We start from the raw sequence: 49,660 nt of genomic DNA, 5'->3' as shown, positions 1-49,660 counted from the left end.
GCCATCAGTCATGAGCACCTGATCCGATTTTATTACAGTATGAGCGCCAGATCTTTTGACCCCAAAGCCAAAGAATACAACTTTCTGGAAGCCGCAGAAAAAACCTTCCTGGCGTTTGCCAACACCCTCCATATCGACCTGTCGCCGGATGCACAAAGGCAGCTGGCAGAAGTACAGGCACAACCTCATGACCGGAGCCGTCAGTATGCAAAATCCGGATAACAAAACAGTATCAGCATTGCCTGACAACCGATTGCCTGGTATTTACGGCAAACTGCCCGCTCATGGGGACTTTGTTGACCGTGGTTTGTCGGTGACGTTTATCAAACTATGGGATCAATGGTTGCAACAGGCTTTTGCAGGCAGCAGAGAAGTGCTGGGAGATGACTGGTTAACCACCTATCTTACCAGTCCTATCTGGCGTTTTGTACAGTCCGAAGGGGTGATTGATGGACATGCATGGGCTGGTATTCTGGTTCCAAGCGTTGATTCTGTGGGCCGGTACTTTCCATTGACCATTGCCATGCCCTTGCAGTCGAATGAACGACCTGCAAGCTTTCTGGCTGAAAATACCGATCTGTTCACATTCTGGGAATCCACCGCCATGCAGGCTTTGCAGGAAAGCCTGAATGCTGATGCACTGTCTAAACAATTAAACGACTCTGCTTCTGCATTAACACATTCAACAGAACCAGCGGGCCGACATACCCTGGTTCAGGGACAGGCCGTCTCTTTGAACACTACCGCTCCCTGGGCGAGATTGCTGGATGCCCAGATGAGTCAGCAGGATCACAGCTACACCTTATGGTCCTGCACCGGTTCCTGCTGTATGCCTCCTATGCTGTTGCAGACCCGGGGTCTACCAGATCCAAGAAAGTATACGGCCATGCTCAATGGTCAATGGCAAACGTTAGGGTGGAGCACATCTCAAGGATGAAAGCGAACCCTGACAGCCTTTATAGAAAGAATATATTATTGATTCACACCATTATCGTTTATCAAGACGCAAGGGAATGATTGAATGGCATCTCCACAAATCATAGATATAGATAGCCTGCTGGAACCGATCTCGGAGGATCAGCCCCAGGGAGAAGATATCCGTGAAGATCGTTCTCCTACATCGGATTACTACACCATTAAAGATGCCCGTAACTCAGCACGGGCAACTGAACGTGGTGGGCTGTTTGATGCTGATGCCCGTTCAGAAGCCCTCTCTGAATGGTACCCGGTCCTTGAAAAAGGGAAGGAAATACTCAGCACTAAAAGTAAAGATATTGAAGTAGCCTGCTGGATGATTGAAGCGGCTGTTCGATTGCACGGATTTAACGGCCTGAGAGACAGTCTTACTGTATTGCGACGACTGGTCGATGATTTCTGGGACGGCCTTTATCCTGAGCCTGATGAAGACGGCATCGAAACCAAAGTGGCCGCTATTACCGGTTTAAATGGTGATGGTAACGAAGGCACCCTGCTCGCTCCCATTCGTAACTGTGCCATCAGTGAAGACAGCACTATAGATGCGTTCAGCTTTTTCAAATACCAGCAGGTTTATGACGCCAGCAAGATTGCTGAAGAAGAGAAAAAAGCGGAACGATATGAAGAGATCGGACTGACCCTTGAAGAAGTGGAACGGACGGTTTCAACAACAGGAGATCAGTTCTATCTTGATCTGGTTGATGATATTGAAACCTGTAACGAAGAATTCAAGCTTGTCACTGAAAAGCTGAGTGAGCTCTGTGGCTATGATGCTCCCCCCAGCAGCCAGATTTCGACTTTATTAGATGAAGTCCTGAGAACGGTTCGATTTCTCTGTCAGGAAATTCTTGCACGAGCACAAGCTCAGGCTGAAAACGAGCAAGCCTCTGAAGGCACTGATGCAGAATCTGATAGCAATGTTTCAGCTGAGCATGTATCAGGTCATTCGGTGACTGTTCAACATGCTTTCGTGGCCGGGGGTGAGATTACCAACCGGGAACAGGCTCTGGATCAACTCAAAAAGATCGCAGATTACTTCCGACTTTACGAACCTCAATCTCCCCTGCCCGATGGCATTGATCGCCTGGTGCGCTGGGGACGCATGACCGTTGCCGAACTGATGATGGAGCTCATGCCAGAAGAAAACTCCAGAGGCATTTTCAGTCAGCTGACCGGTGTTGCAATGGATGGTACTTCAACCAACACTTATGTGGCTCCGCCTACTCCAGCAGCACCTGCCGTTGCTAACAGCAGTTCTCAGGAAACAGTTGACGAATCCGTTCAAAACGATGAAGGTTGGGGAGGGTCAAAGGAAACTCAAAGCAACGATGTGGGTTGGTAAAGCCACAGCAGTCAGGTCGTATCCATTTCTTTTTTAATCAAGGGTTTGAAAAGAAACGGGTAACAATAATGAAAAGGCCGTGAGCCTGAAATGGAAGTCGTGTTCATCATCAACGATGCAACACACAAATAACAATCACGTAAGTTAAGGAATACTTTCATTCTCTGTTGAATCAATAGAAAGAGAATGAAAAGAATTTCATAAAAACAGCCATGAGCGGCTTAAATAATTTTTCATCACTGGCGGTGATAAAAATTATTCACAATAAAAAGGGAGATGATCATGTCTGACAGTATCCACGACAAACTGAAGCGGGTTCGTAAACCCCGCGTCCACATCACATATGACGTCGAGACCAACGGCGCTGAAGTGGTTAAAGAACTGCCTTTTGTGGCCGGTGTTATGGGGGATTACTCAGGAGATAACACCGAAGGCAAGAAAGCCATGAAGGAGCGGAAGTTTGTCCAGATCGACCGTGACAACTTCAACCAGGTGATGGGAAAAGTAAACCCGAAACTGAACCTGAAAGTCCCCAATACCCTGGCGGATGATAATAGTGAAATGGCGGTTGATCTTGATTTCAACGCTATGGATGACTTTGATCCGGAAAAGCTTGTGCAACAAGTGCAGCCACTAAAAGAACTGATGGCCGCACGCAGCAAGCTCAGAGACCTGATGAGTAAAGCTGATCGCTCTGAAGATCTTGAAGAAATCCTGGAAAACATTCTCAAAAACACAGACGAAATCACCAAAATCTCAGAGGAACTGGGAATGGGTGACAAGGACGAGGGGGACGCCTGATGAGCACAGAAACTGAAGGTGCAGTATTAGAAGCAGCAGAAGCACAGGAAGATTCTCTCAGTCTCTTGGAGCAGGCCATTGGTGCCACCAAGCAGACTGAACGGGATGATGCCAAAGACCTGTTGGAAAACCTGACCAAACAGGTACTTGATGGAACGGTAAGTTGGGATCGTAACCTGACTAAAACCATCAACTCTGCCGTTGATGCTATTGATGCAGCCATTTCGAAACAGCTGTCAGCTATTATGCATCACGAAAAATTCCAGAAGCTGGAAGGCTCCTGGCGTGGATTGAACCACCTGGTTATGAACAGTGAAACCAGTGCCAATCTGAAGTTGCGTATGCTAAACGTCAGCAAGCGTGAACTGTTCAAGGATCTGGACAAGGCAGTGGAATTTGATCAGAGCCAGACCTTCAAGAAAATCTACGAAGAAGAGTTTGGTATCGCCGGTGGTGAACCTTATGCCTGCATTATTGGTGACTATGAGTTCACCAGCCATCCGGAAGATATTGATCTGCTGACCAATATGTCCAATGTGGCTGCAGCCGGATTCTGCCCATTTGTCTCAGCAGCCGGTTCAGAAATGTTCGGTTTTGACGACTATACCGAACTGTCCAAGCCCAGAGATCTGGCCAAGATTTTTGAATCTCAGGAATACATCAAATGGCGCAGTTTCCGCGACAGCGAAGACTCCCGCTTTGTTAACCTGGTCATGCCCAGAGTACTGTCCCGTCTGCCTTACGGTGCCAATTCCAAAACAGTAGAAGCGTTCAACTTTGAAGAGCTTCCTCTGGATGAAAGCGGCATGGCTGCAGATGTTGAGCACGACCAGTACACCTGGATGAATGCGGCTTACGTCATGGGAACAACCCTGACCAAATCTTTCGCTGAAAATGGCTGGTGTACTGCCATTCGTGGTGCTGAAGGGGGTGGTAAGGTTGAAGGTCTGCCCAGTCACGTATTCAAGAGCGATGACGGCGACATGGACCAGAAATGCCCTACTGAAATCGGTATTACTGACCGTCGCGAAGCCGAACTCAGCAATCAGGGTTTCCTGCCCCTGTGTCACTACAAAAATACCGACTACTCAGTATTTTTTGGTGCTCAGACAACCCAGAAGCCCAAGGTTTTTGACAACCCTGATGCCACAGCAAACGCATCCATCTCTGCTCGCCTTCCCTACATCATGGCGACCGGCCGTATCGCTCATTATCTGAAGGTAATGGGTCGTGACAAGATTGGTTCCTTCATGGAAGCCAAGGATGTTGAACGTTGGTTGAATCAGTGGATTGCTCAGTACACCAATGGCAACCCTGATGCTTCTGCCGAGATGAAAGCCCGTTACCCGCTGGCAGAAGCTCGTGTTGAAGTAAAAGAGAACCCAGGTGCACCGGGTTCCTACAGTGCTGTCGCTTATATGCGTCCCTGGCTGCAAATGGAAGAACTGACTACCTCTTTGAGAATGGTCGCGAATATTCCTTCTGCCGGCTAAGACTCTGTTTTACGACAGTCTGTCAACCCTGCCATTTCCGCACAGCGGGAATGGCTTTAAACTTCCAAAGATTACCGACAACCTAACATTTAATTTCCGCCGCTTGAATCAGGAAGCAATTGTGTCTGAAGATCTGGCTACTTTGGCGATACCACCAAAAAAGCAACAGCAGACTGAGCCGCCGTCAGTATCAGAGCCTATCAAAGCCAGACAGACGAAAGCGGATTCACTGAAACGATTTCTTAAAGAGCCGGATGCAAACCGTGCTCTGTTTATCTGGTTAACCGAACTCAGTTCTCCGTCCACTTCATTAAGGCAGGGTCAACTGCAGGATTTTATCAGCTGCCAGATAGCCGCTATTGATGAAAAAATTAACGACGCCCTGAACGCTATTCTCCATCATCCGCGTTTTCAGCAGCTAGAGAGCAGCTGGCGAGGCCTCTGGACTTTAGTGGATCAATCCAGTCAATCCCGAATGACTCGGGTTCGACTGCTCGATATCAGCTGGCGTGAAGTCAGCAAGGATATTGAGCGAGCACCGGATATCACCCAGACCACTCTGTTTCGCCTGATTTACAATGAAGAATTTGGAATGGCTGGCGGGGAGCCCTATGGCGTTCTTCTGGGTGATTACCAGGTCGCTCACCGTGCCTATCCGGGGCATTCCTACGACGATATCACCACATTACAGGGACTCTCCCAGGTAGCCGCCGCAGCATTTGCGCCCTTCATTTGTGGTGCCGCGCCTCAGCTGTTTGGCCTTGATAGTTTCGATGAGCTTGGCCTTCCTCTGAATCTTGCCAATCTTTTCCAACAACAAGAATACCTGCGCTGGCAATCATTACGCCAAAGTGAAGACAGCCGATTTCTGGCTGTGACATTACCCGAAGTGCTGTGTCGGGAGCCTTGGGATAAAAACATCTCCGCAACCAGGCAAGATACGCTTAACTTCAAGGAAAATGCCCGGGAAGAAGGCCTTTCAGGCTACCTCTGGGCCAATGCCTGTTACGCTTTTGGTTGCAACTTGCTCCGTGAGTTTGGCGATGTTGGCTGGTTCGCTCATATCAAGGGTGTGCCCAGAGACTATCTGGGTGGAGGGCTGGTAACGTGTTACCAATCTCAGGATTATCAGACCGATAGCCCCGGTACCGTTCATAAAATTCTGACACCGGTTCTCATCACCGATACCGTTGAACGTGAACTTTCGGACCTGGGCCTGATTGCCCTGAGTCATTGCCATGATACCCCTTATGCCGCTTTTCACAGCTGCCCTTCCTTGCACTTGTCAAAAAAGTACAAGAGTAAGTCCACTACCGCCAATGATCGAATCAGTGGGATGCTTCAGCAGGTTTTATCCGCTTCTCGCTTTGCCCATTACATCAAGATCATGATTCGTGAGAAAGTAGGACAGTTTATTACGGCGAAAGAATGTGAGCGTTATCTTCAGGAGTGGCTCAACAAGTATTGTACCGGCCGCGAGGATTTGAAATGGGAGATGCTCGCTCGTTATCCTTTGCGTGAAGCACGGGTAGAAGTCAGAGAACAACCGGGCAGTGCCGGTGCCTACCACAGCACTATTTATTTGCGGCCTCATTACAGTGCCGATCATCTGGTTTCAGAACTACGGCTGACCACAGAGCTCAGCAGTGGTCACAGTTAAAACGGATATTTAACGATGTATACCCATAATAACGATAAAAAACTGATGGCACCGGTTCTGGATCGACTACTGGAACCTTCAGATGACCGATCAAGGCAGAATTTTCTTGAACTTCGGCAGTTGCGTGAAAGCGTACGGAGAGATCTCGAATACCTGCTCAACACTCGTTTTTGCGTTATTTCTCCACCCACAGAACTGAAAGAAGTAAAAAAAGGTCTACCCAATTATGGCTTACCTGACCTTTCAACCATCAATCTGAATTCATCGGAAGCACTCAACCAATTCTGTCGTCAGGTGGAAAAAACCATTCTCCACTACGAGCCTCGTATTCGCTCGGTAAAAGTGGAAAGTAAAAGCGCCATTGACTCAGAAGATCCAACAGTAAGATTTCGAATGGAAGCAGTACTACACGCCACCGCTGCTCAAGAGCTGCTGATTTTTGATTCGGCACTGGATCCGGTAAACCAGACAATAGATATCCTGGAGATGCAGTAAGCGTCAGGAAGGAAGCCCGATATGAGTGATAAATTACTCCCGCTGTACGAAAAAGAATTGGCGTTTGTCCAACAGTCTGCTGGTGAGTTTGCCCAGCGTCACCCTGCCATCGCCGGAGCTCTTCAGTTAGATACCAACACCGTTGATGACCCCCTGGTGGCTAAATTGCTGTCCGGTGTTGCATACATGAATGCCCGCATACAGCAGAAGCTCGATGATGAGTTCCCTGAGTTGACAGAAGCCATGCTGGAAACTTTGTATCCTCATTACCTGCGCCCTATTCCTTCAATGACCATTGTTCAGTTTGAACCTGAACCCCTTCTGGATGCACCGGCCAGTGTACCCTCAGGTAGCTGGCTCGATACCGATCAACACTCAGGTAACAGTTGCCGGTTTACTACCTGCTACGATGCCCGGGTTCCGGCTATATCCGTTAAATCCGCCAACCTGATGCCAAGACCTTTTATTGCTCCTGGTTCCAATAAGGTCACAGATGCCAATGCAGTCATCAAACTGGAATTTCAGGCACTGGCAGAAGAAGCCGCGATAGAAGAAGTGATTGACGACACCCAACGCTTTTTTCTCAGAGGACAACCCCAGCACGTTTATCCACTTTATGATTTACTGCTGACCCGCACCGTTAAACTGGTTATGGCACGCAGTGATGATGACCCTAACCCTGTGTACCTGGACAGCCATGAAATCAAGGCAGTTGGGTTTGAAGAAGACGAAGGCCTGATCCCCTACCCCGATAATGCTTTTCTGGGCTATCGTCTTCTCACCGAGTTTTTTGTCTTCCCTGAAAAATTCCTTTTCCTGGATATTTCTGGATTCAAACAGGCATTAGAAGGCAATATTTCCCAGAAATTTAATCTCTACATCTACCTCGAAGACAGCAATGAAGAGCTTGAACACCAGCTCACAGCCAGTATGTTCGCCCTGGGATGCACTCCCGCTATCAATCTCTTTCCCATGCGGGCCGAACCTGTTTCACTGAACCATACCGAATATGAATACCCCATTACGCCCGACATCCGCCGTAAGGGTGAGCTTGAAACCTGGTCCATTGAAACCGTTGCCTGTACTGATAATGAAGGGAATAAAAGAGAGTTCACGCCTTTTTACAGTTACCGGCACCATCAGGTGGAAGCCGGACAGACTGCTTTCTGGAGTCCAAGGCGTAGAGAGGTGGTAGAAGGAGAACACTTTAATGAACAGGCCAGCGAATGCTCCATTCGACTGGTTGATCTTGAGATGAATCCTTTTCAGGCTAAAAATAGCGTCCTGCACCTTGACCTGATGTGCACCAATCGAAATCAACCCAGAAAACTGCCAACCGGTGGAGGTCAGCCTCTGTTCTCTATTGTTGATGGCGACGCTCCAGCTGCCAGAATCAGCTCTGTCACGTCACCGACTACTGTCGTTAGACCTCCACTGAAAGATGGCGCGTTCTGGCGTCTGATTTCACACCTCAACCTCAATCACTTGTCGCTGAGTCGAGGTACTGATTCCTGTGAAGCGTTCAAGGAAATCCTTCGCCTTTATAATTTCAAGGATTCAGCCAGTACCCGGAATCTGATAGAAGCGCTCAGAACCATGAATACCCGGGCTATTACCGCCCCTATATCTATTGATAACACCGTAGTACTTTGTCGCGGCACCGAAGTAGAGCTGCAGCTGGATTCTATGATGCTGACGGGAACCAGTCCTCTGCTCTTCAGCTCGGTCATTGAACGATTCCTGGGCGTGTATTGCACCATTAATTCTTTTGTTCGACTGATTGTTACCCTCAGTGGCAAGGACGGTGAGTTCAAGCGTTGGCCACCCAGAGCGGGTGAAAAGGCCCTGCTATGAAGCGTTACGAGGAAGGATTATGAGTAGTGAGAAAAGCCTTTATGATCGCTTGAAAGGTAACCCACAGCAGTTCGATTTTTTTCAGGCTGTTCGTATGCTGGAGCTCGTCAGCCAGACCGACCGAGCCCGGGAAGAAAACTATGCCAACCAGCCTGTTGCCGAGCTGGCTCCACCTCACAAGGAGCTGGTGAGATTCACCGCATCTCATAGTTTCGGGTTTGCTGCTTCTGACATTACCCGCCTGAAACTCAAAGAGCAGGATGATGTACAGGATCCGTCTTCAAGACACCAGTGGTCCATGGAAGTCACCTTCATGGGATTGATAGGCTCACAGGGTGTCTTGCCCCAGCATGTAGGGGAAACGGTACTTAAAGAACTGAAAATGAGAAACCGTGGCCTGAGGGATTTTCTGGATATTTTCCACCACAGGACACTTTCACTTTTTTATCGAGCCTGGCGCAAATATCAGCTGCCAGCAAACTTCGAACGCACCAAACTTGAATCTCTTGAAAAAGAAAGCCTGACACCAGAAAACGACGCATACAGTTTGGCTTTAAAGTCTTTAGCAGGCCTGGGTACAGATAAAGTTCAGAATCGCTCAACGGTACCGGATGATATTATTGCAGGCCTGGGCGGCCTTTTAGGTAGAACCACCCCTACAGCCAGTGCATTAAAAAGCTGCCTATTGCATCACTTTGGCCTGAAAGCCAGCATTGAACAGTTTATAGGCGACTGGTATCAAATACCGGAAGACCTGTGCACCCAGTTACCCGGCAAGATCAACCGTTATCAGGGCGTCAACAATGTTCTTGGGCAGAATATGGTGCTCGGATCCCAGAGCTGGCAGATACAAAGTCGATTTCGGGTCGTACTTGAACCCATGAGTTACAAGCAATACATGACGATCATGCCCGGAACCCGAAAGCTGGAGTCCATGAAAACGTTGATCCGGATGATGGCAGGAATAGAACTGGACTTTGATATCTTCATCCAGGTCATGGAAAAGGAACTCCCTCCTTTGCAATTAGGTCAACGAGCAAATTACTACCCGATGCTGGGCTTAAACAGTCGATTGCAGGCTGATGAAGCTCGTGAGCAGTTAATTACGGTAACCGTTGCTGGTTGAAGACTTTGTAAAAAGGCTGTTTTTTTAAGTCAACATTCATAGAATATCATTCTCTCAAGGAAGCTCATTTACAGTTGAAGTTAAAGGAATAAAATGACTGTTCTAAAAACAACACATAACACAATCATTGCTGGTAAGTATTGTGGTAAGCCTGTTTATTGTTCGCCTAATGCCAATAACATCTATCAGGAACTCCTGAATCTTGCCAGGAGTGGAAACCATTGGGCTAGAGTAACCGTCGAGGGAGTACAGTCACTTGCGTCAGGCAGACTTCATCAGAACAATATCTTTGTTCAGCCTAACCATCTTGCCCGTGGTGGTACAGAAGAATTTGTTATGATTCTTCCTGGCTGTAAGGTCTCTGTTGAGAAGCTGCCTAATGATGAGTTTAAAATCTTGCATTTTGATGCTGATTTGAATTTTTCTGAGCTTCAGGCTGCACAAAAGCGAGCTGGACTATATAGATCGGAGTTGATCGAGGGACAATGGGATACCAAGTTTCAAGAAAAAGGTAAAATTCTCGAAGAAAAAAATAGAATAGTTGCAATATCTGACAGAAGACGTGAAAAAGTAGAGGATATAGCTCATGAAGTCGCTGACTATGTCTCTGACGCCCCCATGTCAGGAGGAAGCCTAAGAGTTAATGCAGATGGTTTTGATCTACACATCACTCCTGGCAAGAAGAAGATTGGAGGCTTGATGAATTACCGGGAAGCAATCAAACCTACTCACATCTCAAGTTTGAATGAATCAGCCTACTTACTTGCCAAAACCATGTACGATGCCAAAAACATCCAAGGAGTGAGCTGGATCTCAGAATTTGGTGGGTCAGCAGTATTAACACAAGCGATGAAGATTTTAGCTGATCGTAATGTAACTCTTGAGAAGCATACAGTTTTCCTCTACCGACCCAGTACATCACCCAATGTAGCCGTTCAGATAGCACATCAGCTTAACCTCAATCTTGATAGAAAGTTTATTCATACTCACCCACTTGATGCAATTGGCAATCGAGATCAGCTTGAACTCATTGCGAATAGAGTGAGAGCAAAAAATGATACTTACAAGTTAAAAAATGCACCATGGGATGCGTTAGCTTACGGTACAAAACTTCAAGGGGCATCTACAGCAGCACTGACAATCGCTGGTGTGTCTACTTTAGGAATTTCTAACCCTCAAGCCCTTGCATTCGTTACTGCTGTTGGCACCGTCGCAGGTCTGGGAAAACTCGGAATGAACCTGGCAGAAGGCTGGACTCCCAGACTGCATAAAAAAGCCAATAAGCTGTTAGGAAAAAATTATGATGTTCGACCTGATTAAGTACTCTTCAATACAGTTGAGAGACATCAAAGAACCTGCAACCCCCAAAGGTCCAGATTTCAGTCTCTGCGGATTAGTCAAACATGATTTAGCCGGTAACATCCTTTCATTCAGGTCACCTAAGCATTGCCCAAAAAACTCATATTCCAAGGCAATCTATGAAAGGCGATTTAAATCGATGGAATTCTATACACGCTTATCTAATGAGCGTGTTATGCCTGATCAGAAATGGCGACATAGAACTATTTTTGCTAGAACCTGGGCCTATTGCGGACCCTGGTTTACAGGAAAACTTTATCAGCAAACTATTTCCATCAACATAATCGAGCCCGAAACAGTTAATAATAATATCTCATTTTTTCATCCAAGAGCTTTCGAAAGTACAATATTACGGTTACTCACATCTTCATACTCTCATAATGATGAGTCGAACCAACATATAGCGCCAGTCGACTGGAAACCCTTAACATGGTTACCAACCCCAGGAGCGGAATTTTCAATCACTGAGCCACGAGGTAGGCCTGACAGTGCTAAACAAGTTGTTATACTTCCATTTTCTGATCATCACCTCTTAAAGATTTCTTTTAGCTATGGTAGAAATTTCTGGAATGAAACTGATTTACCGGACGATGAACTAGTAAGCACACTACCTCTTATAAAATTAAGAAATAGCATTATTGATAGCATCCATCTTGAATTATCACCTGAATCACAAGCTCAGCTAGACAAAGCCACTGCCGAATGTTCTGGCGTGAAGCTTACAGAAACATTCCCTCCCATAGACTGGTCAGCAACTAAACCTAATACCGAATTATGATGCCACTAACTTGCTTTAAATTGTCGGCTAGTAACTGCCCGTAACATCTGGCAAGCTAATAATCACTTGGCTTAACCACGCCTAAAAAGGCTGAAGAAAAGAACAAGAAAAAGGACGAAATAACAATATGATATCTCATAACCTTAAGGCTCTGGTGGAGAAGATGTCTCCCGCCCTTCGCGAAGCGTTGGAAGGTGCTGCTGGTCTTTGTCTGGCTCATAACCAGTACAATGTTGAACTGGAACACTGGTTACTGAAACTACTCGATCGCAGCGATACCGATTTTTACAGCTTGCTCGAGCTTCATGAAGTTAACCCGTCTACGCTAGCTAAACAATTGGCGAGCTCTATTGCCAAATTCAAGGGGGGAAGCAGTCGTCCAGCAGCACTTTCGCCTTCTATTGTCGAAGGGGCTAAAAATGCCTGGATGGTAGCATCGGTTGATTGTGGCCATGGCCAGATTACTTCAGGGCACCTTTTAGCGGCACTGCTACTGGATGACCAGTCAAGAAGACAATTATTGGAAAGCCTGCCCGTACTTCGGGATGTAGCACCAGAATCGATCAGGGAAACTGCAAGAGCACGGGTGGGTACTACGGCAGAATCTGCATCCACGCTTTCTGCATCTTCAGATTCAGGTGCAAGCACTCTTGATGCCAACGCAAAGCCTACGAAAACACCTTCACTGGACAAATACACCATCAATCTGACAGAACGTGCGGCTAATGGCGAGATTGATCCTGTACTTGGACGTGATGAAGAAATCCGACAGTGTATTGATATTCTTCTGAGAAGACGGCAGAACAACCCTATTCTTACCGGTGAAGCCGGTGTCGGTAAAACAGCAGTAGTGGAAGGTTTTGCACTGCGTATTGCCAGCAAGGATGTGCCAGATCCTCTGAAAGGTGTTGTCGTTCGCACTTTAGATCTGGGCCTTTTGCAAGCAGGAGCCAGTGTTAAAGGCGAATTTGAAAATCGATTGAAGTCTGTCATTGAAGAAGTGAAAGCTTCGCCCACTCCGATCATTATGTTTATTGACGAAGCCCACACTCTGATCGGAGCCGGTGGTAAAGAAGGCCAGGGCGATGCAGCCAACCTGCTGAAACCTGCCCTTGCACGAGGAGAGTTGAGAACAATTGCTGCTACGACCTGGGCAGAGTACAAAAAGTACTTTGAACGGGATCCTGCCCTGACTCGTCGCTTTCAGGTGGTCAAAGTCGAAGAGCCCGATGAAGAAAAGGCCATCGATATGATGCGTGGTATTTCTTCCTCTCTTAACAGTCATCACAAAGTCAGAATACTTGACGAAGCCATTGTAGCGTCAGTGCTTCTGTCTCATCGCTACATCCCTGGACGACAACTTCCTGATAAATCTGTCAGCCTTTTGGATACTGCCTGTGCCAGGGTAGCACTGAGCCAGACAGCTACACCTGCTGCCCTTGAAGATGCGCAGCGTAGAATCCAGCGCTCTGAAACGACCATAGCCATGCTTGAGCGAGAGCATGCTGCTCAGGAAATTCATACTGACAGACTGGCCGCTCTGCAAGAAGAAAAAGACAACGCGACGGAAGAACTCACTCTCCTACAGGCTCAGTGGCAAAAAGAACTGGAGTTGACCGGTAAGATAAGGGATATACTGGCGCAAATTGACAGCAACTTCCTTTCAAGTCAGCAACCTGTTGAAGAGCCAGAAGCTGCAGAGAACGCAAGTGCTGAAGCAACAGATAACAGTTCTGAGACCACAGAAGAAACCTCTGAAGAAAAAGCAGAAGAAAACCTTTCAGATCAGGATTTGGCCGAGCTGAGAGAACAATTGCAAAAACTCACACTCGACTTGAAAGACATTCAGGGCGAACAGCCTCTGATGCAAGCCAGTGTCGATGAGCAGGCCGTAGCTGAAGTGGTGGCAAACTGGACAGGGATTCCTGTGGGCAAGATGGTCAGTGACGAAATCAATGCCATTCGTGAACTGGCCAACCGCATGAAGACCCGTGTTATTGGTCAGGATCATGCCATGGAAGCCGTCGCTCAGGCGATCAAAACTTCCCGCGCAGGTTTAACTGACCCTCGCAAACCTGTTGGTGTTTTCCTGTTTGTCGGTACCAGTGGTGTCGGTAAAACCGAAACTGCGTTGACCCTGGCCGACCAACTCTATGGGGGTGAGCAGAATATTACTGTCATCAATATGTCGGAGTTTAAGGAAGAGCACAAAGTATCCATGCTCCTTGGTTCACCTCCCGGCTATGTTGGCTATGGTGAAGGAGGGGTTCTGACCGAAGCCGCTCGTAGAAAGCCCCACTCTATCATCCTCCTGGATGAGATGGAGAAAGCTCACCCGGGTGTTCAGGATATTTTCTACAACCTGTTTGATAAGGGAACCATCAAGGATGGTGAAGGCCGTGATATCGACTTCAAAAACTGTGTCATCATCATGACCTCAAACGCTGGCGAGGACGCTATCAGAGCTATCTTTAGTCAGGTTGAAGAGAAGCCCGAGCCCGAGGTACTGCTTGATAACATTCGTCCTCACTTGCTCCAGCACTTCAAGCCAGCCTTTTTGGGACGTACTAACCTGATCGCCTATTATCCTCTGGATGATGAGAACCTGATGAAGATTTCTGCGATCAATATGCGTCGCATTGAAAAACGAGTTACCGAACATTATGGGGCTGAATTCAGCTACGATGAAGAGGTGCTGCTCCACATTGTGGCTCGCTGCCAGGAATCCGATACCGGCGCCAGAAACATCGAAAATATTCTGACCCGCTCCGTTTTACCTGAACTGGCCAGTGTCTGCCTTGCTCGCATGGCAGAAGACCAACCCATTTCCAGAGTACACATTGGTGTCAATGAAGATGGTGAGTTTGAATATCAGTTAAGTTAAGCCTTCACTGGAGTGGACTGTTTCTCAGTCCACTCGAACTTACGTGACATTTTTACTGTTACGGACACATCTCAACCGTTAAATTCAACAACAGCTGTTGTAAGCTAGGAACCTGTCGGGCACTGGCTTCAGGTTTTAATCGTCACTGAATTCAGCAGACCCAATTCAAACAATAAACCCCGGATCGTTCCCATGATAAAATTATACGGCTTTAGTCAATCACGCTCTTTTCGAGCACTCTGGGCTCTAGAAGAGGCTGGAATAGAGTATGAATACAGCAATGTAAAAATAGGCAGTCCGGAGGAAGGAGGAACGCAGAACCCCTCTTACCTGAAAATCAACCCTCAGGGAAAGGCTCCTACTATGGTCGATGGTGACCTGGTTCTGACTGAAAGCGCTGCCATGCTCAGCTATATAGGCTCACTGGCTCCAGAGAAAGCACTGCTACCCGGACACACTCCGGCAGAAAGAGCCCGGTACGATGACTTCTGTTTTTTTGTGCTGTCTGACCTGGAGCAACCTCTCTGGTCAAAGGGCAAGCACTCTTTCGTGTTACCAGAGGAGCGTCGTGTCGAAGCTATATTTGAAACCGCTAAATTTGAGTTTAAACGCTCTCTTAAAGCGCTGGATCACTACATGGAAGGAAAAGAGTTTGTATTAGGTGATCAATTCACATGTGCCGATATTCTACTGGCTCAAACTCTGAACTGGGCTAATCGATTCGAATTTGATGTACCTGAATTCTATCTTGAATACAGAGATAGACTGTATAAAAGACCTGCTTGTCAGAAGGCTATTGCCGCAACAAAGTCAAAATAAAAAATTATTTGGGAAATGTATCAAACACGCAGAGAACCCCCGCCTTCGCGGGGGGTGACGATACTGAGTAGTTATCAATTCTTTTAATTCATGTCCCAATATTGTCTGTCCATGAGATCATTATGCGTAGCGTGTTCGCAGTGGAACGCCGGCATCCTGCCTTATCTGGTTTTCACTGATCGCTGCACCATTCCACGGGCCCAGTCCAACACACATGTATTCGTATAAAACGGTTGAAAAGTGTGCCGAATCTTCACTGTGACTGACCTGAGCACCCCGCATGTTGTAATAATGATGAATCAACTCATGAGCCAGTCCAATATACGCAGGCCTTAAACCTACCGAATTGAAATTTTTTCTTGGATCGTAATACACACGACTGTTTGTGCCAGGGCCATTAACGACGGGCATTCCACCGTTAGTAGCCAGAAAAATCATAATGGCATTTTTCATGTCGTCTTTATCACCATTGGCTAATCCATGATAAAGAGGACGCTGGTAGGTCAACCAACGTTCAATATCAAGATCCAGCACTCCCATGTTGTTAGGGGTATTCGCAACCAGCCCTCTCAATCGATAACGGGGAACAGCTCGCAGCTGATTCTTTAACCAGCCATAATCATTCTGATGCCCCATAGACGTGATCTTGATTTTCAGAGCATTGACCAGTGTATTGGTATCACCCGACCCTACCGCAACTGCAGCTCTGATTCTGGCACTATCTCCGCCTAGACAGGCACACTCATTACTACCCCAACCACCATTCCAGGAACGGGGTGCAACGATGCCTAATCGTTTACCATTGCCCACCCCCTGTAAAATAGCGGTGATCAGGTTTTGGCCTGTAGGCAGAGCATTAATACTGGTCAGATCCTGTGCGACTCTGGATTGAAAATTGGGAATCTGATGATTACCCAAGGGGGATTCGGCTATACCAATACCATTAGAATTACCTAATGGCAAAAAGCCTTCAGCATCTGCTGCATGCAGGGTGGGATTCCAATATTTCGCAGGCATGTTGACGTCCTTTTCCAGGAAGCACACCCGGAGCACTTCTTTCAACCGGGTTATTTGTACGTTATAAATCAGCCAATCAGTACGGTGGGAGCACCGGCTACAATCTTGCCGCCATGGGCTGTACTGTCACCCAGCCTGGCTGCGGGCTTACCACAGATCATCACGGTACCACTTCCTGCTGAAATACTATCCGGAGGCCCTACACAGACACACATACTGCCCACTGTTGCGGCAGGCATATTCGCTATCAATACCGTTGGACCACCGGGAGTGACAACAGGGCCACCAACATGAGGAACGGGACCTGGTTCTACTTTTGGACAGACATGCATGTCTGTCACTCTTGCTGCAGGCATTCCCATAGTCGTCTCCTATTCTTATTGATATTCCTTAACGGAGGTCAGTTAACAGCCGTCTGCTCACTTTCTTCTGAGAGCAGAAAATTCAGCGGATTTTCATGCACTTTACCCCGCCCGCCGGTCGCAAGATCCAGACCTTGCCCAATAAATCTCAAATAGCGCTCATTGATATCATCTTCAGAGGTATCTGCCGCTGCCAGACAAATGGCACCCGTCACTGCATGAGCAAAAAGATAGGGAGGAGGAGGCACAGGAAAACTGTCACTTTCATTAACTGACCCGGTACTCCAATAAGCTGCCATCGCTGCCCAGCTATCCGGTGTTTTATGTTTTGCCTTCTCTGCCAGTTTATAAGCCTGCAAACGATATTCATCTGCGGGCTGTTTCACCCAGGCTTCAGTGACAGAGAGTGTTTGCTGCCGGAGGCTTTCAGTTTCTGGTGTATGGGTATAGCGAGTGGCCAGACAAGCCCACCAGACGGCTTCCCGTTTTGGCAATCCGTGGGCTATAAATCGGACACAATCAAGATACTGATTTTCTTCAAGCAGCTTCTGTATAAAAGAGACTGGCTGAATACCGGGGGTCAATAAGGATTCAATGTCTTCATCCAGCTCATAACGTCCGGTGACTTCTGCTGCTGTTTCTGCGCTGATCTTAACCAGGTGTTTCATACAACCAGTGTCCTCCATGAGATGTCCGGGAGATAACATCTATTTTATTCAAGCTAAAGGTCGCTTGATAAATGCAATGTCTGCTCCTGACGGCTCAGTTAATTTTGACCAGAGAGCCCTTGATATTTAACAGTGCACTTGCCTTGATATCCATCATGGCACCTGCTTCTACCTTGGTATTGGCTGAAGACTTGGAATTAATCATGGTGCCTTTGAGCGTGATACCGTTGGGATCAATAGTGATTGACGATGAACCAACCTTCAGAGTTATTTTGGTTTTGGATTCAATCGTAATATCACTTTTTGCTGTCGTTGTCTGGGTACCACCAATATCCTTGGTTTCATTACCATTTTTAACAGTGACGCTGCGATTTTCAGTCACTGTAACATCCTGATGCCGCTCTATGGTCTCGACGTTATCGTTGTGCACGACCACATTCCAGTCCTTACCGGCTTCAAAATAAATCTCTTCACTGCCTTTCTTGTCATCCAGACGCAGCTCATTAAATTTACTGCCTTCAAACTGACTTTTAAAACCACTTTGTGTTTTGGAATAACCCGGACCAATGTTGTCACTGTTATAGAGTGCGCCGGTCACAATAGGACGGTCAGGATTACCACTCAAATACTCTACGACTACTTCTTGACCAACCCTGGGCACAAAGCTGGCTCCCCAGTTATTACCGGCATAGGACTGCACCACTCTTAGCCAACAACTGTTTTCGTTACTCTTCCAGGGAAACTGAACCTTAATCTGAGTATATTTATCCGTGCTTCCCTGCTCTCCTGCCGCTTTAACATCCAGGACTTTAGCAACATCAGGACTACTGACTACTCTACGAAAAGCATCAGAATCCGGTGGCGTATAAACAGAATCGGGAACACAGGTAAACGCATTGGAATAACTGGCTGACTGGCCATTACCATCAGCAGCCGTATGGGTGACGGATGTCACCAGGTACTTACCCGATTCTGAGTCAATAGTGTGATCAATTTCGAAAATACCCCCAGCAAAAAGCTCCGGGCATGCACTGCTGCCTTTGGCCCAGTCGGACAGACCTTCCTGTGCCAGCATAGTATTTCGAACTTTCTGCTTGCCGTTGGATTCTGTTAATTTATCTGTATGGTCTTCCTGCTTCTCATAATGAAACCGCCCATAATATTCTTTAAGTGGTTGCACACCTTTCAACGCCTTATTGGTGGTCTTTTCTGTGGTGGTTTTCTTGAGCCATTCTGAAGCCGAGAACGGCAGGTAATCCCTGAACTCTACTTGGGCAGTATGGTAACCATAGTTTCTTGTCCAGCTACTGATGCTGTTTTCCAAAGGGTTGCTCCCCCCTTCGGAATAGGTAATGGCCTTGGCCAAGGCTGTGGGGTAGGACCCCGCCTTGTCTACCAGACAAAAAGTATGCTGACCATCGGCTTGCTCAAAAAAGTAACTAACGCCCTCCTCAGCCAGCAATCGGCTGACAAACTCAAAGTCACTCTCTTCATACTGGACACAATAGCGCCGCTTCAAATAAGTGCCCGTGGTACTATTCTTCATTTGCACCGCACTGTAGCCTTTCAGAACATCGGCAATAATGTCTGAAAAGCTCATATTCTCATAAATTCGGTTCTGCCCACCCAGGGTGGTAAACCAAAGCCCCGGGACAAGATGAGCTTCATAGTGTCGTTTGTTACCGTCATAGGTATCAAGCGCTGAAAAGTGGCTAATGTGACCATGAAAAAATCGGTCTGCATCCGATGCGCCACATCGCAGAGCCAAGGTAACAGGCTTTCCCAAAATATTATCCGCCGTAATATTCAGATCTTCCGATATAAGCGTCAGAGTAAAATCGTACAGTCGAGACAAGCTTTCCTTTCCATCAAAAGCCTGAACTATAAAGACATCTTTGCCTAAGGGGGTATTGATCGTGACAAGGCGATTTTTCTGGGACAATGAAGACATTGACTAAACATCCATGATGACTTTCGTTATTCTTATCCAGCTTTATAGAGCCTGAGACCTTCATAATACCCCTTATCTTGAGGAAAACAAAACTTATGAAGCGTATTTAAGGAGAGCTGGTAATGCTTCATGTCTCTGGAATCGTTTGCTCAAAGAGGTTAATATCGCATCATCAAAAAGGCGACAGTAGTCTATGAATTAATCTGTCTTAGCCAGGGAATACAAGGAGTAAGGCGTGTCTGGACGGAACCTTTCATCGGAATTGCCTGAACAATCTCTATACAACCAGAATAAAGATCGTTTCATACTGACCACAAAGCGTACTCATCCGCGTTATGAACGTCTTCAATTTCAGTCAAGCAGACAAGCCTGGAGCTTTCTGTCCGACCTTGCAAATAATCAGTATTCAGAACTGGAACAGTCCCTTAAGGGTCACCTGATTCTCAAATCCATTCATTATAGAGATCCTTTACATCTAATCAGGGAGGCCTTAGTCAATGGCGACCTCAGGGTGTATGTAGCTCACAGAAATCAGACACAAAATCTTAAAAAGATCGAAGCACTTTATGACCGGATCAAACAGAAACTTCAGCAGATTATAGCCAGCGAAAAGGCTGAAGCTGCTGTCGCCGACCAGCAATACCAAGCCATGACGGCGTCAGAAAAAAAACCGCTCATGCCAGTAGCTTTGGTAAAGGACTTAAAGAAGGTGGCCTTTCCTTTCTGACCTGGCTAAAAGATGTTGCCGAAGTGACATCGCCACACCTTCGTTTGTGGCGGCGCATTAAAGCCTTTCACGAGACCCCCTTCGAAGGTTCGGTCCATGAATGGCTTGCAGAGGCCAACCAGACTTATCATGAAGGTGAATACCGAGAGCTGATCGAGGCCTTGGGCTTTGACCCTCGAAAGGTGGAGACTGATCAGTTCAGGGAAGCCTGGGAACTCACCCAGATCATCTGGGACGATAAACAATGCCAGACACTTCTAACCCAGTTCGCCAAAGACTACTTTCGTGCCCAGCACCCTTTGGAGGCCAGTGAGCTTGCCGGAACTGCTGCCTTTGAGATTCTACTGACAATAGTACTGACTTTCGCAACAGCCGGTGCCGGAGTCGCTGTACAAATGGCCAGCAAGGGACGACTGATCCGGCAGATGAAACAGCTGGGTGAACGGTTTAAAGAACTAGCTAAACTCAAGACAGATGTGGATCGATACACGCCAAAAACGACGATACACAGTCGTTCATCGGGGAATATGGTTGAGGATCTTCCGGTTGATGATAGGCCTGCTGTTAGGGCTTCGCCTCCGCCTAAAGGAATAAGGCAAACTGATCAGAAAGTAACAAGCGATCAGCTTCCTGAAAATATTACCCCAAACTTTACAATGAACGCTAACGATGGGCCAGCAATTCCCGCTCAGACAGAAAGTCCTTTATTTTAAAGGGCTGTAGAGGTTTTTTAACATTAGAGTTCGCAGACTTTTTTTCTTCAGACTTGTGCATAATTTATGCAAACTTTGAAGATGCCCGGTTTTCAAGGGCTATAGAATCCTCATTAATTAGCTTGAAAAACATACAATTAAATTGAGCGGGAATTGCTGACGATGGGCCCCAGTTACCACAATTAAGCACGTATAACGAAAGGATAAATCAGACACCAGTTGCAGGCACTTGGTCTGGGCAGCGAGGTGAATCTCTCTTCTATTCGAATAAACCTGAGGTAACAGACTATATCAATGAGGGAATCAAATATAAAAATGGTTACCCAGATTTATCTCCAATTACGATTCATGAAGTTAGAGTTGGAAAGATATCTTCGGATAGGAAAGCTAACTTTAAAATGGCAGATGAAGCATTAGCCCAACAACTGGGAGTATCTCGAAAGGAAGTCACTCAGATGAGAAAAAGCCAGGACTTGACTTTCCATGAAGTAGAGGATATGAGAACTATGCAGCTTATGCCTTCAAAGCCTCATAGCAAGCTAGGTCATTTAGGAGGAGTTGGTGAAGCTAAAAGACTGGAAGCCTTACAATAGTTACTTAGATCAGGTCAAGAAAATGATAGAAATTGATGACAATGTATTTGGCAGAATAGTATACGACCTCTACTGGAAGAGATCGTATACGCTTTCTTTCCTTAATAAAGATCGAGACATCACATTAGTTATCGATGGGGATGAAGATGGAGATTTTGAGGATAGCCAGTATAAAGCTTTTCAGAACTTTGAAGCGATAAAGACTTCCTTGATACCTGATGTAGAAGACAACCTGTTTAAGTATTATTTAGCTAATATTAGTGAAAATAGAGACAAGTTTGGAATACAGTCAGATAAAATGGCCCCACTTATTTTCAACAAAGAGGGGCTAGATACCTTACTAGATCTAAAACAAGTAGTTGTTATAGAGTCGTTTGATTCTAACGACCTGAACATCGGGCTTGTATTCGATGCAAAGTGGGAACCAGAGCTTGGTATTGGCGTTAAATTAATTAATGGCAAATTAGTAGAAATAGGTTACCAGGACATTGTTTTGTAGTAACAGAACTTAGCCGCACCTTCGTTTGTGGCGGCGCATTAAAGCCTTTCACGAGACCCCCTTCAAAGGTTCGGTCAATGAATGGCCATCAGAGGCCAACCAGACTTATCATGAAGGTGAATACCGAGAGCTGATCGAGGCCTTGGGCTTTGACCCTCGAAAGGTGGAGACTGATCAGTTCAGGAAAGCCTGGGAACTCACCCAGATCATCTGGGACGATAAACAATGCCAGACACTTCTAACCCAGTTCGCCAAAGACTACTTTCGTGCCCAGCACCCTTTGGAGGCCAGTGAGCTTGCCGGAACTGCTGCCTTTGAGATTCTTTAGCATCAAAAAAAACGCGCAGGGCCATACAGCCCTGCACGTTTCTGATTCCTATGCCACCTTTCTTGATTAGGGTGACTGTCATAAAGACTACAGGAATTATAAAGGCTCAGCAGTGGTCAGATCGTAGCCCACTTTGAGGTTCTTCTTGTTCTTGTGAGTCTTGTCAGCATGGCTCAGATCAGCAACGATCTTGGCAAAGCTCAGAGAGATGGTTTCAGTTGGAGCACCACCGGCTGATGCACCGATGCTGTATGAAGAAACCATGCAGTCTTCCAGTGTATAACTGGCATACTTTTGTACGGTGTTAGTACCGGTTTGAACGATATCAATCTGTACAGTAGTACCTTCGGAACCCGTTACAGACTCCTTGAACAATCCGCCAGAGGCAGCATCAAGCAATTTGGTCACGGACACTTCACTCAGTGATGGACGACCAGCCTCACGGTTAGACATGGCACCGGCTTCCATCGTGATGCTTCGGCCAACACCAAAGGAGAAGGAGTCGACTTCAATCCAGTCTTCGTAACCTTTTGCAGTAACGTTACCTGCAGGTTTCTTACTGTTGAAGTTCATGTAGATAGCCATCGATGAAATCCTCTTTCATTGTTGTTGTAAAATGCCTTAAGTGCATTCTTGGCTGAGAACGTAGCCAACAAAGAATTCCTCTGGAGTTTCTTGTTAACCCTGAGGGCGCTTCATAACAGCTGAGGGCTTCGTTGTTGTCTGACTGCATTAAAACAAAACAAAATTCTGCTGCAAAGCCAAAATTTCATTTTTAAATTCCACTCTGACACTATTTAATTTTTTTGATAACGTTCTGAGAAACCTTACCTTATTCCCCACTCCAGCAGCCATAATGCTGTCTGGGAAGATTTCACATCCAGTGAGATATGTCCTCTGCTTTTGACTCTGACACCAATTTTTTTGTACTGATCGATATTCTGGATTAAGTCTGACCTTTGTATTAATTTTGTTCACAACTCAGCTGCTCAAGATATTGTGTTGTTACCTGGGCCAGCTCCCAAAAAATCAAGCAATCGAGCAAAGGGAGAACAAATCATGGCCTTTAGAATACAGGCGGCCAACGGAATATCAGGCAAAGACGCACTGGATGCCTTTTCCAAAGCCTGCAAGTTTCTTGAGAAATCGAATCTTGCCAAGGAGATCATCAGTGACCTGAGGGATCACAACAAAATCATAACCATTAAGGTTGGCCCGGGCCTCGTTGATAAATATCGACATCCTACGCAACCCACCGACTCAGCTTTTGTCGGCACTGTAGAGTGGGATCCAGGCTATGCGCTGAACGTGGTAGATAAAGTCAAAAAGCGCCCCCAACAATCATGGGTGCCCAACAAGAAAGAAAGCAAACCTTTCTGGGCCTGTTGCGGAACTCGTGCCCCTATTGATCATTATGGGACTATTCCTCCAGAGGTATGCCTGATGCATGAATTGGGTCATGTCCTTCAATATCTGTCTAACCCGGATGAATTCAGGGGGCTGTTCAGAAAGCCTGATGGCATGGAAAATGTTTTAGGCAAGATGGAAGTTGAGGACATCAATACAGCGGCGGTAGAGCAGCCTGTCATTCTTGAGTTAAGGGCAGCCGGAGTTAATATGGGTATCCGTTGGGATTATTACCATACAGCGGACTAAGCCGTCACAAGAGAAAGCACAACGAGTGACATTGATAGCTGAGAAAGAAGTCTTTAAACATTCAAAACAAGAGCTCTTGTATCAAGAGCTCTCTTCTTCCAGCTCAGCTTTTTTCTTTCTAGGGCGCCCTCGCTTCAAGGGTCTAACTCTGTGATTTGCGACTTTTTCAATTTTTTCCTTGAAAGCATCACCACCTAGCACCTGACCCATATTGACGGTCTCTGCAACATAATTCAGCAGCCTTCGGTCAAAACGATATCTGAAAGATTCACTGTAAGCATTACACCGTTCTTCACGGTTTTCGCCTTGCTGAAGATACAGCCGATGATCTTGAATCAAACTGCAAACCTCATTACCACAATGATGATGGTAACTTGACCATCGATACTCACTCAGCTCATCGACTAAGCCTAAATGTAATGGCCTTAATTCAAGGTATCGATAACAGGTTAATAAAAAGTTTTCTGAATCGATCAGACTGGATTTGAAGCGACCTTCCCAAAGGGTTCCAGAACGCTTATAACGATGATTAACGTACTGCACATACCGCCGGCCCAAAGACTGCATCATCGACGACACACCTTTGTCTATTCTGGGTGTCGCTATGATTTGGATAGCATTGGGCAACAGCACATAAGCATGCACTTCAACCTGATATTGATCAGATGCAGCTCTCAAACTTTTTAGATAAAACTCATAATCTTCGTCATCAAAAAAACAGGGGAGTCGATTGTGTCCTTTCTGAACAATATGCTGGGGAATGCCAACAAGATTAATGCGCGCTTGTCTCGGCATACTTTAAAATCCTTTATTACGGCATAATAAGGCCAGATAGCTCTGCACCTAAAAGTTCCCTTACTGATAAAAGCCCTGTACAGCTATCGCCAGCCTAGAATCATAATTTTGATCCTTAGATCCGCACTTAAACAAGCCATAACCTAGCTTCCGTTATTTTTTACTTGTTTTTTGTCATCACCAATAAAGACACTCATTATTGTGTCCTTAAAGAAAACACTGAAATCAGTGATTAGGCCAGTGACATAAACTGACCTTGATGATAAGCAAAATATCGCCCCCTGCGCAACGTCAAGACAAGAGTAGCTAAACAATTTTTTCACATTGTCCATCTTTAAAAGAACACCTACTCCACCTGCAGGGAGTAATGAGATATGACACAGGACTCCTTACAACCCACTGCAATAATTTCAGTGACTGAGTTCACAAATTAAAGCTTCTTGGAAGCAAGCCCTCATAAAAATCGCTAGCATCGCGCCTTTCGACTTCAGGATTGCAATGATGAATGGATTCTTCAACTCTCTATCCTCCCCGCTGATTCTGGGCCATCGTGGAGCCCCGACTCATTTTCAGGAAAACACCCTCGCAGGCTTCAGAATGGCGAAAGAGCTTGGCGCTCATGGGGTTGAACTGGATGTCTACATGACAAGGGATGAGAAGATTGTCGTCTTTCATGATGAAGACACAGAGCGCCTGACGGGTGAAAAAAACCTTATCACCCAGATGACATGGGATGAGGTGTCCAGACTTAATATTCAAAAGTCCGTTGACCGCGGTGATGGCACCTCTGCCAAGTACCTCAGAGAGCATAAGATCACATTGCTTGAAGAAGTTATCTGGGAACTACCGGACGACTTTCTTATTAATATAGAAATGAAAGCATACGCTCCTGACTGGAGTCGAAGGCATACCGGCACTCATATTGCTGAAATTATAAAGAAAACCGGCTCCCAGGACCGAGTAATCGTCACCTCTTTTGACTTTTTCATGCTGGACTACCTTGAGAAGGCCTGCCCTGAAATACACAGTGGGTTCGCCTACGACGGCAGCATGCTGGGTGGATTAGGTGAATGGTTAAACCGTTTCAGCCACTTGACTGAGATGCAAAGTAATCATTCTGAACGAACAGCTTCCGATAACTTTCTAAACATGCTCCTCAAGCACAACCTGGTGGGGCAGTTCGTGCAATCTTCGGTGGTAGACGCTGAATACAAACTACTGGACTCTGACACTGTTACAGCGTTTCATGACCGGAACATGCTGGTTGGAGCATACACACTGTTCCCGGAAGACAAACGCTATTCAGGAACTGGGGAATCTCAACATGAACTGGAAGCTTTACGCCTGGTCGAAGCCGGTGTTGACTGGATCGAATGTGATGATATAGCAAGGTTACTGGAAATTATCTAGCATGCGGGACATAATGATCACCTGCCGGACAATTACTTTAATAATGTCGTATAGATCAATCCTGAATGGACAAACAGGGCTAGTTCCAGAGTATTATCTCTTCAGTTTCAGTAATGAAGGATGATTTTCGACAAAGCAGGATGGATACTTTTTTACAGGCACCATGATGACCGCAGTCAAGCCAGGGATAGTCACCTCTTTTCTTTTCTGTATCTTTCTTTCTCTTTTTATAGAAGGAGCAACAGCTAACGGCTCTATAAAAGCCGTGAAAGCTGACCGTAGTCTGGAGTTTATAGACCTGACACCTTATCTGGAATTATTTCGAACCAAGGATAAGAACCTGGATGTCCACACTTTAGTGGACAACCCCCTGATTCGATTTAGCCCCGTTACTGAGAAATACATCAACCTTGCCTACAGCAATGATCGTATCTGGTTAAAATTCAATGTAAGAAATGAAAGCAACAAAACCATCGACTTGTTTGTTGAGTCTGGCTTTTCTCGGCTGGACTTTGTCTCACTGCACTTTAAAAACGATAACGATAAATGGCAGACACTATCGAGCGGTGACCGATTCCCCTTTGAGCAGCGCCCACTGGACACCCAGCAACTGCTTTTTCCGATTACCGTCCCAGCTCATTCGTTGCAAACCTATTATATTGACATACAGAGTTCCAGCTCTCTTCATATTCCTCTGTACCTGACCAGCGCTCAAACCCTGATTGAGATTTCAGAACAAAGATACTGGGCAGACGGGCTGTTTTACGGAATTTGCCTGATGGCTATTCTCGTGGGTATTTCTGCCACATTAATTTTTAAGCAGCGGCTGTTTCTGTATTATTTCTTGCAGGTCGCCAGCGTTACACTGGCCATTATGTCTCTGGATGGCAGTGGCTTTTCGCTCTGGCCCAATGCCCTGGAATTCCAAGAGATCTCTGTGGTGGTTTTTCAATGCCTGGCCGGGATCTTTATTACCCTTTTCGCTCGCTCCTATCTACACCTGAAGAAGGCCTTTCCAAAAGCAGACCTGGTGAACCGCCTGTTCATTGGTTATGCCATTTTTGCTTTAATTTCCTCCCCGTGGCTTCCTTATGTGATCGCTTCATTTTCAATCATTGTCGTCGAATCCATAATGGTTGTATGGATACTGGCCCAGGCAATAACCCGAGCCTTTCAAAAGTACAAACCTGCTTATATCTTCATCGCTGCCTGGACACTTTTTGTTTCAGCCATTCTTTTTGTCACTGTTGCAAACCTCGGGATCTCTCATAACTACTCCAGCTCAACCTACGGCCTCAAAATTGCCTTTGCTGCTCAGTGCATCATACTGTTAATGGGCATGGCATATCGTCTCCACCTTTATAACAAGCAGCAGGAACGAATCAGACAAGCAGCTCTGGTAGCCAGAACCGAAATCAAAGCCAAGAATGAATTACTGGCAAAAGTCAGCCATGAAATCAGAACCCCTCTGAATGGCATAATGGGTGTCGTTGACCTGCTTTCAGAGACCGGGCTCAACAAGTCTCAACTCGATCATATCGCCACTATCCAGTACTCCGGCAATGCTCTTCTACAGATCTTGAACGACATACTGGACCACTCAAAAATTCGATCAGGCAAACTGCACATTGAACACATGGAGTACTCTCCAAGAGAAGTTGCCACTAAAGTCATCGAGATCTTTACGCCACTTGCCAATCAGAAGCACCTTGAATTTATTGATTTCTTTGATGAGCGCGTGCCAGATAAAGCATGGGGAGATCCATCGAGATTAAGGCAGGTACTCATCAACCTGATCAGTAATGCCATAAAATTCACCCACTCTGGCACCGTTCAGCTGAGAGTCAGGTTCAATACGGATATAAATCACACGCAACGACAAACTCTGCAGTTTGAGATCGAAGACACCGGGCCGGGAATAGCGGGAGAAATAGAAAATAAACTCTTTGAGTCGTTTACCCAAGGTGCCCCATCTGTATCCAGAGAACACGGAGGTTCTGGACTAGGCTTGAGCATTTCAAGACAACTCATCGAGCTTATGGGAGGGGAAATAGGATTCAAGAGCCTTAAAACAGGCAGCCTGTTCTGGTTCAGCCTGCCGGTTCAGAAACAGTCATAGCTGAATATCACCCGATACATGCTTTACCTGAAGAAGCTCGAATAGCCTGTCAGTCTCTTGTGCAAGGTGACGATCTCTGGCAAGCACACCAGAACCCTCCTCAGATTCATGAGTACCCCAGGCAACAGTTACCCTACCCCATTCTATAACCATTCTTGGATGGTGCACATAGGATTCTGCAAGACCTGCCACTGCATTGAGAAAACAGAGTGACTTAGAATATTTTTTGAACGAAAAGGACTTTTCAAGGTGATCAATACCTTCATACTGACACAGTGTCCAGCTACTCATAGATTATCCTCTTGACGGTTTATAGCTCGACTAAAAGCATCTCGACGATGTTATAGGAGCTTATTCAGATAACTCCAAAAGGATAAATGAATTTCAGGTGATGATCGAATTTCCTATAACCAGAATGTATAAAACTGGAAAAATAACTATCAGAATCAGCAAGGGCCATACAGTATATATCTGTTCAAGACATAACTGCCTGATGGCGTGAGCCACATATCCATACGCTGCACAGCCTGCTGCAACTATCAAGAGCCTTTTTATCAGCTCTCTTCACTTCCTTCTTGCTCAGCCTTTTCAGCTTGAAGCTGCTCCAACTCCTGCTTGCTGGCACCAAGCTGCTGAGTCAATTGCTTCTGCTTGGTTTTCAGAGTACCGTTTTCTGTGGTCAGAGTACGGTTCTGTTCCTGCAGTCGCTTGATCTGTTTTTTCATACGATCAGGATTGCTTGCACGCAGCGTTTTAAGCTCGTTATCAGCGCTCTTGACCTGCTTATTCAGCTTTTCAGCCTTCTGTTCAGCAGCTTCAAGACGTGACTTCAGCTGAGTCACTTCTTTGTCATGCTGATCAGTGATTTCTAAGAGAGCTTGCAGGCGCTGTTGCTCAATGATATCCAGTTCTTCATTTTTAAAGAAACGGCCTCCCGCGCTCAGGGTACCCATATTAATTACCTACCTCCGGAAAGAGTTTGAAATGACAATAGGAAACAGCCCTTGCCAGCGCAGGGCATCCACATATAAACGATGGGATCTTTGATATTTGAGATGAATTGTTCTTCATTCAATGGCTGGCAAAAGCAGACTGACTGTAGACGGAGGCAATTTTATTACACTTGCCTCCCATAGGAAAGCGCAATTTACACAATTTTTTGCAATGTTGCCACTTTATTTACTCATAATGACTTCGTTACAGGTCAATCAGGCTTCGGGGATGGCCTCCAGCGTTTTCACCAGGTAGTTCCAGAAATTCTCAACGGCCGGAATATGGACCTTTTCATCGGGAGAATGAGGGAACTGAATAGTGGGACCAAACGAAATCATATCCCAGTTCGGGTAAGCACTCCCCAACAATCCACATTCGAGACCGGCATGAATCACTTTGATCTCGGGCTTATACCCAAACAGCTGCTCATGGATATCCACCATAGTCTTCAAAATAACGGACTCTGTATTGGGCTTCCAACCAGGATACGCGCCCTGCTTTTTCACCTCAGCACCGATCAATCGATAGAGACCGGCAATGCTTTCAGCATGCTCTTCACGAGCACTGTCAATCAAACTCCGCACCATATTTTCGACAGCAATTTCACCGTCCTTTATTTTAATGACCGCCAGGTTGTTAGATGTCTCCACCACGCCATCTACACTCAGGCTCATTCGATGAACACCATTAGGAGACACATGTAAAGTATCCAACCACTGGCTTTGCCCTGCACGGCTCATAGCCTTATGAGCAGGCTCTGACTCCTTCAAAACAAGACTCAGATTTGGTTCAACTTCGGCCAGCTCTGCACAAAAGATCCCCAGGTACTCATCTACAACACGGACAACTTCGGCCTGATGCTCGGAGGGAATAGCTATTCTGGCAAAGGCTTCTCTGGGAATAGCATTTCTCAGGGTACCACCTGAATATTCCACCAGACGAACATCCATAGCAGATAACGCCTTGAGCAACCTGATCATCAGTTTGTTGGCATTACCCCGCTGCAGCTTGATATCAACCCCTGAATGCCCACCTTTTAATCCTTTCAGAGAAAGCTGAAAACTGTTGTAGCCCTCTTCCAGAAGCTCTTCTTCATAACGGTGCGAAACAGAAACATCGACACCTCCAGCACAACCTACGTAGAGCTCCCCCTCATCTTCAGAATCCATATTGAGCATAATCTCACCCTGAAGTATGCCTGACTTCAGTCCGTGAGCACCTGTCATGCCACTCTCTTCATCTATGGTAAAGAGTGCCTCAAGGGGCCCATGAGGAATGTCGGTAGACTCAAGCACAGCCATAGCTGCAACCACACCGATACCATTATCCGCTCCGAGCGTGGTTCCCTCAGCCGTAACCCAATCACCATCGACATAAGCCTTGATAGGGTCTTTAGTAAAATCATGGTCTGTATCAGCATTTTTTTGAGGTACCATATCCAGATGACTCTGAAATACAACACCACGACGGTTTTCCATACCGGGCGTAGCGGGCTTGCGGATAATCAGATTTCCAACTTCATCCACCATCGTCTCAAGACCAAGGTTTTCACCAAAGTCCTTTACATACTCTCTAACTGCATCTTCATACTTGGAGGGGCGGGGAATCTTGCAAAGTGCCTGAAAGTGTCGCCAAATGGGCTGAGGGGATAATTCAACAAGCTGGGTCACAGCTATCTCCTGTTGATGAGGGGGTAGGAGTCTATCAAAATAGTCTCTCAGAGAACGAACGCCCAGTAGTGAATACACCAATCAGAATCCGAGTTTACCGTATTCATCAACAGCTTGACCGAAACCCTATTCTATTTTTTAACCAGACTGTTCAGATGATGCGCAAAACCATTCCCCTGCTTGACCCTGACAAACCTGAATTCCCAACCGCCCATGAGGCCTTGGAGTATCCAGATGGACTACTGGCCATGGGTGGCAACCTAAGACCTGAAACGCTATTCAGCGCTTATCAGAGTGGTATTTTTCCATGGTTCAATGAAGGCGAGCCTATTCTTTGGTGGTCACCCAACCCACGAATGGTTCTTTATCCTGATGAACTACACATCAGCCGATCCATGAATCGCTTCTTGAAAAAGCACACTTACCGAGTCAGTTTCGATGAAGCGTTCAGCGAAGTTGTGGAAGCCTGCTCCTCACCTCGAAGTAAGCAGGAGGGCACCTGGATAATCGACGAAATGAAGAGCGCTTACTCAGAACTGTTTAAGCTGGGACTGGCCCATTCCGTTGAAGTCTGGTCAGATGACCGATTAATGGGCGGACTATACGGCGTAGCAATAGACAAAATTTTCTTTGGGGAGTCGATGTTCAGCTTTGCGACAAACACCTCCAAGCTCGCTATGATTCACCTGTGCAAAGAACTACTGAGCCGTAATTTCCACCTGGTTGACTGCCAGATACACAGTCCACACCTTGAGTCTCTGGGAGCGAAAATGATCAGCCGGGATGCATTTCTAAAGGCACTAAAAGACGGTTGCCGAATGCCTTCAACCAGTGCACACTGGAATTTAACAGGGCAATGGACGGCCGGACCCGATGAGCGCACTTAAAGATCTCAAATTCTATGCAACTCAGCCTCACAACTGTAGCTATCTTGAGGACAAACAAGCCATTACGCTGTTTATGGATCCTGACAAAGATCTTGACCCCGCCCTCTATCGACACTTGGCAGACATAGGTTTTAGACGCAGCGGTCGCCATATCTATAGGCCTCATTGCCAGGGATGTAACGCCTGCATTCCTGCAAGAGTCGTCGTTAACCTGTTTGAACCAAAACGCAATCACAGAAAACTATTCCGGAAAAACCAGGACATTGTAGTGACCCGCTCGGAAGCGGAATACGACGATGAAACCTACCAGCTTTATAAAAAGTACATATCTACACAACATCGTGATGGCGACATGTACCCTCCATCCATGGAGCAGTTTCAATCTTTCCTGGTAGGCAGCCCTGAGTTTTGCTGCTATTACAAGTTCTGGCTGGATGAAAAGCTGGTAGCCGTGGCTGTCACCGACGAACTGGCTAACGGACTTTCTGCGATCTATACCTTTTATGACCCAGAAGTCAGCCAGACCCGAAGCCTTGGAAGTTACTGTATACTCTGGCAGATTGAAGAGACCAAAAAGCTTGGACTTAAGTACCTTCACTTGGGCTACTGGATCAAGGATTGTAAAAAAATGAGTTATAAGATCCAATATCGTCCACTGGAAGTTTACGTAAACAATCACTGGGTTACGTTGAAATAAACCATCCCAACGATACATCTGTGCACCCTGACAGAGAGGCTATAGCTGCTCTACAACCTCTTTTTAAATAGCGTTATCATTTATTCTGATTTTACGACAGGATAGAAATATCGCTGGAAACAGTGACAGAGAATGATTTTCAATCGATAACTACGGTTCACTTTGCTTTAAATCTGGTTTTCAGGCAGAATGCCTGCCAGATTTATTCAGCTAACGCTCTATTCCTGAGGTCAAACTTTATATGGCGAAAGAAGAAAGTCTTGAAATGGAAGGTGTTGTCATTGACACCCTGCCAAACACCATGTTCCGTGTAGAACTGGAAAACGGCCACGTTGTGACCGCTCATATTTCAGGCAAAATGCGTAAAAACTACATTCGTATTCTGACAGGTGACAAGGTCAAAGTTGAACTGACTCCATATGACCTGACCAAAGGCCGCATCACCTACCGTTCCCGCTGACAGGGGCCTAACGCCCCTGTCCCTCCTGGCACCTTCAGCCTTGCTCACCATCCACCGCTTCGAGATCTGAAGCCCGGCTTTTAGCAGGTTCGAATTTCAGGAACAGCTCCCCTTTCTTGACCGTCACGCGAACAAAACCTCCGTTCTCAGACAACTTGCCAAAAAGGATCTGTTCCGCCAGGGGCTTTTTGAGATGCTCCTGGATAATCCGCCCCATGGGACGAGCACCCATTGCACGATCATAGCCTTTCTCAGCCAACCACTCCCGCGCCTTGTCATCGACATCAATTTGAACCTTTCTCTCATCCAGCTGCGCCTGCAGCTCAGTAAGAAACTTGTCAACAACATGCTTGATAGTATCTTCTGTCAACGAGTCGAACGGAATAATAGAGTCCAGACGGTTTCTGAATTCCGGAGTAAAGGTTTTCTTGATAGCTTCCATACCATCTGTCGTATGATCCTGCTCAGTAAAACCAATCGAACTGCGTGTCATGGTTGCTGCCCCGGCATTTGTTGTCATAATCAAAATGACATTACGGAAATCAGCTTTACGACCATTATTGTCAGTCAAGGTGCCATGATCCATCACCTGCAAAAGCAGGTTGAATACATCTGGATGGCCTTTTTCGATTTCATCCAACAGCAGAACACAGTGAGGCGTTTTGTTAATTGCCTCAGTTAATAGACCACCCTGGTCGTATCCTACATAACCCGGAGGTGCACCAATCAGTCTTGAGACAGTATGAGCTTCCATATACTCAGACATATCAAAGCGAACCAGCTCAATACCCATAGACTTGGCAAGCTGACGACAAACTTCAGTCTTACCAACCCCCGTAGGTCCTGAGAATAAGAAAGCGCCTACGGGCTTATCTGGCGCTTTCAAACCGGCACGTGACAATTTGATAGCTGTTGATAGTGAGACAATCGCAGGGTCCTGACCAAACACTACCATTTTCAGGTTTCTTTCAAGCTTGGAGAGGAGCTCTTTATCAGAAGAGGAAACAGACTTAGGCGGAATCCGTGCAATCTTGGCAACAATGCTTTCAACATCACCGACTTCAATCGTCTTTTTACGCTCATCTTCAGGCAGCAGTCGCTGATATGCACCGGCCTCATCAATAACGTCAATGGCCTTATCAGGCATATGACGGTCATTGATATAACGGTTAGCTAATTCTGCAGCCGCTTTCAAGGCGTCATCAAGATACTCAATGCTATGATGCTCCTCAAACCGACTTTTCAGACCACGCAGTATATCCACCGTATCGTCAACACTGGGTTCGCCAATATCAACTTTCTGGAAACGTCGAGCCAGAGCCCGATCCTTTTCAAATATACCCCGGAACTCCTGGAAGGTTGTCGATCCTATGCAGCGAAGATCTCCAGAAGTGAGCAGAGGCTTCAGCAAGTTAGAAGCATCCATGACACCACCTGACGCCGCTCCGGCACCAATAATGGTATGAATTTCGTCGATAAACAGAATGGCATGATCAAGCTTCTTCAGCTCACTTAACAGTTTCTTGAAGCGCTTTTCAAAGTCACCGCGATATTTGGTGCCGGCTAACAACGAACCCAGATCAAGAGAATAAACAACCGCTTTGGAAAGTACCTCAGGTACTTCTCCGTCAACAATTCTTTTTGCCAGACCTTCAGCAACGGCTGTTTTACCAACACCTGCTTCGCCCACCAATAACGGGTTATTCTTGCGGCGACGCGTCAGGATTTGAGAAACTCTCTCAACCTCTTCCTCTCGACCCACCAGGGGATCAATTTTACCGATACGCGCTTGTTCATTCAGATTTGTAGCATAATTTTTAAGCGGATCTTTTCCAGCAGCGTCGGAGTCAGTGGTTTCCTCCATAAGCTCACCGCCCAACTCTTCCAACTCATTGCCCGGCATTTTTGAGATACCATGGGCGATATAATTGACGACATCAATTCGGGCGACATCCTGCTGTTTCAAAAAATAAACAGCCTGGCTTTCCTGTTCACTGAAAATAGCCACCAGAACATTAGCACCGGTTACTTCTTTCTTGCCCGAACTTTGTACATGGAAAACAGCACGTTGCAGAACTCTTTGAAAGCCGAGTGTCGGCTGCGTTTCTCGCTCTGTATCGTTGGCAGGTATTAAAGGTGTTGTTGAATCAACAAATTCAACCAACTCCTTACGTAGCTTTTCAGTTTCAACTCCACAAGCTGCCAACACTCTGGAAGCGGATTCATTATCAAGCAGTGCCAGTAGCAGATGTTCCACGGTCATGAATTCATGCCGCTTGCTTCTGGCATCACGGAAAGCACTGTTAAGCGTAAGTTCGAGGTCTTTATTGAGCATATAATATTACCCTGAGAACACTAATCGGCCTTAATTGTTTTGCACAACAGGGGATGCTGGAATTCTCTGGAGTACTCGTTGATTTGCCGGGCTTTTGTTTCAGCCACATCCTTGCTGAAAACTCCACATACAGCTTTGCCTTGCGTATGAACCATCAGCATGACCTGTGTTGCCTGATCAGTACCCATGCTGAAAAATTTCTCCAGGACCTCAACTACAAAATCCATCGGTGTAAAATCATCATTTAAGAGCAGTACCTGATACATAGCGGGCGGTTTGACTCTGGCTTTAGCTGGTGCCAGGGCGACATCATGATCGCCTTCCTGCTCTGTCCCTTCATTTTCTAAGCTTAGACGAAGCCACTCAAAATTACTCATGTATTGATGAACTGCTATCTGCTGCATTGCACTCGCTTCCAGGTGAATTTACAGCTGAATTAACCAGGCTCTGGACTGCCCATAATCAGGTGTCGACTGACGTACAACCGTCAAAAGCACAACGCCCTGAATACCATTCTAAACACGCACGGACCAAAGAAAAACAATTTACGTCACTCACCCGAAGAAAAGCAGATCATTTCATAAATTTATTCGACAACAAGCTTGAAAAAACAAGTCAAAAAAACAGAAATATGAAAAATAAATATCTGAACTGCTGCTTCAGAGCACTTCTAATACGTTAATCTTTTACCCTTAACATCACATTACCACGTGATTCGCTCTGACAACATTACCTGTATTCAAACTTGAAAAATGAACAATCTGCCATCCAGAACTTTTGAGGCAGCAAGTAAAACACTTACCTGCTGTTAAAAATAAAAATGGCCACAGGCAGAAGCCTGCAGCCACTTAATAGACAAGCATTCAATGATCTGCGATTAAATCAGACCATCAATTGCCTTATTAAAGGTAACACTTGGACGCATAGCTTCAGCCGCTTTTACCGGAGTTGGCTCATAGTAGCCACCCAGCTCAACAGCATCGCCCTGACAATCAGTCAGCTCGGAAACAATCTGACTTTCTTTTTCAACCAGCTCTTTTGCCAGGCCTGCAAATTTGCTGCTGAGTTCCTTATCTGCATCCTGAGCAGTTACGGCTTCCGCCCAGAACTGAGCCAGGTAGAAATGACTACCACGGTTATCCAGCTCTTTAACCCTGCGGGATGGAGACTTGTTGGCATCCAGATATTTACCAATAGCGGCGTTCAACGTGTCAGCCAGAATCTGGGCCTTGGCATTTTCGGTTTTAACCGCAATATCTTCCAGAGACACCGCTATTGCCAGAAACTCACCCAAAGAATCCCAACGCAGATGATTTTCCTTAACAAACTGCTGCACGTGTTTGGGAGCAGAACCACCAGCACCGGTTTCAAACAAACCGCCACCCGCCAACAAAGGTACGATGGAGAGCATCTTGGCACTGGTACCCAGCTCCAAAATAGGGAACAGGTCAGTCAGGTAATCACGCAGAACGTTACCGGTTACGGAGATAGCGTCTTTACCGGCTTTGATCGTTTCCATGCTAAGACGGCAAGCATCTACTGGAGACAGGATACGAATATCGAGACCATCAGTGTCATGGAATTTCAGGTACTCATTAACCTTGGCAATCAGGTTAGCGTCATGAGCACGGTTTTCATCTAGCCAGAAGAGAGTCAGAGCGCCTGTTGCACGAGCACGGTTTACAGCCAGTTTGACCCAATCGCGAATGGGCGCATCTTTGGTCTGGCACATTCTCCAGATATCACCTTCTTCAACATTGTGTTCAAACACAGTGCTGCCAGACTCTTCAACTACACGGATTACACCGTCAGCAGGAGCCTTGAAGGTCTTGTCATGAGAACCGTATTCTTCAGCTTTCTGAGCCATCAGACCTACATTGGATACATTACCCATTGTGGTCACATCGAATGCACCGTTTTCTTTACAGAAATCGATTACTTCCTGATAAACACCGGCGTAGCAACGATCCGGAATCATGGCCTTGGTATCATGCAACTTGCCATCAGGTCCCCACATCTGACCAGATGAACGCAGAGCTGCAGGCATGGAAGCATCAATAATAATGTCGTTAGGTACGTGCAGGTTGGTGATACCTTTATCGGAATCCACCATTGCCAGCTCAGGGCGGGAGTCGTAAACAGCCTGGATGTCAGCCTTTATTTCTTCCTGCAGTTCTACCGGGAGACCGGAAATCTTAGCGTAGACATCACCCAAACCGTTGTCAGGATCCACACCCAGCTCAGCAAATACAGAAGCGTGCTTCGCAAATACTTCCTTAAAGAAAACCGTTACGGCATGACCAAACATGATGGGGTCAGAAACCTTCATCATCGTGGCCTTCAAGTGCAGTGAGAGCAGGACATTCTGCTCTTTGGCTTCCTGAGCAGAAGCTTCAATAAATGATCTCAGAGCCTTCACATTCATGACAGCACTGTCGATCACTTCTCCAGCCAGCAGGCTGGTGTTTTGCTTCAAAACTGAAACAGCTCCATCTTTACCAACAAACTCGATTCTTACATCAGTAGCTTCTGGCATACCTGCGGACTGTTCACTGGAGTAGAAGTCACCATTCTGCATATGTGCAACATGAGACTTGGAATCAGCGCTCCAGGCTCCCATGGAATGAGGATTCTTCCTGGCATACTCTTTAACTGGAGCCGCAACACGTCGATCAGAGTTGCCTTCACGAAGAACCGGGTTAACAGCGCTGCCCAGTATCTTGGCATAACGTGCTTTGACCGCCTCTTCTTCTGCATTCTTAGGTTCTACAGGAAAGTCAGGGATGTCATAACCATGCGCCTGCAGTTCCTTGATAGCATCCGTCAGCTGTGGGATAGAAGCACTGATATTAGGCAACTTGATAATGTTGGCCTCAGGCGTCTTGGCCAGCTCACCCAGCTCAGACAGGGCATCACTCTGTTTCTGATCTGCAGAAAGCTTTTCAGGAAAATTGGCAATAATACGACCTGCCAGTGATATATCCTTGGTTTCAACAGCTACATCAGCCGCCTGGGTAAAAGCCTTGACGATTGGGAGCAATGAATAGGTGGCTAAGGCGGGAGCTTCGTCGGTAATTGTATAAATAATTCTGGTTGTATCTGTTGTCATGTTATCTCCAAAAAACAACTGGCTGTGGTGCCTCTGCGGAGGGGTTTTAAGTGGAGCTTGACGACCACTATAATTCGCTCAAGGCTATTTATCACGTTATAAGCACAGCCCCATAACGCTTTTGGCATTTTTTGCATATAAAAAGCGGTCTATAAGATATACCAATGAGCGTAAGGAATAAATGTAGTTTTGCTACATAATCCTCTATTTGTACTTCGTAGTCTTACCTGATAAAGACTATATAGAAGTCATATCGCCAGACAGGTACAATGTCCGGCTTCCTGATTCAGCTATACAGTTACCATGACAGACTCTTCTGCAAGTTTTTCTGACAAAAGTCCTCAAGATACCCGCGTAATCGTTGGTATGTCCGGCGGTGTAGACTCCTCGGTATCAGCCCTTTTGCTCAAGGAGCAAGGGTACCAGGTGGAAGGTCTATTTATGAAAAACTGGGAAGAAGACGACGGCACTGAGTACTGCACTGCCATGACCGACCTGGAAGATGCCCAGGCGGTCTGTGACAAAATTGGAATAAAACTACATAAAGCCAATTTTGCCGCTGAATACTGGGACAATGTATTTGAACACTTTCTGCAGGAATATAAAGCCGGGCGCACACCCAACCCTGACATTCTCTGCAACAAGGAAATCAAGTTCAAAGCCTTTCTGGATTACGCCCAGACACTGGATGCTGACTATATCGCCATGGGCCATTACGCCCGCAGGGATAGCGTTAATGATCAGGCCTGCCTTAAAAAGGGACTTGATCCAAATAAAGATCAAAGCTACTTCCTGCATCAGGTCGGTAAAGAACAACTGGTCAGAACCCTGTTCCCTGTTGGCGAAATTGAAAAGCCTGAAGTACGCCGCATTGCAGAAGAACACGGCCTGATCACACATAATAAAAAGGACAGTACAGGCATCTGTTTTATTGGTGAACGTCGCTTCCGTGACTTCCTGAAACAGTATCTGCCAGCCCAGCCAGGCGCCATTGTGACTGATCAGGGCGAAGTGATTGGTGAGCATTCAGGCTTGATGTACCACACCATCGGTCAAAGACAAGGCCTTGGCATTGGTGGACTGAAAGGAGCTTCAGAATCTCCATGGTATGTTGTTGAAAAAGACCTCAAGAACAATCAGCTCATTGTTGCTCAGGGCAATAATCATCCCATGCTGTTTTCAGAAGCACTCACTGCCTCTGAAATTTTCTGGATATCTGGCTCAGCGCCCGAACTGCCAGCCCAGCTGACCGCCAAGATCCGCTATCGTCAGCAGGATCAGGCCTGCCGCCTTGAGCAAACAACTGATGGGCGTTTTCTTGTCATTTTCAACGAACCCCAGAGAGCAGTCACACCGGGACAATCTGTCGTTTTCTACCATAACGATATCTGTCTGGGTGGTGGCGTGATTGAAACCAGACATCACTCCCTGAGCAAAATAGAAAATAATTAAGCCATCAATGACTCATTGAGGCTGAACCACCCCTTTCGCATCCGGGACCCAGCAACCTCCCGGATAGAGAAAAGCACAAATGCCTATAGCGAGAAAAAGAGGTAGAGAAACTCAGGTGCAATACACAGCAAAGGATCAGGCAGCAGCCCTGTCAGCAATTTTTCAGGCTGCTGGCTTGGTAGAACGCCTGGCTAAAAGCGGGCAAATCAGCGAAGACCAATTGGAACCACTGATTAGCAGCCTCTTTGTGACCTCCCCCGACAATGTCGAGGATGTCTATAACGGCTACCACAATTTGTTCACTGGCAGAAAAATTCTAAAGGACGTCCTTCAACGTCAGGCCGATACCATCCAGGCCGACACCGTTCGCTATGCCCTAACCCTGATCCATCTTGAACGAAAACTGTCCCGCAATCGTAAAATGCTGTCTGAAATTTCTCAGCGCCTGGAGCGTACCAAAGAACAAGCCAACCATTTCAGCATGCTTCACGAGAATGTCATTGCCAGCCTTGCCAGTATCTATCTAGATACCGTCAGTACGTTCAAGACAAGAGTACAAGTCTCTGGCGACCTCAGGCACCTGCAAAACCCGGGTAACGCCGATAAGATTCGTGCCATCCTGTTTGCAGGCATTCGTGCAGCCATTCTCTGGCGACAGACAGGCGGCAGTCGATGGCAGCTGCTACTCAGCCGAAAAAAACTATTGAATGGCTTAAGCCAGTTATAGACCGATTCATCCACCCTGCATCCTGACCGGTTTTCCGGTATGATGCGCCCTTTCTACGAGCATAAGGCATGTTAAACATGGAGCTGTCTGCACTGACTGCTGTTTCCCCTGTCGACGGTCGCTATGGGGACAAAACCCAGAGCCTGAGAAGCATTTTCAGTGAGTATGGCCTGATCCGCTTTCGGGTAACCGTTGAAATCAAATGGTTACAGGCACTGGCCAGCCACCCTGAAATCAAAGAAGTTCCCACCCTCTCAGACGCGGCTAACGCTTTGCTTGACCAACTGGTTTCCGGTTTTTCTCTGGAAGATGCCCAGCGAGTCAAGGAGATAGAACGCACCACCAACCACGATGTAAAAGCGGTTGAATACCTGATCAAGGAAAAGGTGCAAGATAACAGCGAGCTGGCAGCCATCAGTGAATTTGTTCACTTCGCCTGCACCTCTGAAGACATTAACAATCTCTCCCATGGTCTGATGCTAAAGACCGGCATGGAAGAAGCAGTACTGCCTCCCATGCAGAACATCATCAAAGAGATTGAGGCCCTGTCTCATCAGCATGCAGATCAGCCCATGTTGTCCAGAACTCACGGCCAAACCGCCTCACCCACGACACTGGGTAAGGAAATGGCTAACGTTGCATATCGTCTGCGTCGACAGATTGAGCAGATCAAAAAAGTAACGCCTCTAGGCAAAATCAATGGCGCCGTAGGTAACTATAACGCTCACATTTCCGCTTACCCTGAAGTGGACTGGCAACAACAGGCGGAAAAGTTTGTCACCAGCCTGGGCCTTGACTGGAATCCGTACACAACCCAAATTGAGCCACACGATTACATTGCTGAACTGTTTGATGCCATTTGCCGTTTCAATACCATTCTGATCGACTTCGACCGTGATATCTGGGGTTATATCTCACTGGGATACTTCAAGCAGAAAACAGTTGCAGGGGAAGTAGGCTCTTCTACGATGCCTCATAAAGTTAACCCAATCGACTTTGAGAACTCCGAAGGTAACCTTGGCATTGCCAATGCAGTGATGCAGCATCTCGCCATGAAGCTACCTGTATCCCGCTGGCAGCGAGATCTAACCGACTCTACCGTTCTGCGCAATCTGGGTGCAGGACTGGGCTATAGCCTGATTGCTTATGCTTCAACCCTGAAAGGCATCAGCAAGTTGCAAGCTAATGCTGACTGCCTGAATTCAGATCTGGATAATGCCTGGGAAGTTCTGGCAGAACCCATCCAAACTGTGATGCGTCGCTATGGCATTGAGCAGCCCTATGAAAAACTGAAAGCACTGACTCGTGGTCAGGATGGCATCACTCAAGCCACGCTGGAAACCTTCATTGACAATTTGGACATGCCAGCCGACGTCAAAACGGAACTAAAGAAGCTGACACCGGCCAACTATGTAGGTAATGCTGCCACTCAGGCCAAAGCGATCTAGTAGAACAATAAGAAAAACCAAAAAAAAGCCCTCAATTTGAGGGCTTTTTTGCAAAGCTCTATCCTTGTATACGTGCTTTAAATTCCCGCCTTCTTTCATGCAATACAGGCTCGGTATAACCACTGGGCTGCTGACAGCCCTTCAAAACCAGATCACACGCCGCCTTAAAAGCAATACTGCTATCAAAATCTGCAGTCATAGAACGATAAGCCGGATCACCTGCATTTTGTTCATCAACAACTTTTGCCATACGTTTCATGGCATCCATAACTTGATCTTGAGAACAGATACCATGTCTCAACCAATTTGCCATATGCTGACTGGAGATTCGTAACGTCGCACGATCTTCCATCAGACCCACATAATGTATATCAGGCACTTTGGAACAACCTATACCCTGCTCTACCCAACGCACGACATACCCTAGAATACTCTGAGCATTATTATCCAACTCCTGCTGAACAGTCTCTTTAGCCAGCGAAGAGACATCTTGCAGCCCTGCATTCTCAAGAAGGGGAATACTCAAAAGATCATCCAGACTGGCTCTCTGACGCTCAGCTACAGACTCCTGAACTTCGGTTACGCTTACGGAATGATAATGAGTAGTGTGCAACGTTGCAGCATTCGGCGAAGGCACCCACGCTGTATTTGCTCCGGACTGTGGATGACCGATTTTAGTCGCCAGCATCTTGGCCATTTCATCCGGCATCGCCCACATACCTTTACCAATCTGAGCACGACCGGCCAGACCACAATCAAGACCCACCTCAACATTCTGATCTTCATAGGCATGGATCCAGGCAGACTGCTTCATTTCACCTTTTGGAATCATTGGACCGGCTTCCATACTGGTGTGTATTTCGTCACCGGTACGATCAAGAAAGCCTGTATTAATAAAGACCACACGATCTCTGGCAGCTCGGATACAGGCTTTGAGGTTGACAGAAGTACGACGCTCCTCGTCCATTATGCCTACCTTCAAGGTATTTCGCTCAAGACCCAGAACATCTTCAATCCTGCCAAACAACTTATCGGTGAAAATCACCTCTTCCGGCCCATGCATTTTTGGCTTAACAATATAAACACTGCCGGTGCGGGAGTTTCTGAGACCTTCCTGCTTTTTCAGGTCGTGCATGGCGATCATGGAAGTAAACATACCATCCATAATACCTTCCGGAATTTCATTCCCCTCACGATCCAGAACTGCATCTGTTGTCATCAGGTGACCGACATTTCGAACAAACATAAGACTGCGGCCATGTAATGAAAACTCTCTACCTGCAGGAGATGTGTAACTGCGATCAGCCACCAGCTGACGGGTTAAGGTTTTATCACCCTTAGTGAAAGTTTCCTGCAAATCAGCTTTCATTAAACCGAGCCAATTTTGATAAACCAGCGCTTTATCTTCTGCATCTACAGCTGCCACGGAATCCTCACAATCCATAATGGTTGTCAGGGCAGCTTCTACAACCAGATCTTTCACCCCTGCCGAATCGGTCTTACCAATAGGTGACTTACGGTCAATTTGAATCTCAATATGCAGCCCATTATTTTTGATCAGGACAGCAGCAGGATCATTTTCATTGCCGGTATATCCCACAAACTTTTCAGATTGAGCCAGAGCAGTAACGCTACCGTCTTCCAGAGAGAGAGCCAGCTTCCCCTCTTTGACAGCATACCCTGTTACCTTGGAATGATTACCCTTCACCAGAGGAGCTGCCTGGTTGAGCAACGCCTTGCCAAATGCGATGACTTTTTGACCTCGAACAGGGTTATAGCCCTTACCACGCTCAGCTCCATCACTTTCCGAAATAGCATCGGTACCATACAGAGCATCGTAAAGGCTTCCCCAGCGGGCATTTGCTGCATTCAAAGCAAAGCGGGCATTCATTACCGGGACAACCAGCTGCGGCCCAGCCTGGGATGCGATCTCAGTATCAACATTCTCTGTCGTGATCTGAAAGTCTTCCCCTTCAGGCTGCAGGTAACCAATCTCAAACAGGAACTGTTTATAGGCAGAAGGATCACGGGGCTGTTGCTTATGCTCTTTATGCCACTGATCAATTCGACCTTGCAGAGCTTCTCGCCTCTCCAGCAAAGCTCTGTTCTCAACAACGCACTCATCCAGAACACGCTCAAAGCCTGACCAGAAAGCTTCTGGAGTCACTCCAATGCCCTCAATAGCTTCAACTAACAGATTATGGATAGGGGCTGCAATCTGCAAACCTCCGATCTGGATACGATCAGCCATGTGCCTTCCTTCTATACGCTGTTATTCTTGGAACAAACCACCAGTCTTCGAAAGGATGAAAAGGCGGTTCAAGACTGACACTATTCTCTTTGAACCGGAAATGGATGACCAATTCAACTCACTTATATACGACATTCTCTGAATAAATAACAAACATTCACAGAATTTATGCATAAAAAAAGCCGCACAATGGCGGCTTTCTAGAACTCTGTATCTCAATCGTCCGGATGAGATTCCTGCTTCTGCTCAGCAATAAGCATGTAGTAGCTTTCAGACATGTTCTCAATACATTCTTCAGCTACTTCGTACAAAGTATGTTCTGTGTTCAGTTGTGTTAACCAGTTCATTTTTATTCTACCTTCCGGTGGATCTTGTATGGGTATGACCAAGACTGCTAAACATCGACAAACAGGCAGAGCACCAGGCTATGCGTTATCGCTCAAGTACAACCAGAGATTAACATTTGTGAACACTATTTTCTACACCCTTTCACAACCATTTTCACACAAGATAACACCCATTATCATACAGGCACAGCTAACCGAATGGACAACTAAACAGACGCCTCTGCTTTTATTACCTGCCTGAGCCAGTTATGCCCTGCATCATGATGCAGCAGTGGGCTCCAGGCCATACGTAACTGGATAGGCTTAATTTCAAAAGGAGGCGGTAATACCACCAACTGTTCTCGATGCTGATGCTGTTCAGCCAGCCGGCTGGGAAGTGTTGCTATCAAATCATTCTGTGAGGACAGTAGCATGGCTACCTGATAGTGCCGGGTCAACACCCTTATCTCTCGCTTACAACCGAGAGCAGACAGCGCTTCATCAACCCAACCCAACTGCTGAACATCTTTCGGGTCAATACCTACCCCCACTCCCATACCTGTTTTACTGGCCCATATATGTTGAGCTGACAGGTAGTTCTCCAATGTGAAGTTTTCAATAATAGGATTATCCCGACTCAGAACACAGGAAAAAGAGTCTTCCCAGATTAATGATTGATGAAAGGACTGAGGCATATTCCTGAAACGGTTGATCGCCATATCAACACGACCGTGTTCAACATCATGAAAAGTCACATCACTAGGGGTAAGGATATCCAGTGTGATACCTGGCGCTTCAGCCCTTAATCGTTTCAACACCAGAGGAATCAAGGTCGACTCTGAGTAGTCACTGGCCATAACGCGAAACACCCGGGAACTCTCTCCCGGATTAAAGGCATCTCTGGGCAGGACTGCCTGTTCGAGCAGCTTCAGAGCATCAGCAATCTGAGGTTTCAGGGCCAATGCTCTTTCAGTAGGGGACATACCTTCACTGGTCCTCACCAGCAGAGGATCATTAAACAAACTCCTGAGCCTTTTCAATCCGTTACTCATGGCAGGCTGGGTAATACCCAACTGCTCAGCAGCTTTTGTAACGCTTCTTTCTCGCAGAAGCACGTCCAGATAAACCAGCAGGTTCAGATCAACACGAGCCAAGTTCATATTTTTATTCACGTCCTGAAGCGGGTCGCTAGAAACCCAAGAATAGAGATAAGCAGAACCCAAATCAAACAGGTGTTTGATTATTTCACACTTCAGTCAAAGAGAATGAGATTCATCTTCGAAATAACCATCATAAAGATAATAAATTATCAGGCTTGTTATCTTTTGTTATAGATTGAAACTGCCTTGACAAACAACCGTTTGAATTTCAGGAGAGGCGATACAATGTCTACTTATAATCGCGCTGAAGAAATTGCCCGCATTGAACAGGACTGGTCAGAAAATCCTCGTTGGGCCAATGTAAAACGCACCTACAAAGCTGAGGATGTCGTTCGTCTGCGCGGTTCCATCAAGGTAGAAAATACCTTTGCACAGATGGGAGCAGACAAGCTCTGGGCATTACTCTACGAAAATCAGTCTCGCAAGGGGTACGTAAACAGCCTTGGCGCACTCACAGGTGGCCAGGCTCTGCAACAAGTAAAAGCCGGACTGGAAGCGGTGTACCTGTCAGGCTGGCAAGTAGCCGCTGACAATAACTCAGCCAGCTCTATGTATCCGGACCAATCACTTTACCCGGTAGACTCTGTTCCAGCATTAATAGAAAGAATGAACAATAGCTTCATGAGAGCCGACCAGATTCAATGGAAAAACGGTATGGGTCCCGGCGATGAAGGTTACACAGACATGTTTGCCCCTATTATCGCCGACGGTGAAGATGGCTTTGGTGGTGTTCGTAACACTTATGAACTGATGAAAAGCATGATCGAAGCTGGCGCTGCAGGCATTCATTTTGAAGATCAGCTGGCTTCTGTCAAAAAGTGCGGCCACATGGGCGGTAAAGTTCTTGTACCTACCCAGGAAGCTGTCGACAAATTGATTTCTGCTCGACTGGCGGCCGACGTGGCAGGGGTCCCCACATTATTGATGGCAAGAACAGATGCCAGTACTGCCGATTTAATTACCTCGGATATTGATGACTACGACAGACCCTTTATGACCGGAGAGAGAACCAAAGAAGGTTTCTACCGTACCCGCAAAGGTATTGAGCAGGCTATTGCAAGAGGTATGGCTTATGCACCTTTTGCCGACCTGCTCTGGTACGAATCAGCAACACCAGACCTGGATGAGGCCAGAACCTTTGCCCAGGCTATTCGCTCCGAACACCCAGACCAGTTACTGGCGTACAACTGCTCTTCATCCTTTAACTGGAAAAAGAACATGGACGACAAAACCATCGCCCGATTCCAGGATGAACTGAGTGATATGGGCTACAAATTCCAGTTCATCACGCTGGCAGGCATTCATAGCATGTGGCACAACATGTTCGATCTGGCCTATCACTACAGCCAGGGACAAGGCATGAAACATTACGCAGAAATGGTTCAGCAACCCGAACAGGCTGCGTATGAACGAGGTTATACCTTTGTATGCCCCCAGAAAGAGGTAGGCACAGGGTACTTTGACCACATCACACACGTAATTCAGAAAAACCGATAACCCCCTCTTATCGGTTGGCACCTGACAGTGGGAAATTTTGTAGTTTTCCCACTTTTTTAAACCTTGAAACAGCTCTTATCAATTTGTGAAATCGAGAGCTGTTTCATGCCCCACACCCACTTCCCCCACCAAATTGGCTCGTTCCTACGCTCCCGCGTGGGAATGCATACGTGACTGCCAAGGCAGACATCAATTGCATCGTTCGAACCTCCAAGAGATAAGGGCTTCAGTACTTTCTACCCCGTCCCTGGAAAATTGGAAAGTGTTCACTAAAAAACGGGGTTTTTGAACCATGCCAAATTTTTTAAATTCAATTCGAAGTCGCAAGCAAACCGCTGTCAGCCACACAAAGTGCCGCCACCTGAGCAAATGTGGGATCCTCTCTCCTTTGATCATGAATGGCATCTTTGTCCGTCCAGTAGTCCAGGCAACGAGTAAGATAACTTACCGTCAACGGAATTCCCTTCTGATCGCTTGCCTGCCGACTGAACTTCTCGGCCAGGGCAGCCCTGTCGCCCTCAGACATCTCAACCCACTTAAACACGACCTGATTCTCAGGAGACTCCTCCCCTACACCCTCAAAACCCAAACGCCTGGATAAGCGACTTAGAAACGGATGATCACCCGGGTGCGTAGCAACACTAAAAGACGCACGCACATCATCCGCCTTTGATACTGTGTCATACTGCTTTGAGAGCAACACACTGGCCAAGATGAAGTTTCCACACGGAATTTCGTAAGAACCCGCTTCAGCACATTTCTCAGAATGTGCCGGCCGATAAGGCTCACCCTTCTTCTCCTGCGCAGCCAACACAACCTGACCCAGCACCAGAGAACCCAAAAAAAGTACCCACCGCAACTTCACAAAGACCTCTCCTCAATCGAATACAAATACATCCAGCACATGTTAGACCAACAACCAGTAACGGGGTTTAGGGTGAGTAGACCTGCCCAGTGACCCAAGCAGGCCCCTCCTCAGAACCGGACGTGCGGAACTACCGCATCCGGCTCCCGATAGACCAGTGTCTTCACACATATTCAGGCATGGTTCAAAAATAGCAGTTTCGGCCTTGGTTCCCATACTCCTGCGTGGGAACCCATACGTTATCTCAAGCTATAGTGACTAACTTTCAGGGGTGATCGGGATAGGGCGTAGCCTCACGGCTACGCTCCTCCCACAACACCACAGCATACGGGTCCGTACTGGGCGTTTCGGCCAGTTAAGCGACCAACAACCTGATCAAACCTTCTTCAGGTTATTGAGATGAGCGATGCGTGCCATCAGGCTTGCATCGCTTGTCGGGCTTTCGTAATCCTGTGATGCCGACACAACCTCAGCCCTCATAACGTCGCAGCCTCCGGTTCCGCCGTGACCACTTGGCATGAGTTCCAGTGTTTGCTGGATTTGTCTGCGTCCGGTGTATCGAATAACAGAAACTATTCACCACTCTGTACCGTTCAGGCCTTCACTGACATTCGCCAGCTACTATGCCGTCTGCTGACTTCTGTATGGCGATCAGGCCACCTTACGATAGCCTCAGTCCGAAATATCAGACACCACACAGACCTCCCGAGGTAAGTCACACCGCCTTCGCCGCACAACCGCCAGATCTACTGCCTGAGTGTCCGGATGAGTATGGACTTCGTCATCATACGCTGACTCGTCCTCACGCAGACAGCCTCATATCTGGTTTCTGTTCGTCGGCTCGCGGTTTTGCTCCACACTGCCTTCAGCCTGCATCTCACGATACAAACCTTGTGCTTCGCTAGTCCTTCGCCCTCATCTGGCTGGACAGGGGACTTTCACCCCCGAGCTGTGTGACATGCTCGGCACACATCGGGATAGGGCGTAGCCTCACGGCTACGCTCCTCCCACAACACCCAGCATACGGGTCCGTACTGGGCGTTTCGGCCAGTTAAGCGGCCAACAATCTGATTAAACCTAACTTATCAAACCAACTATTGGGTAGCGCCATGTGTAACGCAGGACTCCGGCTCACTCGCCAATGTCCTTTTCCTGAAGCTACCGTTTGCCTTGTCAGTTTGTCACTGATTCCCTGCTTTCGCAGTTCCTTGTACCGCTTTGGGCTTCTCTTCCATTGATACCAGAGCAGACTTCGCAACCGCCTTCTTATCCAACAGTCAAAGTGTTCAAACTCTGTGCGGGTTTCTACTTCTCGGAAGTAGTTCTTCCATCCCTGCAAGTACCTGTTGAGTCCTTCCA

Annotated in this window: 46 protein-coding genes; 28 read left to right on the top strand and 18 right to left on the bottom strand. The window is 46.8% G+C overall.

Translation table 11 applies throughout. The features are described from left to right. From GZ78_RS29715 to GZ78_RS25715, 13 genes are all read left to right on the top strand, one after another. Positions 1–222: hypothetical protein (locus tag GZ78_RS29715; RefSeq protein WP_034842818.1), on the top strand; the 222-nt coding region annotated here is incomplete at its 5' end. Further along, positions 188–937, top strand: coding sequence for a type VI secretion system-associated protein TagF (tagF, locus tag GZ78_RS25770; RefSeq protein WP_236631698.1), 750 nt, complete (start codon positions 188–190; stop codon positions 935–937). The genes GZ78_RS29715 and tagF, both read left to right, overlap by 35 nt. An 84-nt stretch (positions 938–1,021) precedes the next feature. Continuing rightward, positions 1,022–2,317, top strand: coding sequence for a type VI secretion system protein TssA (gene tssA, locus GZ78_RS25765; RefSeq protein ID WP_034842815.1), 1,296 nt, complete (start codon positions 1,022–1,024; stop codon positions 2,315–2,317). 282 nt (positions 2,318–2,599) lie between these two features. Then, on the top strand, positions 2,600–3,118 hold the full coding sequence (gene tssB / locus GZ78_RS25760) for a type VI secretion system contractile sheath small subunit (RefSeq protein ID WP_034842812.1): 519 nt from the start codon (positions 2,600–2,602) through the stop codon (positions 3,116–3,118). Beyond that, positions 3,118–4,611, top strand: coding sequence for a type VI secretion system contractile sheath large subunit (gene tssC, locus GZ78_RS25755; protein ID WP_034842809.1), 1,494 nt, complete (start codon positions 3,118–3,120; stop codon positions 4,609–4,611). The genes tssB and tssC (GZ78_RS25755) overlap by 1 nt, the downstream gene beginning before the upstream one ends. Positions 4,612–4,732: 121 nt before the next feature. Continuing rightward, positions 4,733–6,271, top strand: coding sequence for a type VI secretion system contractile sheath large subunit (tssC, locus tag GZ78_RS25750; RefSeq protein WP_236631697.1), 1,539 nt, complete (start codon positions 4,733–4,735; stop codon positions 6,269–6,271). 15 nt (positions 6,272–6,286) lie between these two features. Beyond that, a complete protein-coding gene (gene tssE, locus GZ78_RS25745; RefSeq protein WP_051786557.1) occupies positions 6,287–6,766 on the top strand; it encodes a type VI secretion system baseplate subunit TssE in 480 nt (159 codons plus the stop codon). A 21-nt stretch (positions 6,767–6,787) separates the two neighbouring features. Next, the gene (gene tssF / locus GZ78_RS25740) at positions 6,788–8,620 is read left to right on the top strand and encodes a type VI secretion system baseplate subunit TssF (protein WP_034842807.1); all 1,833 of its coding nucleotides are present in this window, start codon (positions 6,788–6,790) and stop codon (positions 8,618–8,620) included. A gap of 19 nt (positions 8,621–8,639) precedes the next feature. After that, positions 8,640–9,746 (top strand): type VI secretion system baseplate subunit TssG, encoded by a 1,107-nt coding sequence (tssG, locus tag GZ78_RS25735; RefSeq protein WP_034842805.1) that lies wholly within the window; start codon positions 8,640–8,642, stop codon positions 9,744–9,746. Between the two features lie 93 nt (positions 9,747–9,839). Further along, complete coding sequence (locus GZ78_RS25730) at positions 9,840–11,066, top strand: hypothetical protein (RefSeq protein ID WP_034842802.1); 1,227 nt, start codon at positions 9,840–9,842, stop codon at positions 11,064–11,066. Then, positions 11,047–11,883, top strand: a complete 837-nt coding sequence (locus tag GZ78_RS25725; protein WP_034842800.1) for a hypothetical protein — start codon at positions 11,047–11,049, stop codon at positions 11,881–11,883. Before GZ78_RS25730 ends, GZ78_RS25725 begins: the two co-directional genes overlap by 20 nt. 127 nt (positions 11,884–12,010) lie before the next feature. Next, positions 12,011–14,767, top strand: coding sequence for a type VI secretion system ATPase TssH (gene tssH, locus GZ78_RS25720; RefSeq protein ID WP_081870050.1), 2,757 nt, complete (start codon positions 12,011–12,013; stop codon positions 14,765–14,767). A 192-nt stretch (positions 14,768–14,959) separates the two neighbouring features. Then, on the top strand, positions 14,960–15,586 hold the full coding sequence (locus GZ78_RS25715) for a glutathione S-transferase family protein (protein WP_034842799.1): 627 nt from the start codon (positions 14,960–14,962) through the stop codon (positions 15,584–15,586). A 120-nt stretch (positions 15,587–15,706) separates the two neighbouring features. Here the strand turns inward: GZ78_RS25715 and GZ78_RS25710 are convergent, their stop codons facing one another. From GZ78_RS25710 to GZ78_RS25695, 4 genes are all read right to left on the bottom strand, one after another. Next, positions 15,707–16,603 (bottom strand): M91 family zinc metallopeptidase, encoded by an 897-nt coding sequence (locus tag GZ78_RS25710; RefSeq protein WP_034842798.1) that lies wholly within the window; start codon positions 16,601–16,603, stop codon positions 15,707–15,709. Between the two features lie 68 nt (positions 16,604–16,671). Beyond that, positions 16,672–16,965, bottom strand: coding sequence for a PAAR domain-containing protein (locus GZ78_RS25705; protein WP_034842797.1), 294 nt, complete (start codon positions 16,963–16,965; stop codon positions 16,672–16,674). Between the two features lie 38 nt (positions 16,966–17,003). Continuing rightward, positions 17,004–17,633: a DUF6931 family protein gene (locus tag GZ78_RS25700; protein WP_051786556.1), complete on the bottom strand. Its 630-nt coding sequence runs from the start codon at positions 17,631–17,633 to the stop codon at positions 17,004–17,006. A gap of 94 nt (positions 17,634–17,727) precedes the next feature. Further along, positions 17,728–19,584 (bottom strand): type VI secretion system Vgr family protein, encoded by a 1,857-nt coding sequence (locus GZ78_RS25695; RefSeq protein WP_034842795.1) that lies wholly within the window; start codon positions 19,582–19,584, stop codon positions 17,728–17,730. Positions 19,585–19,819: 235 nt separating this feature from the next. On the opposite strand from GZ78_RS25695, the gene GZ78_RS25690 reads away from it, so the two are divergent. The 5 genes from GZ78_RS25690 (at position 19,820) to GZ78_RS25670 (ending at position 22,444) form a co-directional block, all read left to right on the top strand. Further along, complete coding sequence (locus GZ78_RS25690; RefSeq protein WP_152558958.1) at positions 19,820–20,311, top strand: hypothetical protein; 492 nt, start codon at positions 19,820–19,822, stop codon at positions 20,309–20,311. A 23-nt stretch (positions 20,312–20,334) separates the two neighbouring features. After that, complete coding sequence (locus GZ78_RS25685) at positions 20,335–21,024, top strand: hypothetical protein (protein ID WP_152558957.1); 690 nt, start codon at positions 20,335–20,337, stop codon at positions 21,022–21,024. Positions 21,025–21,176: 152 nt separating this feature from the next. Then, on the top strand, positions 21,177–21,617 hold the full coding sequence (locus GZ78_RS31100; protein ID WP_081870049.1) for an HNH endonuclease: 441 nt from the start codon (positions 21,177–21,179) through the stop codon (positions 21,615–21,617). Then, positions 21,586–22,116 carry a DUF6985 domain-containing protein gene (locus GZ78_RS25675; RefSeq protein WP_152558956.1) on the top strand — a complete coding sequence of 177 codons (531 nt, stop codon included), beginning with the start codon at positions 21,586–21,588 and terminating at the stop codon, positions 22,114–22,116. The genes GZ78_RS31100 and GZ78_RS25675 overlap by 32 nt, the downstream gene beginning before the upstream one ends. A gap of 25 nt (positions 22,117–22,141) precedes the next feature. Continuing rightward, positions 22,142–22,444 carry a hypothetical protein gene (locus GZ78_RS25670; protein WP_034842786.1) on the top strand — a complete coding sequence of 101 codons (303 nt, stop codon included), beginning with the start codon at positions 22,142–22,144 and terminating at the stop codon, positions 22,442–22,444. A gap of 96 nt (positions 22,445–22,540) precedes the next feature. Here GZ78_RS25670 and GZ78_RS25665 read toward each other — a convergent pair whose 3' ends face one another. Further along, positions 22,541–23,029 carry an Hcp family type VI secretion system effector gene (locus GZ78_RS25665; RefSeq protein ID WP_034842783.1) on the bottom strand — a complete coding sequence of 163 codons (489 nt, stop codon included), beginning with the start codon at positions 23,027–23,029 and terminating at the stop codon, positions 22,541–22,543. Positions 23,030–23,503: 474 nt separating this feature from the next. Between GZ78_RS25665 and GZ78_RS25660 the strand changes: the two genes are divergently transcribed. Further along, positions 23,504–24,100 (top strand): hypothetical protein, encoded by a 597-nt coding sequence (locus GZ78_RS25660; RefSeq protein WP_152558955.1) that lies wholly within the window; start codon positions 23,504–23,506, stop codon positions 24,098–24,100. An 81-nt stretch (positions 24,101–24,181) separates the two neighbouring features. Here GZ78_RS25660 and GZ78_RS25655 read toward each other — a convergent pair whose 3' ends face one another. Next, positions 24,182–24,895 (bottom strand): transposase, encoded by a 714-nt coding sequence (locus tag GZ78_RS25655; protein ID WP_034842777.1) that lies wholly within the window; start codon positions 24,893–24,895, stop codon positions 24,182–24,184. Between the two features lie 498 nt (positions 24,896–25,393). On the opposite strand from GZ78_RS25655, the gene GZ78_RS25645 reads away from it, so the two are divergent. Then, a complete protein-coding gene (locus GZ78_RS25645; RefSeq protein WP_081870048.1) occupies positions 25,394–26,305 on the top strand; it encodes a glycerophosphodiester phosphodiesterase in 912 nt (303 codons plus the stop codon). Between the two features lie 163 nt (positions 26,306–26,468). Next, positions 26,469–28,424, top strand: coding sequence for a hybrid sensor histidine kinase/response regulator (locus GZ78_RS25640; protein ID WP_081870047.1), 1,956 nt, complete (start codon positions 26,469–26,471; stop codon positions 28,422–28,424). Here the strand turns inward: GZ78_RS25640 and GZ78_RS25635 are convergent. The 3 genes from GZ78_RS25635 to GZ78_RS25625 form a co-directional block, all read right to left on the bottom strand. Beyond that, complete coding sequence (locus GZ78_RS25635) at positions 28,419–28,715, bottom strand: 4a-hydroxytetrahydrobiopterin dehydratase (RefSeq protein WP_051786555.1); 297 nt, start codon at positions 28,713–28,715, stop codon at positions 28,419–28,421. The genes GZ78_RS25640 and GZ78_RS25635 overlap by 6 nt on opposite strands. A 263-nt stretch (positions 28,716–28,978) precedes the next feature. Further along, positions 28,979–29,377 carry a hypothetical protein gene (locus GZ78_RS25630; RefSeq protein ID WP_034842768.1) on the bottom strand — a complete coding sequence of 133 codons (399 nt, stop codon included), beginning with the start codon at positions 29,375–29,377 and terminating at the stop codon, positions 28,979–28,981. A gap of 255 nt (positions 29,378–29,632) precedes the next feature. Continuing rightward, a complete protein-coding gene (locus GZ78_RS25625) occupies positions 29,633–31,087 on the bottom strand; it encodes an aminoacyl-histidine dipeptidase (protein WP_034842765.1) in 1,455 nt (484 codons plus the stop codon). Between the two features lie 68 nt (positions 31,088–31,155). Here GZ78_RS25625 and aat point away from each other — a divergent pair, with 68 nt between their 5' ends. The 3 genes from aat (at position 31,156) to infA (ending at position 33,131) form a co-directional block, all read left to right on the top strand. Next, on the top strand, positions 31,156–31,974 hold the full coding sequence (gene aat / locus GZ78_RS25620) for a leucyl/phenylalanyl-tRNA--protein transferase (protein ID WP_236631696.1): 819 nt from the start codon (positions 31,156–31,158) through the stop codon (positions 31,972–31,974). After that, positions 31,961–32,671 (top strand): arginyltransferase, encoded by a 711-nt coding sequence (locus tag GZ78_RS25615; protein ID WP_034842762.1) that lies wholly within the window; start codon positions 31,961–31,963, stop codon positions 32,669–32,671. The genes aat and GZ78_RS25615 overlap by 14 nt, the downstream gene beginning before the upstream one ends. 241 nt (positions 32,672–32,912) lie before the next feature. Further along, positions 32,913–33,131, top strand: coding sequence for a translation initiation factor IF-1 (infA, locus tag GZ78_RS25610; RefSeq protein ID WP_034842760.1), 219 nt, complete (start codon positions 32,913–32,915; stop codon positions 33,129–33,131). Between the two features lie 34 nt (positions 33,132–33,165). Here the strand turns inward: infA and clpA are convergent, their stop codons facing one another. From clpA to GZ78_RS25595, 3 genes are all read right to left on the bottom strand, one after another. Further along, positions 33,166–35,466, bottom strand: a complete 2,301-nt coding sequence (gene clpA, locus GZ78_RS25605) for an ATP-dependent Clp protease ATP-binding subunit ClpA (RefSeq protein WP_034842757.1) — start codon at positions 35,464–35,466, stop codon at positions 33,166–33,168. 20 nt (positions 35,467–35,486) lie between these two features. Continuing rightward, positions 35,487–35,870 carry an ATP-dependent Clp protease adapter ClpS gene (clpS, locus tag GZ78_RS25600; protein ID WP_236631695.1) on the bottom strand — a complete coding sequence of 128 codons (384 nt, stop codon included), beginning with the start codon at positions 35,868–35,870 and terminating at the stop codon, positions 35,487–35,489. A gap of 473 nt (positions 35,871–36,343) precedes the next feature. Beyond that, the gene (locus tag GZ78_RS25595; protein WP_034842756.1) at positions 36,344–38,575 is read right to left on the bottom strand and encodes an NADP-dependent isocitrate dehydrogenase; all 2,232 of its coding nucleotides are present in this window, start codon (positions 38,573–38,575) and stop codon (positions 36,344–36,346) included. Between the two features lie 303 nt (positions 38,576–38,878). Here GZ78_RS25595 and mnmA point away from each other — a divergent pair, with 303 nt between their 5' ends. From mnmA to purB, 3 genes are all read left to right on the top strand, one after another. Then, on the top strand, positions 38,879–40,027 hold the full coding sequence (mnmA, locus tag GZ78_RS25590; protein ID WP_034842754.1) for a tRNA 2-thiouridine(34) synthase MnmA: 1,149 nt from the start codon (positions 38,879–38,881) through the stop codon (positions 40,025–40,027). Positions 40,028–40,106: 79 nt separating this feature from the next. Then, positions 40,107–40,754 carry a high frequency lysogenization protein HflD gene (hflD, locus tag GZ78_RS25585; protein WP_051786554.1) on the top strand — a complete coding sequence of 216 codons (648 nt, stop codon included), beginning with the start codon at positions 40,107–40,109 and terminating at the stop codon, positions 40,752–40,754. A gap of 77 nt (positions 40,755–40,831) precedes the next feature. Continuing rightward, positions 40,832–42,202 (top strand): adenylosuccinate lyase, encoded by a 1,371-nt coding sequence (gene purB / locus GZ78_RS25580; protein ID WP_034842750.1) that lies wholly within the window; start codon positions 40,832–40,834, stop codon positions 42,200–42,202. 58 nt (positions 42,203–42,260) lie between these two features. Here the strand turns inward: purB and GZ78_RS25575 are convergent, their stop codons facing one another. The 3 genes from GZ78_RS25575 to GZ78_RS25570 all read right to left on the bottom strand — a co-directional run bounded on the left by GZ78_RS25575 (position 42,261) and on the right by GZ78_RS25570 (position 45,939). After that, positions 42,261–44,453, bottom strand: a complete 2,193-nt coding sequence (locus GZ78_RS25575; RefSeq protein ID WP_034842747.1) for a malate synthase G — start codon at positions 44,451–44,453, stop codon at positions 42,261–42,263. Between the two features lie 215 nt (positions 44,454–44,668). Continuing rightward, positions 44,669–44,800, bottom strand: a complete 132-nt coding sequence (locus GZ78_RS30750) for a hypothetical protein (RefSeq protein ID WP_269078793.1) — start codon at positions 44,798–44,800, stop codon at positions 44,669–44,671. 206 nt (positions 44,801–45,006) lie between these two features. After that, a complete protein-coding gene (locus GZ78_RS25570; protein WP_034842745.1) occupies positions 45,007–45,939 on the bottom strand; it encodes a LysR family transcriptional regulator in 933 nt (310 codons plus the stop codon). Between the two features lie 225 nt (positions 45,940–46,164). On the opposite strand from GZ78_RS25570, the gene aceA reads away from it, so the two are divergent. After that, positions 46,165–47,436, top strand: coding sequence for an isocitrate lyase (gene aceA / locus GZ78_RS25565; protein ID WP_051786553.1), 1,272 nt, complete (start codon positions 46,165–46,167; stop codon positions 47,434–47,436). Between the two features lie 310 nt (positions 47,437–47,746). Here the strand turns inward: aceA and GZ78_RS25560 are convergent, their stop codons facing one another. The 3 genes from GZ78_RS25560 to GZ78_RS28575 form a co-directional block, all read right to left on the bottom strand. After that, positions 47,747–48,301 (bottom strand): hypothetical protein, encoded by a 555-nt coding sequence (locus GZ78_RS25560; protein ID WP_034842742.1) that lies wholly within the window; start codon positions 48,299–48,301, stop codon positions 47,747–47,749. Between the two features lie 375 nt (positions 48,302–48,676). Then, on the bottom strand, positions 48,677–48,820 hold the full coding sequence (locus GZ78_RS29710; RefSeq protein WP_161787495.1) for a hypothetical protein: 144 nt from the start codon (positions 48,818–48,820) through the stop codon (positions 48,677–48,679). 532 nt (positions 48,821–49,352) lie between these two features. Continuing rightward, positions 49,353–49,660 (bottom strand): group II intron maturase-specific domain-containing protein (locus GZ78_RS28575; RefSeq protein ID WP_330217594.1); only part of this gene is annotated, 308 nt, incomplete at its 5' end.

The sequence above is a fragment of the Endozoicomonas numazuensis genome, from assembly GCF_000722635.1.
Taxonomy (GTDB): Bacteria; Pseudomonadota; Gammaproteobacteria; order Pseudomonadales; family Endozoicomonadaceae; genus Endozoicomonas_A; species Endozoicomonas_A numazuensis.
The sequence above is the reverse complement of the archived record's forward strand: the minus strand, read 5'-3'. Positions and strand labels throughout refer to the sequence as shown.

What these genes read in the sequence shown, in the direction of transcription:
- tagF (WP_236631698.1), top strand. Translation starts at nt 188, where the DNA reads ATGACCGGAGCCGTCAGTATGCAAAATCCGGATAACAAAACAGTATCA.
- tssA (WP_034842815.1), top strand. Translation starts at nt 1,022, where the DNA reads ATGGCATCTCCACAAATCATAGATATAGATAGCCTGCTGGAACCGATC.
- tssB (WP_034842812.1), top strand. Translation starts at nt 2,600, where the DNA reads ATGTCTGACAGTATCCACGACAAACTGAAGCGGGTTCGTAAACCCCGC.
- tssC (WP_034842809.1), top strand. Translation starts at nt 3,118, where the DNA reads ATGAGCACAGAAACTGAAGGTGCAGTATTAGAAGCAGCAGAAGCACAG.
- tssE (WP_051786557.1), top strand. Translation starts at nt 6,287, where the DNA reads ATGTATACCCATAATAACGATAAAAAACTGATGGCACCGGTTCTGGAT.
- tssF (WP_034842807.1), top strand. Translation starts at nt 6,788, where the DNA reads ATGAGTGATAAATTACTCCCGCTGTACGAAAAAGAATTGGCGTTTGTC.
- tssG (WP_034842805.1), top strand. Translation starts at nt 8,640, where the DNA reads ATGAGTAGTGAGAAAAGCCTTTATGATCGCTTGAAAGGTAACCCACAG.
- GZ78_RS25730 (WP_034842802.1), top strand. Translation starts at nt 9,840, where the DNA reads ATGACTGTTCTAAAAACAACACATAACACAATCATTGCTGGTAAGTAT.
- GZ78_RS25725 (WP_034842800.1), top strand. Translation starts at nt 11,047, where the DNA reads ATGATGTTCGACCTGATTAAGTACTCTTCAATACAGTTGAGAGACATC.
- tssH (WP_081870050.1), top strand. Translation starts at nt 12,011, where the DNA reads ATGATATCTCATAACCTTAAGGCTCTGGTGGAGAAGATGTCTCCCGCC.
- GZ78_RS25715 (WP_034842799.1), top strand. Translation starts at nt 14,960, where the DNA reads ATGATAAAATTATACGGCTTTAGTCAATCACGCTCTTTTCGAGCACTC.
- GZ78_RS25710 (WP_034842798.1), bottom strand. Translation starts at nt 16,603, where the DNA reads ATGCCTGCGAAATATTGGAATCCCACCCTGCATGCAGCAGATGCTGAA.
- GZ78_RS25705 (WP_034842797.1), bottom strand. Translation starts at nt 16,965, where the DNA reads ATGGGAATGCCTGCAGCAAGAGTGACAGACATGCATGTCTGTCCAAAA.
- GZ78_RS25700 (WP_051786556.1), bottom strand. Translation starts at nt 17,633, where the DNA reads ATGAAACACCTGGTTAAGATCAGCGCAGAAACAGCAGCAGAAGTCACC.
- GZ78_RS25695 (WP_034842795.1), bottom strand. Translation starts at nt 19,584, where the DNA reads ATGTCTTCATTGTCCCAGAAAAATCGCCTTGTCACGATCAATACCCCC.
- GZ78_RS25665 (WP_034842783.1), bottom strand. Translation starts at nt 23,029, where the DNA reads ATGGCTATCTACATGAACTTCAACAGTAAGAAACCTGCAGGTAACGTT.
- GZ78_RS25660 (WP_152558955.1), top strand. Translation starts at nt 23,504, where the DNA reads ATGGCCTTTAGAATACAGGCGGCCAACGGAATATCAGGCAAAGACGCA.
- GZ78_RS25655 (WP_034842777.1), bottom strand. Translation starts at nt 24,895, where the DNA reads ATGCCGAGACAAGCGCGCATTAATCTTGTTGGCATTCCCCAGCATATT.
- GZ78_RS25645 (WP_081870048.1), top strand. Translation starts at nt 25,394, where the DNA reads ATGATGAATGGATTCTTCAACTCTCTATCCTCCCCGCTGATTCTGGGC.
- GZ78_RS25640 (WP_081870047.1), top strand. Translation starts at nt 26,469, where the DNA reads ATGATGACCGCAGTCAAGCCAGGGATAGTCACCTCTTTTCTTTTCTGT.
- GZ78_RS25635 (WP_051786555.1), bottom strand. Translation starts at nt 28,715, where the DNA reads ATGAGTAGCTGGACACTGTGTCAGTATGAAGGTATTGATCACCTTGAA.
- GZ78_RS25630 (WP_034842768.1), bottom strand. Translation starts at nt 29,377, where the DNA reads ATGGGTACCCTGAGCGCGGGAGGCCGTTTCTTTAAAAATGAAGAACTG.
- GZ78_RS25615 (WP_034842762.1), top strand. Translation starts at nt 31,961, where the DNA reads ATGAGCGCACTTAAAGATCTCAAATTCTATGCAACTCAGCCTCACAAC.
- infA (WP_034842760.1), top strand. Translation starts at nt 32,913, where the DNA reads ATGGCGAAAGAAGAAAGTCTTGAAATGGAAGGTGTTGTCATTGACACC.
- clpA (WP_034842757.1), bottom strand. Translation starts at nt 35,466, where the DNA reads ATGCTCAATAAAGACCTCGAACTTACGCTTAACAGTGCTTTCCGTGAT.
- clpS (WP_236631695.1), bottom strand. Translation starts at nt 35,870, where the DNA reads ATGCAGCAGATAGCAGTTCATCAATACATGAGTAATTTTGAGTGGCTT.
- GZ78_RS25595 (WP_034842756.1), bottom strand. Translation starts at nt 38,575, where the DNA reads ATGACAACAGATACAACCAGAATTATTTATACAATTACCGACGAAGCT.
- mnmA (WP_034842754.1), top strand. Translation starts at nt 38,879, where the DNA reads ATGACAGACTCTTCTGCAAGTTTTTCTGACAAAAGTCCTCAAGATACC.
- hflD (WP_051786554.1), top strand. Translation starts at nt 40,107, where the DNA reads ATGCCTATAGCGAGAAAAAGAGGTAGAGAAACTCAGGTGCAATACACA.
- purB (WP_034842750.1), top strand. Translation starts at nt 40,832, where the DNA reads ATGGAGCTGTCTGCACTGACTGCTGTTTCCCCTGTCGACGGTCGCTAT.
- GZ78_RS25575 (WP_034842747.1), bottom strand. Translation starts at nt 44,453, where the DNA reads ATGGCTGATCGTATCCAGATCGGAGGTTTGCAGATTGCAGCCCCTATC.
- GZ78_RS30750 (WP_269078793.1), bottom strand. Translation starts at nt 44,800, where the DNA reads ATGAACTGGTTAACACAACTGAACACAGAACATACTTTGTACGAAGTA.
- GZ78_RS25570 (WP_034842745.1), bottom strand. Translation starts at nt 45,939, where the DNA reads ATGAACTTGGCTCGTGTTGATCTGAACCTGCTGGTTTATCTGGACGTG.
- aceA (WP_051786553.1), top strand. Translation starts at nt 46,165, where the DNA reads ATGTCTACTTATAATCGCGCTGAAGAAATTGCCCGCATTGAACAGGAC.
- GZ78_RS29710 (WP_161787495.1), bottom strand. Translation starts at nt 48,820, where the DNA reads ATGCCAAGTGGTCACGGCGGAACCGGAGGCTGCGACGTTATGAGGGCT.